The organism is Methylobacterium sp., from assembly GCF_019745455.1.
Taxonomy (GTDB): domain Bacteria; phylum Pseudomonadota; class Alphaproteobacteria; order Rhizobiales; family Beijerinckiaceae; genus Methylobacterium.
In genome coordinates this window covers 1-55229 of record NZ_JAIETD010000027.1, presented here as the reverse complement: position 1 = coordinate 55229, position 55229 = coordinate 1, and the positions used below count along the sequence as shown (strand labels likewise).

Below are 55229 nucleotides of genomic sequence, written 5' to 3'. Positions count from 1 at the left end.
CGTCGGCGGGTAACCTATCACGATACCCCGCCCTTCGCTCGGCGTATCGCGGCCAATGCCTCCCTCGGGTCGATGCGGCCGTCATAGAGCGCGCGGCCCGTGATGGCGCCGGCAAGCACCGCGCAGTCCGGCTCCAGGATCCGGTGAACGTCGGCGATCGAAGCGAGGCCGCCGGACGCGATGACGGGGATCGTCACCGCGCGGGCGAGCGCAAGGGTCATCTCGATATTGAGCCCCTTCAGGATGCCGTCGCGGGAAATGTCGGTGTAGATGAGGGCGGCGACGCCAGCGTCCTCGAAACGGCGGCCGAGCTCTTCCGCCGTCATGCTGGAAGTCTTGGCCCAACCCTCCACCGCGACCCGGCCGTCCTTTGCGTCGATCCCGACTGCGATCTTGCCGGGATAAAGCCTCGCTGCCTCCTGGACGAAGGCCGGATCGCGCACCGCGGCGGTGCCGATGATGATCCGGCTGACGCCCTTGGCGAGCCAGGATTCGAGGGTGCGCATCTCGCGGATGCCGCCGCCGAGCTGCACCGGCAGCTTCACTCGCGCGAGAATCGCGTCCACCGCCGAAGCGTTCATCGGCGCGCCCGCAAAGGCGCCGTCGAGGTCTACGACGTGGAGCCAGGAGAAGCCCTGCTCTTCGAAGACTGAAGCCTGTGCGGCCGGGTCGTCGCTGAAGACGATGGCCTGGGCCATATCGCCCTGCACGAGGCGTACGCAGCGCCCTTCCTTCAGATCGATGGCCGGAAACAGGATCACGCGTGAACTCGCATCAGGGTCTTGGGGAACAGGCCGCCCATCAGGGCTTCCAGCGCAGGAAATTGGCAATGAGGGCGAGGCCGAGACGCTGGCTTTTCTCGGGATGGAACTGCGTGCCGGCGACATTGTCCCGGGCCACCAGCGCTGTCACCGGACCGCCATAGGAGGAACGCGCGACGACATCGACGGGATCTTCGGCGTTAAGGGCATAGCTGTGCACGAAATAGGCGTGAAGGCCGTTCTCGCCGGTGGGAATGCCGTCGAGCAGAGCTTGGTCGCGATCGGCCTGAAGGGTGTTCCAACCCATATGCGGTACCTTCAGGTCGGGGTCCGAGGGCCGGATCGGTGCCACGTCGCCGGGAATCCAGCCAAGGCCGGGTGTGACCTCGTATTCGAGGCCGCGCGTAGCGAGGAGCTGCATGCCGACACAGATGCCGAGGAAAGGCCGGCCGCGCTCCTTGGCGGCATGCGTCATCGCTTCGACCATGCCTGGAACTGCGTCGAGCCCGCGCCGGCAATCGGCATAGGCGCCGACGCCCGGAAGAACGACACGGTCGGCCGAGGCGACTATGTCTGGATCGGACGTCAGAGCGATCCGCGTCCCGTCGAGGCCGGCCTCGTGCGCGGCACGCTCGAAGGCCTTGGCCGCCGAGTGGAGGTTGCCGGAGCCGTAATCGATGATCGCGACGGTCTGCGTGCTCACCGCCGGTCCTCGCTGAACGGGAACATTCCGATCACGCCTTCGGAACTGCGCGAGGCGCCGGCGGGAAAGGGGGAGGCCGGAGGGCGCGGCGCGCGTGCAGGATCGAGCCAGCGACTCACTGCCTTGATTTCGGCTTCGGCGGCGCTGCCTGCAACGAAGGCGTCGCGGACTGGCCGTCCGCCCCGGGCATAGGTCCAGCGCCGCAGGCTCGAGGCTTCTAGGCCGATCAGGGCCTGGACCAGAAGCGCCACCCCGAACCCAGCCGGCGGTGTCAGATTGATCAGCTTGCCGACGACGATCGTGGCGGCAACGAGCAGGCCGACGAGGATCGCGGCAATCCAGAGCCGGTGGTAGAGGAACCAGAACGGTCCATAGGCGAAGGCGGTCCAGGAGAAGCCGTCCGGCACGACATGCGCGCGCTCGATCGCCTGCGTCTCGCCGGCAAGGCTCGCATCGGGCAGGTGGAGCGTATAGGTGCGCATCCCGTTCATCTCCCTGGCCGAATACCGGAGGGGCTCAGAGCGAGCCCTTGGTCGAGGGCACGCGGCCCTCCTCGCGCGGGTCAACGCTCACGGCCTCGCGCAAGGCGCGGGCCAGACCCTTGAAGCAGCTCTCCGCGACATGGTGGGCGTTGTCGCCATAGAGCGTCTCCACGTGCAGCGTGATCCCGGCATTCATCGCGAAGGCCTGGAACCACTCACGGACGAGTTCGGTATCGAACTGCCCAATCTTCTCGACACGGAAGGAGGTGCGGAAAACCAGGAACGGACGCCCGGAAATATCGACGGCGACGCGAGTCAGCGCCTCGTCCATGGGCAGGTGCAGGTCGGCGTAGCGTGAAATGCCGCGCTTGTCGCCGATGGCCACTGCAAAGGCCTGTCCCAAAGCGATGCCCGTATCTTCGGCGCTGTGGTGCTGGTCGACATGGAGATCGCCAGTCACCTTGACGTCGAGGTCGAACAATCCGTGCCGGGCGAAGAGCTCCAGCATATGGTCAAGGAATCCGATGCCGGTCGCGATGGCGCAGCGGCCTGTGCCGTCGAGCGTGAGCGACACGCTGACATCGGTTTCGGCCGTGCGGCGGCTGATGCTCGCGGCGCGCATGAATACTCGGGCTCGCTCTAGGGACGGATTACGAAACGAACGCGCCTTCTAGTGCGAATTCTCGTGACTTGGAAAGGCGTGAAGCGGCTGAAACCCTGCATCCGCCTCAACGTTCGACGTCGCCGTCAGCTTCCGAGCACCCGGCCGGCGACGGCATCGAGCTTCCTCACGAGGTTCGGATCGCGATGGGACGGCGCTGTCATGATGGCTCCGTCGAGGGCGCGATGAGAGCCAGCCGGGCAATCCTCGCGTTCGGCGGGGAAGTCGCGGGCAAGGCGAGCGACGAGGCGCGCCGCCTTCGAAGCGTTGGCGCGCGCGACCGCGACGACCGAGGCCACGTCGACGTCGTCATGATTCGGATGCCAGCAATCGAAGTCTGTGACCATGGCGATCGTCGCGAAGGTGATCTCGGCTTCCCGGGCGAGCTTGGCCTCGGGCATGTTGGTCATGCCGATGACGTCGTAGCCGAGGCCCTTGTAGGTCAGCGATTCCGCATAGGTGGAGAATTGTGGCCCTTCCATGCAGACATAGGTGCCGCCCTTGTGCACCGGCAGGTCCTCCGCCGCCGCGGCAGCCGCGATGCGGGCCTGAAGGGCGGGGCCGACCGGATGGGCCAGCGGCACGTGGGCGACGCAGCCATTGCCGAAGAACGAGGATTCACGTCCGACGGTCCGGTCGACGAACTGATCGACGAGGACGAAGAGGCCGGGATGCAGCTCTGAACGGAACGAGCCACAGGCCGAGATCGAGACCAGATCCGTCACGCCGACGCGCTTCAGTGCGTCGATATTGGCGCGGTAGTTTATCCCCGAGGGAGACAGCCGATGGCCACGCCCGTGACGGGCCAGGAACACGACCTCGGTCTGGCCAATCCGCCCGATGCGCAGGGCGTCCGAGGGCTCGCCCCAGGGGCTCTCGACCACCTTCTCGCGGATCTCCTCCAGCCCTGGCAGGTCGTAGACTCCGGATCCGCCGATCACGCCGAGCACGGCCTTCGTCATGTCGATCGTTCCTTCCTTGGCCCGGTGTGAAGCGGGACCTGCCGCCGATAAATATCCCCGGCAACAAAACGGGCCCGCCGAAGCGAGCCCGTGCAACCGTGTTCGCTTCGCTTCGCGAACGGTCTAGCCGGCCTTGTGCAGTTCCGGCTGAAGTCCATGAACCTCGCCGCCGACATCGGCCCAGACCTTCTTCTTCACATAGTAGAGCAGGCCCGACAGGACGATGAGGAACAGGATCACCCGGAAGCCGAGGGCCTTGCGGGCTTCGAGATGCGGCTCGGCGGCCCAGGCCATGAAGGCCGAGACGTCGCGCGAGTACTGGTCGACCGTCTCCGGAACCACCGGCTCGCCGTTCTCACCCTTGGCATAGGTGACCTGGCCGTCGCTCAGGGGCTTTGCCATCGCGATCAGGTGGCCGTCGTAGTACTTGTTGTAGTTCGCGCCCGCCGGCACCTCGGTCCCCGCGGGCGGGTCCTCGTAGCCGTTCAGGAGCGCGTGGATGTAGTCCACGCCCTGCTCGGAATACCCCACGAAGGGCATCGCATCGACGACGAAGAGCGGGAAGCCGCGCTCGTAGGTCCGTGCCTTGGCGAGCACCGAGAAGTCCGGCGGCGCCTTGCCACCATTGGCCGCCGCGGCGGCCTTCTCGTTCGGGAACGGCGACGGCCAGGCATCGGCCGGCCTTGCGGGCCGCTCGACCTGCTCGCCGTTATCGTTCAGCTCGCTGACCTTGTACTCCGCCGCAAGGGCTTTGACCTGGGCCGCGGTGAAGCCGGGCCCGCCGGGTTCCGCGAGATTGCGGAACCGGACGAGCGTCATGCTGTGGCAGTTCGCGCAGACCTCGCGGTAGACCTGAAAGCCACGTTGGAGCTGAGCCTTGTCGAATTTGCCGAAGACCCCGGCAAAGCTCCAGTTCTCACGCGGCGGATTTGGGCTGTGGCCGTCGGCGGCCTTTGCCGCCGTAAGCGACAGCCCGAGTGCCATGAGCGAGGCGGCGAGGACACGTGTCGTTTTCATGATCGATGCGAATCCCTGCCCTCAGCCCTTCGACGGCGGTGCGGCGGCTGCGCCGACCGGCATTCCCGAGCCGCTATCCACCTGCTTGCCTGGTCCGGTCACGCTCTCGAGGATCGAGCCGGGCAGGCGGTTAGGTGTCTCGAAGAGGCCGACGAGCGGCATGACGAGGAGGAAGTGGGCGAAATAATAAGCCGTGCAGATCTGCGAGGCGATGACGTAGCCACCTTCCGGCGGCTTGGCGCCGAGCCAGCCGAGAATGATACAGACGATCACGAACAGCCAGAAGAACTGCCGGTAGATCGGCCGATAGTTCGACGAGCGCACCCGCGACGTGTCGAGCCAGGGTGCGAAGGCGAGGATCAGCACCGCACCGAACATCAAGATCACGCCGCCGAGCTTGTCCGGCACCGCGCGCAGAATCGCGTAGAACGGAAGGAAATACCACTCGGGCACGATGTGCTTGGGCGTGACGCCGGGGTTGGCGGGCACGTAGTTGTCGGCGTGGCCGAGATAGTTCGGCTGGTAGAAGATCCAATAGGCGAAGAAGATCATGAACACGGCTGCCGCGAACACGTCCTTGATCGTTGCGTAGGGCGTGAACGCCACCACGTCCTTACCGGACTTGATCGGGATGCCGGTCGGGTTGTTCTGACCCGTGACGTGAAGCGCCCAGACGTGGAGCACGACGACGCCGACGATCATGAACGGCAGGAGGTAGTGGAGCGAGAAGAACCGGTTCAGTGTCGGGCTGCCGACCGAGTAGCCGCCCCAGAGCAGGCTCTGGATGGTGTCGCCGACGATCGGGATCGCCGCGAGAATGTTGGTGATGACGGTGGCGCCCCAGTAGCTCATCTGGCCCCACGGCAGGGTGTAGCCGAGGAAGGCTGTGGCCATCATCAGGAGGTAGATGATGACACCGAGGATGTAGAGCACCTCGCGTGGCGCCTTGTAGGAGCCGTAATACAGCCCGCGGAAGATGTGGATGTAGACGGCCACGAAAAACATCGAGGCGCCGTTGGCGTGCATGTAGCGCAGCAGCCAGCCGTAATTCACGTCGCGCATGATGTGCTCGACGGAGTTGAAGGCCGCGTTGGCCGAGGGATCGTAGTGCATGGCGAGCCAGATGCCGGTGGCGATCTGGACGCCGAGCATCATGATGAGGATCGCGCCGAAGGTCCAAAAGTAGTTCAGGTTCCGCGGTACCGGGAACGACACGAACGATGAATGGACCAGCCCGACAAGCGGAAGCCGGGATTCGAACCACTTGGCGAGGCCGCTTTTAGGGACGTAGGCAGTGCCGTGTGCGCTCATGAGGCTATCCGATTCAAATCCTGTGAACTGTCGTCAGGCGACGGCCTTGCCGCCCTCTTCGCCGATCCGGATCTTGGTGTCGCCTTCGAACACGTAGGGCGGAATCGGAAGGTTGCTCGGCGCCGGCCCGCGGCGAACGCGCCCAGCGGCATCGAACAGCGAACCGTGGCAGGGGCAGGACCAGCCCTGATAGGGCCCCTGATGGCCGATCGGCACGCAACCGAGATGGGTGCAATTGCCGTAGACCACGAGCCACTTGGCATGGCCTTCCTTCACGCGGGCGGAGTCCGGCTGCGGATCGATCAGCTCAGTCAGCTTGACGTCCTGCGACTCTTTGATCTCCTTCTCCGAGCGATTGCGCACGAAGATGAGCTTGCCTCGCCAGAACACGTTGATGATCTGGCCTTCCTGGATCGGGGCGAGATCCACGTCGAGCGGTGCGCCGGCTGCCACCGTTGCCGCGTCGGGCGCCATCGAGGCGACGAAGGGCCAGGCCGCTGCGCCCGTTCCAACAGCGAGAGCGGCGCCAGTCGCCAAAAACAGGAAGTCGCGACGCGAGCCGTCCGGTTTTGCGGCGCCGGATTCGGTAATGGCCAAGGTAAACTCCAAATCTGCGGAGGGTGCCAGCTCGACCGAACGGCTGAAGCCGTGAACGGCTCTTCGGCGAGCCGCGAGAGATGCGACTTTGAATAAGGAAAGCATCATCCCGCCGCGTTGTGCAATGCGACCGCGCGTCACCAGAAGTCAAGGGCGCGTGAACGATGCGGGGCGCTTTGAATTTGTCTGCGGCGCAGGCCGGGGGGACGGCTGCGCAAGTGCTGGGCAACACCGCCCGAGGACATCAGCCGGGCGTTCGACGGAAAAGCACCAGCGCGCTGGCGCTTCGGCCACCGTGACCGGCAGAGCTATCGGGCTCTTTCACGCCAAGCGATCGCCGACGCCAAGCCGTGTCTCGACGAGCCGGCTATCGGCGATCAAGCGAATTGGACGCCGATCTCGTCGCCGTCGCGGCGACGTACCGTGCAACTCATGCGCCGCCCGTCATCCTCAACGACGAGGTCGAAACGCTCCGGAACGTCGCCGCAGCGGCGCGTGTGCAGCTTGGCGCCCTTGCTCGACAGATTGCGGATCGTGCAGGGTATCTGGCCACTTGCGGTATGGATGAGGGCCGGAAGGAGAACGCGGCTGCGGCGATCGGCGCGGCGCTCCTCGACGCCGACGGTCCAGTCGTCGAGACTCATGCTGATGCTTGAGACGCCGCCCGAAGCCTGACGCATGCTGATCAGGATCTCGCCGGTCGCCTTGCTCTGGGAATCGGTGGAATCGGCAACGCCGGCAACATACTGGCGGATCGCTCCGATCGCTTCCGTGATCGAGGCTAGCTGCGATACCACGGCGTCCGAGACGCCCTGCATGTCGGCGATCTCGGAGGCGATCTTGGCCGTGGCCGCGGTGGTCTGGCTCGCCAGTTCCTTCACCTCGGTGGCGACCACGGCGAAGCCGCGACCCGCCGCTCCCGCCCGCGCCGCTTCGATCGTGGCGTTGAGAGCGAGGAGATTGATCTGCTGCGCGATATCGGTAATCAACTGCACCACGCTGCCCATGGACTGGGCCGCATCGCGCAGTCTGGCGGTGGAGGCATCGGCCTCGTGCGTCATGCCGTGGATGTCATCGACCGCTGCCCTCGAACGCGCCATGGTCTCGGATATCGAGACCGCCGCGGTGTTCATGGTCTCGGCCGCATCCGTGACGGCCTGGACGTTGTCGAGGGTCCTCTCCGCTGCATCGACCGCGATCTTGCGCGCTTCCATGCTGCTGGAGACGTCGGTGGCATACTTGACGATCTTGAGGGGCCTCCCGTCGGGATCGAAGATCGGGTTGTAGCTTGCCTGAATCCAGACCGATTTGCCGCCCTTGCCAAAGCGCTGGAACATGCCCGAGACGAAGTCGCCGTTGCGCAGTTTCTGCCAGAACGCCTTGTACTGCTCGCTCCTGGCGTAGTCCGGTGCCACGAACATGCTGTGGAGCTTGCCGATAACCTCGTCGCGCCGATAGCCGACCGCGGCGAGGAAATTGTCGTTGACCTCGAGGATTCTGCCATCGACGTCGAACTGGATCACGGCCAGTGCCCGAGTGATCGCAGCGAGCTGACCCATGGCATCGGCATTGCCGATCTTCTCCCGGGTGATGTCGGTTGCGTATTTCACCACCTTGAACGGCTTGCCGTCGATGTCGCGGATCGGGTTGTAGGTCGCCTGGAGCCAGATCTCGCGGCCGCCCTTGCCGAACCGCTTATACTCTGCGGCCTGGAACTCGCCGGCCGCGAGCCGTGTCCAGAACCGCTGGTATTCCGCACTGGCCGCCTCTTCCGGATTGACGAACATCCTGTGGTGCTTGCCGCGGATTTCCTCGATCGTGTAGCCCACCGCTTGGAGGAAGTTGTCGTTCGCGTCGATGATGGTGCCGTCGAGATTGAAGTGGATGACGGCCTGCGACGTCCCGATTGCCTGTGTCTCGCCGCGAAACTCGGCGCTCAGCCGCTTCTGAGCGGTGATGTCGGTGGCGAACTTGACGATTCGTACGGTCCGTCCGCGCCCGTCGAGGATCGGGTTGTAGGTTGCCTGAAGCCAGATCCGGTTGCCGCTCTTGCCGATGCGCTCATACTCGGCCGATTGGTACTTGCCCACGCGGAGTGAGTCCCAGAAACCTTGGTATTCGCGGCTCGCGGCGTGCTCAGGCAATACGAACATGCGGTGATGTTTGCCGCGCACCTCGTCGATCCCGTAGCCGACGACGCTGAGGAAGTTGTCGTTCGCGTCAATGATCGTCCCGTCTAGGGCGAACTCGATCGTGCCGAGAGATCTGTCGATCGCACTAAGCCAGGCGCGCTGCTCGCGGAAGCGGGTCAAAGGCGAACGGAGCATGAGTGTCGGCTTTCATTCTTATGGCTTAAGCCCTATTTTCCCGGAAATTGGTAACTTTTCCGTTTCTATGCACTGTGCTCTGTAAAAACTGCACAGTGCTCATTGCCAACGATAAAGACAAGACAGTTTAATGTATACAAATATACGTCTCAACAAATGTTAAATTCTGCTGGCGGCGTATAGCCGTTCGCGCGTCGACTTAGACCGTTAATATTTCGGTCATCCTGATCTGGCGGGTGTTGTAAAAAGTTCGCCTACTCAGCTGCTGCGCTGAGCGACGTCTCGACATCGCCGAGAAATCCACCTGATTGGCGCTGCCACAACCGCGCATAGAGACCGCCTGCGGCGACGAGCTCCACATGCCGGCCCTCCTCGACGATCCGGCCCCGGTCGATCACGATGAGGCGGTCGAGGGCTGCGATCGTCGAGAGCCGGTGGGCGATGGCCAGCACGGTCTTGCCCGCCATCAGCGTGTCGAGGCTCTCCTGGATCGCGGCCTCGACCTGGCTGTCGAGCGCCGAGGTCGCCTCGTCGAGGATCAGGATCGGCGCATCCTTGAGGATGACGCGGGCGATGGCGATGCGCTGGCGCTGGCCGCCGGAAAGCTTGACGCCGCGCTCGCCGACCTGTGCGTCGTAGCCTTTGCGCCCCTTGTGGTCGACGAGCTCTGCGATGAACCCGTCGGCCTGGGCAAGGCGTGCGGCGCGCTCGATCTCGGCTTGGGTCGCGTCGGGCCGGCCATAGGCGATGTTGTCCCGGATCGAGCGGTGCAGGAGCGACGTGTCCTGCGTGACCATCGCGATGGCGCCGCGCAGGGAATCCTGGGTCACATTGGCGATATCCTGGCCGTCGACCAGGATGCGGCCCGACTCCACCTCGTGCAGGCGCAGGAGCAATGCGGTGATCGTGGTCTTGCCCGCGCCGCTGACACCGACGAGCCCGACCTTCTCGCCGGGCGCGATACGGAACGAGAGGTCGTCGATGATGCGCGCGTCGCCGCGGCCGTAATGGAAACCGACATGATCGAACCGGATCTCGCCGCCGGGTACCGCGAGCGTCGCGGCGGCGGGCCGATCCGTGATGGCGTGCGGCCGCGAGATGGTCTGCATGCTCTCCTGGATCACGCCGACATTCTCGAAGATGCCGCGCACAGTCTGCATTACCCAGCCGGACATCGCGATGAGGCGCAGGACCAGGGCGAGGCCGGCGGCGCCCTCCCCCGTCGTCAACCCTCCACGCTGCCACAGCACGAGGCACATCGTGGCGGTGGCGACGATGAGCGTGCTGTTGAGGATGCCGAGCAGCGTCGTCGTCGAGGTCACGAGGCGGAACTGGTGCAGGTACGCCTTGGTGTGGACGTCCACCGCTTCGCGCACGGCTGCGCGCTCCTCCCTGGTGCGGGCGAAGAGCTTCACGGTGAGGATGTTGGTGTAGCTGTCGACGACGCGCCCGATCAGCGCCGAGCGGGTGTCGGCGGTGGCGAGGGAGCGCGAGCGGGCGCGCGGGACGAACCAACGGGTAAGCGCCGCATAGGCCATCACCCAGACGACCACCGGCAATGCGAGCCAGAGCGAGATCGAGCCGAACAGGCCCACCGCCGTTACGGCGTAGATCGCGACGTAGAGCAGCGTGTCGATGAACACGACGGCGAGCTCGCGCACCGCCGGCCCGACCTGCACGACCCGGTTGGCGAGGCGGCCCGCGAAATCGGCCTGGAAATAGGAGAGCGAGTGGCCGAGCGTATAGATATGGGTGCGCCAGCGGATCTGGTTCGTCGCCTGCGGCACGAGCAGCTGGTTCGAGAGAAGCTCGTGCAGCCAAATCGAGATCGGGCGCACCACCAGGACCATCGCGGCGGCCAGGGCGAGCTGCCAGCCATGGTCGGCGAGCAGCGTCGCCTTGTTGGCGGTATTGAGAAGGTCCACGAACCATCCCATCAGGAGGTAGAGCGAGGCCTCCACCGTGCCGGCGATGAGGGCGATGACGAACAGCAGCGCGAGCGCGCCGCGCATCGGCTTCAGGTAGAAGCCGGCAAAGCCCGTAACGCTCTTGGGCGGCATGCGCTCGTCGTCGAAGGGCGCGAAGGGATCGATGCGGCGCTCGAGCCAATCGAGGAACATGCAGAACTTTCGGATGGCGGCGATCGCACCGCGGGATTGACTGACCCGGATGTAGGCCGACTTGACGCAGGGCCAACCGGGGGGCGATGCCGCAGACGACAACCCGAGCCAGCTGCAACCATGTTCCGCCTCGCCCTCTACCAGCCCGACATCCCGCAGAATACCGGCACCATGCTGCGGCTCGCCGCCTGCCTCGGGCTTGCCGTCGAGATCATCGAGCCGGCCGGCTTCGATGTCTCGGACCGTCATCTGCGCCGCTCGGGCCTCGATTATCTCGACCACGTCGCGATCACGCGGCACCGGTCGTGGGACGCCTTCTCGGAATGGCGCGAGGAAGTGGGCATCCGCCTCGTCCTCGCCACCACGAAGGGGGCGACCACCTATGCCGACTTCGCCTTCGCGCCCGGCGATTGCCTTCTGATGGGCCGTGAATCGGCCGGCGTTCCGGATGGCGTCCACGCGGCAGCCGATGCGCGAGTGTTGGTGCCGATCCGTCCGGGCCTGCGTTCGCTCAACGTCGCGGTCGCGGCCGGGATGATCCTCGGCGAGGCGATGCGCCAGGGCGGGGCGTGGCAATCGTCCTCCACTGGCATGCCGACTGCCTGAGGACGGGACATGCGTATCCTTCTGGTCAATCCGAATACCCTGTCGTCCGTCACGGAGCTCGTGACGGACCATGTCCGGCGGGTTGCCGGCAACGCCGCGGAGTTCGTGCCCGTCACCGGCCGCTTCGGTGCGCGCTACATCGCGAGCCGGGCCGCCTCGGCGATCGCCGCACATGCCGCCCTCGATGCCCTCGCCGAGCATGGCGAGGGCTGCGATGCCGTCTATCTCGCCTGTTTCGGCGATCCCGGACTGGCGGCGCTGAAAGAGATCTCGCCGGTGCCCGTCATCGGCATGGCCGAGGCCTCATGCCGGGTGGCGGCGGAAGGGCGCCGGCGCTTCGCCATCGTCACCGGTGGTATCCTTTGGGGACCGATGCTGACGGAGTTCGTCGCGTCCCTCGGACTCGCCGACCGGCTCGCCGCCGTCAGGACCATCGCGCCGACCGGCGACCGCATCGCCAGCGACCCCGACGCGGCTCTTGCAGAGCTCGCCGCCGCGTGCCGGCAATGCGCATTGGAGGATGGCGCCGAGGTAGTGATCCTCGGCGGTGCCGCCCTCGCCGGCCTTGCCGAGCGCATTCAGCCGGACGTGCCTGTGCCGGTCCTCTGTTCCGTCGCCACCGGTACGCGGGCCGTCCTGGCGGCGGCACGGGCCCGCTCCGCCGGGAGGGTGGCCTTCCCGGCGGTCGACAGCATCGGTCTCGGTCCTGCCCTCGCTCGCCGCCTCAGCGCGGGAGAGTCGTCGCCAGGCTGACGGGCTGGCCTGCCCGGCAGCGCTACTCCGCCGCCACGAGCATCGGCGCCGCGGCCTTCTCGACCTCGACGAGATTGTCCGAGAAGGTGCCGGCTCGTCCCAGACCGCAATGCTTGTCCGAGCTGATCGCGTTGACCGAGGCGCCCGAGGAGGCCGCGCTCGTCCAATGCCCGACATTGGCCATGACGAGTCCCGGTACCACGTCCTCGCTGAGTTCGGCCGGTCCCTCGAACGAGCCGCGATCGTTGAAGACCCGCACCTGCTCGCCCGGCAGGATCCCGCGCGCCGCGGCGTCGGCGGGGTTGATCATCACCCGCAACGCGCCCTGCCGCGCCTTCTTGTGCTCCTCGTTGGCGTATTGCGAATTGAGGAAGGCGTGGGGCTTGGGCGAGACGATGCTGAGCGGATAGCGCAGCGCCTGATCCGGGTTCGATGCGGCCGATTCGTAGGGCGGCACGTAATCCGGCAGCGGATCGACATATTCGCCCGGCTGCATCGCCTCGTACATCGAGCGCCAGACCGGGATGACGAAGTTGCCGCCCTCAGCCATGCTCGACTTGAACTCGCATTTGCCGGATGCGGTCTTGAAGTTGCCCTCCGCATGGGGGGCGCGCTCGCCCGGCAGCCCGACATTGAGCCGCGCCCAGCCCTTCTCCTTTAGGAGGTCATAGGTGATGCCCTGGAGCTGGGGTGCGTCCCAATCGTAGAAGTCGAGGAGCATCTCCTCCTCGGTCCGGTCCCAGTAATCGTCGGTGAAGCCCATGGTCCTGGCGAGCCGCCGGAACATCTCGACATTGGGGACGCATTCGCCCGGCGCCGCGATCGCGGGCTGGTTGAGCATCAGGTAGAGGTGTCCCCAGGTCACCATGATGTCGAGCTGCTCGCCCTGCATCGTCGCCGGCAACAGAATGTCGGCGTATTTCGCCGTATCGGTGACGAACAATTCGCTCACTACCGTGAACAGGTCCTCCCGCTTGAGGCCCTCGACGATCTTGGCCTGGGCCGGCGCCTGCGAAACTGGATTGGAATTGTAGACGAAGAGCGACTGGACCGGAGGATCGAGGGCGAGCTCCCCGGTGAGCGCCGCGCCGAGGTCGAGCTCGTTGATGACGCGGGTGCCCGGCTTGATCCAGTCGGGGCGACAGATGCGATCGAACCGGGTCGGGAATTCCCAGATCGGCATCTCCATCGTGCCGCCGCCGACATGGCGCCAGGCGCCGACGAGTGCCGGCAGGCAGGTGATCGCCCGGATCGCCTGGCCGCCGCCATGGCTGCGCTCGAGCGCCACCCCCTGGCGGATCGCCGAGGGCCGGGCCGTGGCGTATTCGCGGGCGAGCGTGCGGATGTCCTCGGCCGGAATGCCGGTGATCTCAGAGACGCGCTCGGGCGGGTACTCCGCGGCGCGGCCCTTCAGTTCCTCGTAGCCGATCGTGTAGCGGTCGACGTAATCTTGGTCGACGAGCCCCTCGGCGATGATGACGTTCATCATGCCGAGCGCCAGGGCGCCGTCGGTGCCGGGCTTGATCGCGATGTGCCAATCCGCCGCCTTCGCCGTGCGCGACTTCACCGGATCGATCACGACGATCTTGGCGCCCTTCTTCTGGGCTTCGAGGAGGAACGGCCAACCATGCAGGTTGGTGCTGATCATGTTCATGCCCCAGACGATGATGTACTTCGCATAGGCGAAGCTCTCGATGTCGAGGCCGCCGGTGCCGCCCACCGTCATGTGCCAGGCCGTGGACGAGCCGGATTCGCAATAGGTCTTCTCGGCGACCGAGGCGCCGAGCCGGTTGAAGAAGGCGTCGCCCGCCGTCAGTCCGTTGAGGGTGCCCTGATGCCCGAGATAGGCGTGCGGCATGATCGCCTCGGCGCCGTAGGTGCCGATGATGTCGGTCCAGCGCGTCTTGATCTCGGTGAGCGCCTCGTCCCAGGAGATGCGGGCGAAGGCACCGCTCCCCTTCGGACCGACCCGCTTCATCGGATAGAGGATGCGGTCAGGGTTGTAGTGGTGGTCGGCGAAGTCGTTGAGCTTCACGCACAGACCGCCGCGGGTCATCGGGTGATCGCGGTCTCCGGTAACGTCGACGAGCTTGCCGTCCTCGACGTGATACAGGAACGCGCAGGTATCGGGACAGTCGTGGGGGCATACGCCGCGGACGATCGTCTGCTCGCTCGGACCTGACATCGAAAGCCTCCAGAAACCAGGATCGCGACGACCAGTCGTCACGCGATCGAATCCACCGACGAATCGTCAGGCTAGAGGCATTTCAAACTGTTGCAAACAGTCTCGCTGCCGTCCGATGCGCTGCTCGGCGCCGGAGTTTTGGACATCGCGCATCGTCCTTGGGCATCGCCGCTGGTTCTCGGTGCAAAGTCCTCGATCGCCCGACCCCTGATGACGGTGGCTTTCCGAATTGACGCCGGTTGCGCCCGATGGCTAAGCCAAGGCCCATGACCATGCCGAACACCACGCATCCGCTTCCCTCGGAGGCCGACCTCGCCGCGCTGAAGGGCCAGGCGGAGACGTGGTTCGCCACCCTTCGCGACCGCATCGTCGGCGCCCTTGAGACGCTCGAATCCGAGGCGGCGGGGCCGTTCTTCCCGGAAGCTCCCGTCGAGCCGGGACGGTTCGAGAAGACGCCGTGGACGCGGACCGACCATACCGGCAGTCATGGCGGCGGCGGCACCATGGCGATGATCAAGGGCCGGGTGTTCGAGAAGGCGGGCGTCCACGTCTCGACGGTCTATGGCGAGTTCGCCCCCGAGTTCCGCGCCCAGATGCCGGGCGCCGCCGAGGATCCGCACTTCTTCGCCACCGGCATCTCGCTGATCGCGCATCCGTGGAACCCGAACGTTCCGACCGTGCACATGAATACCCGCTTCGTCGTGACGACGAAGGCCTGGTTCGGCGGGGGCGCCGACCTCACCCCCGTGCTCGACCGGCGGCGAACCCAGGAAGACCCCGACACCCTGGCCTTCCACGCCGCCATGAAGGCCGCCTGCGACGCCCATCCGGCCGCGGATTACGCGCGCTACAAGGCGTGGTGCGAGGAATATTTCCACGTGAAACACCGCAGCGAGCCCCGCGGCATCGGCGGAATCTTCTACGACTATCATTGGACCGGCGAGCCTGAGGCCGACCTCGCCTTTACCCGCGACGTCGGCGGCGCCCTGCTCGAAGCCTATCCGGCCATCGTCCGAGCCAATGTCTCCACTCCCTGGACCGAGGCCGACCGCTACGAGCAGCAGGTTCGGCGCGGCCGCTACGTCGAGTTCAACCTGCTCCACGACCGAGGCACGATCTTCGGCCTCAAGACCGGCGGCAACGTCGCCTCGATCCTGTCCTCGCTGCCGCCCACCGTGCGCTGGCCGTGAGCCGCGACGCAGAGCCGGCCGAGAACCTTCCCACCCGCTTCGCTCCCCAGCAGGAGGCGGCGCTGAAGACCATCTCCGCCTGGCGCAAGGGCGGCGGAGCGCAGGTGTTCCGCCTGTTCGGCTATGCCGGCACCGGCAAGACCACCCTGGCCCGCAGGATCGCCGACGATGTCGATGGCGCCGTGGTGTTCGGCGCCTTCACCGGAAAGGCGGCCTCGGTGATGCGCCAGAAGGGCTGCCATGACGCCGCGACGATCCACAGCCTGATCTACCGCACCAAGGAGACCGAGGACGGTGGCCCGGCCTTCACCCTCAACCGCTCCGGCCCTGCCGCCAAGGCCGAACTGATCGTCATCGACGAGTGCTCGATGGTGGATTCGGATCTCGGCAACGATCTCCTTTCCTTCGACAAGCCGGTGCTGGTGCTCGGCGACCCGGCCCAGTTGCCGCCGGTGCGCGGCGGCGGCTTCTTCACGGAGGCCGAGCCCGACGTGATGCTCACCGATGTCCATCGCCAGGCCGCCGACGACCCGATCGTCCGCATGGCGATGACGGTGCGCGAGGGCGGGCGCCTCTCTGTCGGCACCTACGGCGAGAGCCGCGTGGTCTCGCGGCGCGACGTCGACCCGAGCTTGGTTCTGGAGGCCGATCAGGTTCTCGTCGGCCTCAACAAGACGCGCCGGCTCTACAACAACCGCCTGCGCGAACTCGCCGGACATACCGATACGATGCCGGCTGTGGGCGAGAAGCTGGTCTGTCTCAGGAACGACCGTACCAAGGGCCTGCTCAACGGCTCGACCTGGACGGTGCAGGCCCTGCGCGCCTCGCCGCGCCCCGACACGATCCGCCTCGACGTGGTGCCCGAGGACGACCCGGCCCTGCGGCGGCGCGCCGTCGACATCAAGGTCCTGCGCGCGGTGATCGAGGGCTCGGAGGCCGAGATCCCGGCCTATCAGCGCCGCGAGACCGACGAGTTCACCTACGGCTACGCTCTCACCGTTCACAAGGCGCAGGGCTCGCAATGGGACGACGTCGTGCTCTTCGACGAATCCTACGCGTTCCGCGAGCACAGGGCGCGCTGGCTCTATACCGGCCTGACGCGGGCGGCGCGGTCTCTGACCGTGGTCGTGTGAGACGCGCGGTGGCAATTGCCTGACCGACGCCATACCTGATTTCGAGACCGACGCGGTTCGGCCCGGAGTTCCCTTTGCCACACAACGAATCCACCTTGCCCCAGATGCATGCCACAACGATCCTCATGGTCCGCAAGGGCGGCCGGGTGGTGATCGGCGGCGACGGGCAGGTCAGCCTTGGGCAGACCATCGTGAAGGGCAATGCCCGCAAGGTCCGGCGCCTCGCCAAGGGCGCGGTCATCGGCGGCTTCGCCGGGGCCACGGCCGACGCCTTCACGCTGTTCGAGCGGCTGGAGGCCAAGCTCGACCAATATCCCGGCCAGCTCACCCGCGCCTGTGTCGAGCTGACCAAGGACTGGCGCACCGACCGCTACCTGCGCCGCCTGGAGGCGATGATGCTGGTCGCCGACAAGGACGTCAGCCTTCTGCTCTCGGGAGCCGGTGATGTGCTGGAGCCGGAGACGGGCGTCATGGCGATTGGCTCGGGCGGAAACTTTGCCCTGGCCGCAGCCCGGGCACTCGAGGACGGCCCTGACGACGCAGAAGTCGTCGTTCGGAAGGCGATGCGTATTGCTGCGGAGATCTGCGTCTACACGAATGGCAATCTCGTCGTCGAAACACTGGAAGCGGCTGGCTAGGCCAAATGGGGTTAACTGATAGGCAAGCTGAATGGTTTAAGCCCATCGTCTGAGAGACGATTAGCGGCGAGTTGTCATGAGCATACGATCGAAGATTCTGGCCTTCGTCACCCTCTGCAGCCTAGTCACGCTGTTAGTTGCGGGCATCAGCGCGATGACGCTCAGGACGTTCAACGAGGCGATCACCGAGACGAAGGAAGCCTCCCAGCGATCCCTCAACGCGGCCAACCTCAATCGCCTGGTCACCAGTGTCGTCGTCGAAGCCCGAGGCATCTACGCCGCCAAGGATGTCGCGGACGCAAAGAAATACGCCGAGCGCCTCATCAAGAACCTCGATGCGATGAACGCACTCCTGGCGCAATGGGGCGGCGTCGTCCCGGAGATCGAGCGCCCGCTGTTCGACAAGGTGATCAAGGGCGCTGCCGATTTCACGATCCTGCGCAAGGAAACGGCGCGGCTCGGAACCGAGGTGTCGCCGAAGGCTGCGGCCGATCAGGGGTTCAACGAGCTCAATCGCGCCAACCGCCAAGCCTTCCAGGATAGCATCGACGCTCTTTCCGCCAGCGGCCTGGCACAGGTCGAAGCGATCGATAAGCACACAGATACACTCTACGACTCGCGTCTTATGCTCCTCATCGGCCTCGCGATTGGTGGCGCAATCTGCTGCGTTGTGGTCGGCGGCCTCGTCGGAGACCGGATGATCGCCCGTCCTCTCGCAATTGTGTCGGACAGCATCCGTCGTCTCGCTTCGGGTGACCACGATCTGCCTCACGTCCAGCCGCGGCGCGATGAGATCGGCGCGATCTGGGCGAGCATGACTGTCTTCGCAAACGCCATGAAGGAGAGTGCCGCCTCTCGCGCCAGCCTCGCCAACGAGACGGTCGCCGCTCAGGAGCGCCGCCGCGCCGAAATGCGGGGCCTCGCGGACGGCTTCCAGGGCAGCGTCGGCGCCCTCGTCGAGACCCTGTCGGGCTCAGCCTCCGAGATGGAGCGTACAGCCCAAGCCATGGCTGCCGATGCCGATCAAACAAACCGGCATTCCAGCGCCGTCATGAACGCCGCCAACGAGACGGCGATGAACGTCCAGTCCGTCGCCGCCGCCACCGAAGAACTCGCCGCCACCGCCAACGAGATCGGCATGCAGGTCGCCCAGACGTCGGCCGCCGCCGCGAGCGCGGTGGAGAGCACCAGGCGCACCAATGACCGCGTCCAGGCCCTGGCAGAAAGTGCCTCGCGGATCGGCGACGTCGTCGCCCTGATCTCCAGCATTGCCGGGCAGACCAACCTCCTCGCTCTCAATGCGACGATCGAGGCCGCGCGGGCTGGAGAGGCGGGCCGGGGCTTCGCCGTCGTCGCCTCCGAGGTCAAGGAACTCGCGTCCCAGACCGCCAGGGCCACCGACGAGATCACCACTCAGATCGCGGCGATCCAGAACGCGACGCGCGAGACGGTCGGCGCCATCGCGGAGATCGGTACGACCATCGGATCGGTCCACAATATCGCGGTCGGCGTCGCTGCAGCGGTGGAGGAGCAGCAGGTCGCCACCCAGGAGATCGCCCGCAGCGTCAGCGACGCCGCTCGCGGCACCCAGGCGGTGACCGAGACGATGGGCCAGGTCCAGGAGGCCGCGATCCAGGCCGGCGCCCGCGCAGCCCAGGTCCTCGGTGCGGCCGGCGGCCTCGTCCGGCAGTCGAAGGCCATGGCCGTCGAGGTGGACAGCTTCGTCGGCGGCGTACGCGCTGCCTGACGTCCGGATACGGCGGGCTGGCCTCCGGGCTCATCCCGCCTACGGCGTTGTGTGCGGGCCGAGACATCGTTTTTGCGGCGTGCCCTGTGGTACTCCGCGGAATGATGCTTAGATCGTGATCGTGCCCAGCGACCCTATTACCATTCAGCCTCCTGCCGGATCGTTCCCCGGCCCTACCGCCGGCGCGGAACGGCTATGATAGACCGTCTGCTCCTCGACCGAGCGGTCGCACGAGGGATCGTCACCGAGAGCCAGGCCCTGGCGTTGCTCGATCTTGGCCAGGAACCGGCGCTTAAGTTGGCGGATCCACCGAACGACGACGAGCGGCTTCGCTTCGTTTCCGGCTTCGCCGACATCTTCGTGACGATCGGGCTGCTCCTGTTCCTGGGCACCTCCGCCTACATCGCGTCCGAGACGATCGGCGACGCCTTCGGCAGCGCGCTGGTGGCAGCCATGTCCTGGGGGCTCGCGGAATTCTTCACTCGCCGCCGACGCATGGCGTTGCCGAGCATTGTCCTGCTCGTGGCCTTCGCGACGGCGAGTTTCTCGGCCGTGGTCTTCCTCTTCGCCGGGGCTAAGGCCGTCGGCATCCCGCCGTTCGGGATCGTTGCACCGAACCTCGACGCGCCGCTGCCGGTGGCTGCCGCAGCTCTCGGCACGCTTGGCCTCGTCGCCCTCCACTATCGCCGCTTCCAGGTGCCTATCACCATTGCGGCCGGCACCGCGGCACTTGCCGGGACCCTTGTCGCACTCGTCTTCGCGCTCGCGCCGGATTTCGCCGAGCGAAGCCAAAACGGCCTCTTGATCGTTGCCGGCCTCGCGATCTTCGCCTTCGCCATGCGCTACGACATCTCGGACCCGGAGCGGACATCGCGGGCGACCGACACGGCGTTCTGGCTCCACCTGCTGGCCGCGCCGCTCATCGTTCATCCTGTCCTATCCGCCATGACGGCGGGCTCCGGTGGTTTCACCGGATCGGCTGCGGCGGGCCTCGTCCTCGCCGTCGTCCTGGTTCTGGCGCTGGTCGCGCTGGTCACCGACCGCCGCGCTATCCTGGTGGCTGGGATGACCTACACGGTGATCGCCTTCGGCACTCTGATCCGCGATTTAGGGTACGCCAACCGTTCGCTCCCCTTGAGTCTGCTGGCCCTTGGCGCCTTCGTGCTGCTCCTCAGCGCGGGCTGGCATCCCTTGCGCGGCCTGATCCTGCGCGCCCTCCCCCGCGGCCTTGCGGCACGGCTGCCTCATCCCGTCGGAACCCGATGACCACCTTCTCTCCCCGTGAGATCGTCTCCGAGCTCGATCGCTTCATCGTCGGCCAGAACGATGCCAAGCGCGCCGTCGCTATCGCCCTGCGCAACCGCTGGCGCCGCCAGCAGCTCACCGGCCCGTTGCGCGAAGAGGTCGCCCCGAAAAACATCCTGATGATCGGGCCGACCGGATGCGGGAAAACCGAGATCGCTCGTCGCCTCGCGAGGCTCGCCGGCGCTCCTTTCCTTAAGATCGAGGCGACGAAGTTCACCGAGGTCGGCTATGTCGGCCGCGACGTCGAGCAGATCGTGCGCGACCTCGTCGAGGTCGGCATCGGCCTCAAGCGCGAGGAACGGCGGCGCGGCGTCCAGGCCAAGGCGGAGGCGGCGGCGGAGTCCCGCATCCTCGATGCCCTCGTCGGCCCGACGGCGAGCCAGGCGACCCGCGACGCCTTTCGCCGGAAGCTGCGGGCAAGCGAACTCGACGACAAGGAGGTCGAGATCGAGCTGTCGGGAGGGTCGCCTTCCGGGCTGCCGATGTTCGAAATTCCGGGAATGCCCGGCGCCTCCATGGGCGCCGTCAACCTCGGCGACATGCTCGGCAAGGCCCTCGGCGGGGGCAAAGGCAAGCCGCGCCGGATGACGGTTCGCGACGCCTATGCACCGTTGCTGGCTGAAGAATCCGACAAGCTCGTGGATGCCGAATCCTTGACCCAGGACGCCGTCCGCGATGTCGAGGAGAACGGCATCGTCTTCCTCGACGAGATCGATAAGATCTGTGCCGGTGAAGGCCGCTCGTCGGCCGATGTCTCCCGCGAAGGCGTACAGCGGGATCTCCTGCCGCTGATCGAGGGAACGACGGTGGCGACGAAGCACGGGCCGGTGAAGACCGACCACATCCTGTTCATCGCGTCCGGCGCCTTCCACGTTTCGAAGCCCTCCGATCTCCTGCCCGAACTGCAGGGTCGGCTGCCGATCAGGGTCGAGCTTCAGCCCCTCACCGTCGAGGATTTCAAGCAGATCCTCACGACCACCGAAGCGAGCCTGATCAAGCAGACGGTTGCGCTGATGGCGACGGAGGGCGTGACGCTCGACTTCTCCGAGGACGCCATCGACGCGCTGGCAAGGGTCGCGGTCGACGTGAACAACGCCGTCGAGAATATCGGTGCGCGCCGGCTGCAGACCGTGCTCGAACGGGTTATCGACGAAATCTCGTTCTCGGCCACCGACCGCTCGGGGGAGACAGTGCCGATCGACGCGGCCTATGTGCGCGACCGCGTCGCCAGTCTCGCTGCCAATACCGATCTCAGCCGCTTCATCCTCTGACCGCCCTTCAGCCCTCTTGCCCTTCGGCGATCGCTGTGGCCAGCGTATGGGCGAAGGCCTCCGCTCCCGTCTTCCAGAGTGGGTAATCCGTCGCGTAGCAGGTCATGACCCGATGAAACTGGCGATGCGCCTTGCCGAAGGCCGTATCGTGCAGCCCGCAACGACTGAAGTAGCGGCCGATCTCGCAGGCATCCGCATTCGCTGCTTCTTCCTTCCAGGCCACGGGAAGCGGCTGGTGCATCAGGATGCGGCAGGTCTCGACCACGGTGAGATGACTGGCATAGGTGCCGAGAAGCGACTGAGGCGAACGGGTCGCCACCGGAACCTCGTAGGTGTCGAGCCATGACCTTACGTCGCTCGCAGGCATCGGCCTGGCGATGCCGTAACCCTGCGCGAACTCGACGCCGAGGATCATCAGGGCGTCGAGGATCTCGGCGGTCTCGACCCCTTCGACCACGAGGGTTTTGCCGAGGCCCCGCGCCAGTGAGATCAGGCTCAATGCGAACTGAAGGTCGTGCGGCGACTTGGCGAGCCCGCGCGCGAAACCCTGGTCGAGCTTGAGAATGTCGACTGGCAGGGTCTTGATATTGATGAGCGAGGCATGGGCAGTGCCGATGTCGTCGAGGGCGACGCGGATGCCGAGGCCCCTTATCCGAGCCAGGCTTTCGATCATGCCGGCCTCGTTCTCGATGAGGCCATTCTCGAGGACCTCAAGGACGAGACGGGAGGCCGGGTAGCCGTGCTTGCCCAGCCCACGCGTCACGATGGCCAAGAAGGCGTCGTCGAGGAACAGGAAACGCTCGGCATTGATCGAGACGTAGAACGTCTCTTCCGGTCCGCCCAGGTCCGCCATCACGGCGAGGGATTGATCGAGCATCGTCTCGAACAACCGAAGGCGTGCGCTGTCGGGAAGGCCGGCGAGGAAATCGGCCGTCGCGCCGTAGCCGGTCTCGTCGACGAGTCTCGCCAAAGCCTCGAAGCCGGCGACCCGTCCGCTACGGGCATCGATGATCGGCTGGAACGCCGGCCGGATCGAGCGGCCGGGTCCGCAGATCTCCGCAACTATGTCCGCTGAGGGTCTCCGCCGGGGCATCGACGCTCCTGATGTCTTCGAACAACCCATGCGGGCGACGTCGAGCGAGCGATGCTGCCGTTAGCGGCAAGGTGGGATCTCGCTTGCAGGTTAACTCGGAGGATAGGTGGCCTGCCTTAAAGCAAAGTTACGGCTTAAGCCGGATGGATGATCGCGTTGCGTCTCTTCGCCGTGAGTTCCTGTTACGCCGCCACGGCACGAAGGAAGCGTTCGATTTCGGCTTCGAGTCCTGCCGCCACAGTCTCGACGGAGGTCGCGGTCTCCTGAACGCTGGCCGCCATGGCGGCCGTACGCTGCGAGACGTCCGTGACCGTGTCGAGGTCTCGGGCGATGGCGACCGAAGTTCCCGCTGTTTCGCCGGCATTGCGCGAGATCTCTCCGGTGGCCGCGCCCTGGGCGGTGACCGCATCGGCCAGATCCGCTGTGGTCGTGCTGATCGTCGCCATCCGGCCGGTCACACGGCCGATTGCCTCGACGGCGGTGCCGGTGGACATCTGGACGGAAGCGATCTGGTTGGCGATCTCGTCGGTGGCCTTGGCTGTCTGGCTCGCGAGCTGCTTGACCTCCGAGGCGACCACGGCGAAGCCGCGGCCCGCCTCACCGGCGCGAGCGGCCTCGATCGTCGCGTTGAGGGCCAGGAGGTTGGTCTGCTCGGCAATCGCGCGGATCAGGCCGACCACGTCGCCGATGCGCTGGGTAGTGGTGGCAAGCTCGCCGATCTGCCTGTTGGTTGCCGCCGCTTCTCCGAAAGCGCCCTCGACCTCGCGCTTGGCTTCGGCGATCCGTGCGCCGATCTCGCCGATGGAGGCCGAGAGCTGCTCGGCTGCGCTTGCCACCGTCTGGACATGGGCCGATGTCTCGCGGGAGCCGGCAGAGGCGCCCTGGGCCGCACGCGTGGCGTTGGCGGAAAGGGCCGCCATCTCCGTGGCCCGGCTCCGCATGATGGTCATTCGGTCGCCGAAGGAGCGCACCGCGTCGGACGCAGCAGAGCGGAAGCGCGCGATCTCGGCGTCGAGGCGGGTACGGCGCTCGGTCTCATCCGCCGATGCGCTGCGCTGGTCATTCTCCAGGAGTTGGGCCTGCCGGCTGGTGACGAGAAGCCCGTCGAGGGCGCGTGCGATCGAGCCGACCTCGTCGCGCCTCTCCACAAAAGCAATGGGACTGTCGATGTCGCCTTCGGCAAGTTCGGTCGTGCGCCGGGCGATGGCCCCAAGCGGGCTCAGCAGCTTCAGGGCGACGAAGCCGAAGAGCAGGCAGGCCGCCAGGGCAACGACGAGGGCGGCGACGCCCATCGTCGTCATCGTCGAACGATAGAGAGCATCGTAGGCTTCGAGCGGCAGGCCGATGAAGAGCACGCCATTGACCTTGCCGCCACTATCGAGGGTCGGCTGGTAGACGGTGAAGAAGTCTCGCCCGAAGAGAGTGGCGCGGCCGCGATAGGTCGCACCGGAACGCAGTACCGATTGCGCAGGGTGGTCGGCCGACAGAGCGGTGCCGACCGCGCGTTCGCCGTTCTCCTTCTTGACGGTCGTGATCCGGCGGATGAAGGCGTCCCGGCCGGCATCGTAGGTGAAGACGGTCGCCGTGCCGCCCGCATAGGCGACGGCCATGTCGACGATGGCGAGGTCGTCGAGAGTGCCGAGGGCCGGGGCTTCGACTTTCGTCACGCTGCCGCCTTCGAGCTTCAGCCGGCTGCCGGAGACCTTGGAATCGAATACCAGGGCGAGCGTTCTCAGGTGTCGTTCACCCTCCTGGCGTTGCCGAACCTCAAGTTGCCCGAGCACTTCGTAGCTCGTTGCCAGCAGAATGATCGCTGCCATCACCGTCATTGCCGAAGCGGCCAGCAGGATGAGCTTTGCCGTGAGAGTGCGAAACATAGCCATCTGCTTTTTCGTCTGGCGGTTCAGGCGGTTGGCTCAAGCATGCGGCGAAGCGGCTAATTTTCCATTTACGATAAACGCTTTCGTATGATTCAAGCGGACCAAACCTCGCCCGGGTGGAGGGCACGGAACGATAAATCCCCTCCCCGCTCTGCGCAGGCCGCGGCCAGGGCCTCCACCGGCCGTTCGACACCCTCGTCGGTCAAGCGGAAGGTACCCCAGTGGTGGCCGAGCGCCTGCTTCGCCTCGAGCAGCAGCGCCGCCTCCACGGCGTCGGCCGGGTTCATGTGCTGCCCCTTCATGAACCAGCGCGGCTCGTAGGCCCCGATCGGAAGCGTGGCGAGCCGGGCCGGGCCGAACCGCGAACGGGCATCGCGAAAGATTGCACCGTCGCCGAGACCGGTATCGCCGGAATGGTAGTGAGTTCCGGTTGGCCCTGTCAGCACGTAGGAGCACCACAGCGCCATTCGCCGGTCGTTCAAGCCTCGTGCCGACCAATGGTTGGCCGGAGTGAGGTGTGCGGTGACGCCGCCACCGAGGTCGACGGACTCGCCCCAATCCTTGGCGAGCACGTGCATGGTGTCGTCGTAGCTGCGCAGGATGGTGTCGTTCCCGAGCGGGGCGACGATGAGCGGCTGATGGGCTTGCCAGAGCCGGGCCATGGTGGGTCCGTCGAGGTGGTCGTAATGATTGTGAGTGATGAGAACCACGTCGATGGGCGGTAGCTTGTCGAAAGCGATGCCCGGCGGATTGACCCGCTTGGGTCCTGCGAACCGAAGGGGACTCGCGCGCTTGGCATAGACCGGATCGACCAGAATGTTGCGGCCGGCGACCTGGAACAGGTAGCTCGCATGCCCGATCAGGGCGACGCGCAGGCCTCCCGCCCGCTCCGGCGGCGTGTCCACATGAGGGCTCGGGAAGTGCGAGGGCCACGCCTCACCGGCTCGGGCGAGTTGCCAGCGAATGACTTCGGCCAGATCCTTGTCCGTGGCCTGATCCGGCGAATGGAAGCGTATTCCATCGAAATGGTCGCTCCTCGGACCATCGTAATAGGGGTTACGGGCGCGACGGTGCGCGGCATAGCCGACGCCTCCGAGGGTCATGACGGTGGCGGCGCTGACCGCCGCGAGCAGGCTTCGCCGTTTCATCATTACGAGATGGCAGCGCCGCTCGTCCCGTCAAGCCTGCGGAGGCGCGATGTCGATGCCGGGGGTCGAAACGCGGTCAGGAGCGCCAGCGCAATTGCTGCTGAACAAGCGGATTGCGGAAAGTTCGTCCCTCGGCTTGGGCCGCCAGGGCTTCGCGCTTGAGGCGGAAGTACCATTGCGAGGGCAGGTCTCCTTGCCCGAACAGCACCATCGTCGGCTTGCGGTCGAGCCCTGCTTGCGCGTGCTGGAGCACCTGCTGGTCCTGCGTCAGGAACTGGCGCATCAGCGGGCGCGCGAGCGGCTTGAGCAGGTTGAGGGCCGGCATGTTCCAGTAGAGGGCATTCGTCAGCATCGTCCGGTTGCGGCCGAGCGGCGTGGCGAAAGTGTAGTTCGCGACTCGTCTCGTGCCCGCCTCGATCCGCTCGAGTCGCACACCCGGCAGCCGGAACTCGATCTCGACCTGTGGTGCGCCGCCGAGCAACTTGTAGACAGGCGAACTCGTGGCCGTGCCGTGGCTCGTCATGGTGAAGCCGTGCGGCGTGGGCGTAAAGGTCTTCACTTTCTCGCGCAAGGTCTTGGATGGCCGGAACCACCAGGAATCATGGACGAAAGCGACGTGGCCGGGATCGACGAGGCTCAGGGTGGTGAGATCGAACGAGGCCTCGACGACGAGTTCCAGTACCAGCCGACCAGCGGCCTTGAACCCGAGATCGGGCACGGCCGGAAGGTCGCCCCCGGTTGGCGGCCCGAGATGGGGATTGACCCAGGCGAAGCCTGCGCTCTCGCGAATGGGGAAGCGCTGCACTGCAATCCTCGAGAAATCCGCCTGGTCCGAGGAAGACAGGGTCGGCACGTCGCGGCAGCGTCCGTCGGTGCCGAAACGCCAGCCATGAAAGGGGCAGGTCAGGCCATTCTCGTCGAAGCGGCCCTTCGAAAGGGCCATGCCGCGATGCGGGCATCGATCGCGCAACGCGAACACATCGCCGGACGCCTCCCGCCCGATCACTATCTGCTCGCCGTCCAAGTCGACCGCGCGGAGCTTGGTCGAACTGAAGCTCTCCGAGGGGCCGACGCAGTACCATGCGTTGGCCAGGGGCTGTCGCATCGCATCGGGATCGAGAGCGGCCTCAGGCTCGGGCGCTGGCGAACGCTCGCCGTCTCGGGCCTGCCGTGGTGAGTTCGATTGCATGGCGCTCGGGAAATCCGGTCGATCCGCGATAGGACGGTTCCTCTTACGCGCGCTCGATCATCGGAGCTACCGGCGGGCCATCGACCAGCGGCGAGAGGGCGCAGGCGACGGCCTTTTCAAACCCGAACTGGCCACCTACCTTCCGATCATCGCAACGAACGAAAGGAGGTGATCCAGTGTCTCATTGTCATCAGCCGCTCTCTACGGCTCACCGGACCTGGACCGTCGCCTCCGCTCCGATCGTCTGATCGGCAGGGCGCCAAAATCAAGTTCGGCCGGCCTTCGAGAGTAGGTTCGGCAATGGAAGGGCCGCCCGAGCGATCGGGCGGCCCTTCGTCGTTCCAGGTTCGATTGACGGCCTCAGCGCTTCTGGAACAGCGGCTGGGCCAGGGCCTCGGCGCGGGCCATCCAGAGATCGCGCTCGGCGCGAACTTCGTCTAGCTCCCGCATTTCCTCGTCGATATGTGCACGCAGGTCGCGCAGCTCAGCAGCGAGGATGGCCTGGAGTTCGTTGTAGCGGTCCGTCTCCATGCGGAGCTTCGCTTTCAGGATCATGTTCTCGGCCATCAGGTCGGCGACGTCACCCTCGGCTTCGGGAGCGTCCTCCTGCGAGGCGGTCGGCGGCGCCACGACTCGCGGTGACCAGGCTTGGCCGGCCTGTTGGCCGGACGTCTTGGCGGCGCGCTCGATTTCGGGCTCGCTCGGAGTTTCGCCAGGCTGGGACGTGGCAGCCTTCATGGCGGCAAGCCAGTCGCGCAGCGGGCCGGATGCAGGCCGTGTGCTGACATCCTGGGTTGGGTGGTGACGGGCGGCTTCCGGCATCGGTCTGTCCTCGCTCTCCGTCCACATACAATCCAAACATGCTTAACGAAGCGTAAAGACCCGGTGCATCCGTTCATCGAGGTGAAGGATTTCTCCCGTTAAGGGACGCGATGTCCGGATGAATAGAAACGCGCGATCTTGCGGCGGAAGATGCTCACCGACGCGAGGCAAAAACACCACGTGTCTGCCATCGAAGTCGTCTGCGAACTCGGAATGCTTTCGACAGCCCGGCCTGCTTCAGGACCCGTTTGCGGCATGTCGAGATCTGATTGCGTGATCGACGACGACCATTCGACCAGTCTCGTCATTCCCCCAGAACGAGAATCCGTTCTGGCGAAGGAATTTTTTCAACGGCGGCGTAAAATCCGTCACGCAGTTACCTCGTACTCATCGTCTTTTGTGCGAGCATAACGGCGCAATGTTAATGTAGATGTATACTTAAGCGTTTTGTGCTCCATCCCACTGCCTTGCCAGCGCGATGCAGCTTCGACGCGGACGCGTGAGTGGGCGTGAGCAATGAGATCGATCTCGATCTCCGCCGGGGCGTCGAGATCGAGCAGGTCCTGTATCAGTGCAAGGAGCTTGAGACGGAGAGCGTCGAGGGTCGGTGCCTCCGTCACGAGACCCGGAATGTCCGTTTCCTCGACGAACCAGACTCTGGCTTCGTCGTCGCAGGAGCAGCCGATGGCGGCATCGCGGATCATTGCGGCACCTTCTCGAAAGAAGCTGCGATCAGCCGAGGATGGGTTTCCTGGCGATACCCTAGAAACTCACCGCCCGCACGCGCTTCACCTGCGGAATTGCCGCGATTTCGGCGACGATATCTGGTGAGATGGGCGCGTCCACGGCACAGAAGCAGATTGCGTTGCCGCCCTCGGTCTCGCGGCCGAGATTGAAGGTCGCGACGTTGACGCCGGCTTCGCCGAGCACCGTGCCGAGGCGGCCGATGAAACCCGGTTTGTCGTGATTTCGCACGTAGAGCATGTGGGGCGCGATGGCGGCGTCGATGGCGATGCCGCGGATCTCCACCATCCTGGGCTTGCCGTCGTGGAAGACGGTGCCGGCGGCGTCGCGCGGCATGTCCTCGGCATCGACCGTGATCCGCACGACGGACTCGAAGTCGCCGTGCGGACCCTCCCGCTTGATCTCGTCGACGACGATGCCGCGCTCGCGCGCCACGGCCGGCGCCGAGACCATGTTGATGTCGGCGAGGAAGGGCCGCAGCACTCCCGTTACCGCCGCTGCGGTCAGCGCGCGGGTGTTCAAGGCCGCGACCGCACCCTCGTAGGTGATGCGGATGCCCTTGATCGGCGCATCGGTGAGTTGGCCGAGGAACGAGCCGAGCTTGTCGGCGAGCGCCACGAACGGCTTGAGCCGAGGCGCTTCGTCCGCCGAGATCGACGGAAAGTTGATCGCGTTGCTAATTGCGCCCTGAAGAAGGTAGTCGGACATCTGCTCGGCGACCTGAAGGGCGACGTTCTCCTGAGCCTCACTGGTGGCCGCGCCGAGATGGGGCGTGCAGATCACGTTGGGATGGCCGAAGAGCGGGTTGTCGGTGGCCGGCTCCTCAATGAAGACGTCGAAGGCAGCGCCGGCGACGTGCCCGCTCTCGAGGGCGGCGCGCAGGGCGACCTCGTCGACGAGGCCGCCGCGGGCGCAGTTGACGATGCGAACGCCGGGCTTCGTCCTTGCGAGGTTCTCGGCCGAGAGGATGTTGCGGGTCTTCTCGGTCATCGGTACGTGCAGCGTGATAATGTCGGCGCGGGCGAGCAGCGCGTCGAGTTCGACCTTCTCGACGCCGATCTCGATGGCGCGCTCAGGCGAGAGATAGGGGTCGTAGGCGACGACCTTGAGCTTCAGGCCGATGGCGCGGTCGGCTACGATGGCGCCGATGTTGCCGCAGCCGATGATGCCGAGCGTCTTGCCCGTAAGCTCGACACCCATGAAGCGGTTCTTCTCCCACTTGCCGGCTTGCGTCGAGGCATCGGCCTGGGGAATCTGGCGGGCGAGCGCAAACATCATGGCGATGGCGTGCTCGGCCGTGGTGATCGAGTTGCCGAAGGGCGTGTTCATCACGATCACGCCCCGAGCCGTGGCGGCAGGCACGTCGACGTTGTCGACGCCGATCCCGGCGCGGCCGATCACCCTGAGGCGCGTGGTCTGCGCCAGCGCCTTCTGGGTGACCTTGGTGGCAGAGCGGATGGCGAGGCCGTCATAGCCGCCGATGATCGCGGCGAAGCGGTCCTTGTCCTTGCCGAGATCGGGGAAGAAATCGACGTCGATGCCGCGATCCCGGAAGATCTGCACGGCGGCCAGGGAGAGGGAATCCGAGATGAGAACCTTGGGAGCGGGCATGGTGGCCTCCGGCTCTTGAGAAGGGAATTTGGTTTGGGGACGCAGTTTCTGTTGCGGCAAGCGCCGGCTTTCCCCTCTCCCCGCCGCGCGGGGAGAGGGCTGCTGACCCCTTGTCGGGTCAGCGGCAAGCGGGAGGCGCAGCCGAAGCGAGGGTGAGGGGGCGCATCCGGAAGTGCCTCCTCCGACATTGCCCCCTCACCGTCAGCTGCCGCCTCGTTCCCACCCCGGCTAGGGGTTCGGAACCCTCTCCCCGCGAGCGGGGAAAGGGGCGCTTACGCCGTAAGCATGGAGACTCGACGACCTTAAGCCGCTTGAGCGAGCAGCTTCGCCTTTTCTGCCGCGAAGGCCCAGTCGAGCCACGGCGTCAGCGCCGTGAGGTCTGAGGCCTCGACGGTAGCGCCGCACCAGATCCGAAGCCCGGCAGGCGCATCGCGATAGGCGCCGATGTCGAAGGCGACGCCCTCAGCCTCGAGCGTCTCGGCGATGCCCTTGGCGACGGCGGCGACGGCAGCGTTGCCCTTAGCCAGGACATCCGAATCCGTGATGACGAGGCAAACACCCGTATTGGTGTAGGTCGCCGGATCGGCGGCGAGATGCCCGATCCATGGGGTCTGGGCGACCCAGTCGTGAATGACCTTGGCGTTAACATCGGCGCGGGCATGAAGCGCGTCGAGGCCGCCGATCGACTCGGCCCAGCGCAGGGTGTCGAGGTAATCCTCAACCGCGAGCATCGAGGGCGTGTTGATGGTGTCGCCCTTGAAGATGCCCTCGATCAGCTTGCCGTCCTTGGCAAGGCGGAAGACCTTCGGGATCGGCCAAGCCGGGCTGTTCGATTCGATCCGTGCTACGGCGTGGGGCGAGAGGATGATCATGCCGTGCGCGGCCTCGCCGCCCATCACCTTCTGCCAGGAGAAGGTGACGACATCGAGCTTGTCCCAGTCGAGGGGCATCGCGAAGGCGGCCGAGGTCGCGTCGCAGATGGTGACGCCATCGCGGTCGGCGGCGATCCAGTCGCCGTTCGGCACCTTCGCCCCGGCGGCAGTGCCGTTCCAGGTGAAGATGACGTCGTTGTTCTTCGTGTCGATTTTCGACAGGTCGGGCACCACGCCGTAGGGCGTCTGGTGGACGATAGGCGAGATCTTGAGTTCCTGCAGCGCGTCGGTCACCCACTCGGCACCGAAGGCCTCCCAGGCCGCGACCTCGACGGTCCGTGAGCCGAGCATGGACCACATCGCCATCTCGACGGCGCCGGTATCCGAGGCGGGCACGATGCCGATGCGGTAATCGGCAGGAACGCGCAGGACCTTGCGGGTCAGGTCGATCGCTTCCTTCAGCTTGGCCTTGCCGAGGGCGGAGCGGTGCGAGCGTCCGAGGGCAGCCCCTTCGAGGGCCTGGAGGGTCCAGCCAGGACGCTTCGTGCAGGGGCCGGACGAGAAATTAGGCACGCGGGGACGCGATGTGGGACGGTTCATAGCGGTCATCCTTCCAGATGAAAGCTCCTCGTTGGGGAGGAGTGGCCCGCCTCTGCCAATGAACCTGTGCCGTCGAATAAGCAAGCTGCCTCATCATGAAGCAGCTTGGCGCGTCGAGCCCTCAACACCGGCTTCGCCTCAGGCGTCCTCACCTTCCAGCAGGTCCGGCCGGCGCTCGCGGGTGATCCGAAGCGCCTCCGCCTCGCGCCAGCGGGCAATGGCGGCGTGATTGCCGCCGGTGAGGACGTCCGGGATCGCCCTACCCTCCCAGTCGCGCGGCCTCGTGTAGTGAGGGTATTCGAGCCGTCTCGCTTCGAAGCTTTCCTCGACGCCGGATTCTGCCTTGCCCATGACGCCGGGCAGAAGCCTCACGCAGGCATCGAGCAGGACCATCGCGGCGATCTCGCCGCCGGAGAGGACGTAGTCGCCGATCGATACCTCTTCGAGGCGGCGCCCTTCGATGACCCGTTCGTCCACCCCCTCGAATCGGCCGCACACGATGATGACACCTGGGCCTCCGCTCAGGGTCCGCACGCGGCCCTGCGTGAGCGGACGGCCGCGCGGGCTCATGAGGAGGCGCGGGCGCTCGTCAGCCCCGATAGCGTCGATGGCAGCCGACAGCACGTCGCAGCGCAGCACCATTCCGGCCCCGCCCCCGGCGGGGGTATCGTCGACCGCGCGATGCCGACCGAGCCCGTGCTCCCGAATCTGGCGCGCCTCGAGGCTCCACGTCCCGCGATTCAGGGCGTCGCCAGATAACGAGACGCCGAGCGGCCCCGGAAACATCTCGGGGTAAAGGGACAGGAGGGTGGCGTGCCAGGGCGACGAGGTCATCGTGGCGACGGCTTGGACCGAAGGCGAGGCGGCGGCAAGGCGAAAAACCGAGCCACTCCATGCCATGTGTCGGGCGCTCCGTCCGTTATTCGATCGTGTAATCCGCGTCGACTTCGCCCTTGTCGTCGGTTGTCATCACGAACGTGATCTTCTGTCGGGTCTCGACCAGCCCGGAGGCCTTCGTTTCGGCGATGATGGCCGTGTAGCGGCAAGTCAGGGATTTCGGTCTTGCATCCCTGACGAGCTCGGGATCGGCCAAGGCCTTCAGGGTCTTCTTCGCGTCGCGGAAGGCCGGTCTCTGGTTGACGGCCTCGATCATGCCCTCGCGGGCCACCGGATTGGCGCAGCCGACATCAGCCTGCGCCTCTGCAGGGCGAGTTGCGGGAGCCGGAGCGGTCACGATGGTGAAGGGCTGGTCGATCGAGGTGACGCGGTCGCTGAGCTTGTCGCGCAGGATGTAGGTCAGCACGTAGGCGCCCGGCGCCGCGCCAGTCAGGTCGACTTTGGCATCGATGTAGAACTTGGGGTCGCTGGCATCGCCGGGCATGGTCAGGTCGCGGTCGAGCATGGCCTTCTGACCGCCCAGGACCTTGCCGTCCCGCGTCCGGATCTCGAAGTCTACGATGACGCCGAACCGCTTCTTGCCACCGTCGGCGGGCAGCGTCGCCTGCCCGACGGGTTCGATATAGGTCAGCAGCGCCTCGCCCGGCGTGAACGCGTCGTTGGGACGGACGTCGACGTCTCCGAAGCTGTCCGGGCGTCGCTTGACGAACACGGCGCGGCGCACGGCGAAGGGAGGTGCCGTTGCCGGCGCCGGCGTGACGGCCGCGACCTTAGGTGGTTGCGGCGGGACCGGCTGCACGGCGGCGCTGCCGCCTTCGCCCGGGAACCTGAGGCTGCTCAAGATGCCGGACAAAGCCGCCTCGTTGTCCTTGCGCTCCTCGTTCGATCCCATGACGGTGATGAGGACCACGCGGTCGCGGCTCGCCTCGACGGTGATGAGGTCGACGATGGTCTTCCCGTTCTGGCCTTTCGTTGCGTAGCGCTGGACCCAGGCCGGGATGCCGGCAAAATCCATCGTCAGCTCGACGGGTTTGACGCTCAAGGAGACCTTGCTCTCCTTCAGGTAGTCCTTGCTCCCCTTGATCAGCTCGTTGAGCTCGGACCGCTTCCCGAAGCCGATGGTGACGACGAGATACCCGTCAGGGGCGATCGTCGCGATCTCGTTCTCGAGCTCGGTGATGTCCCAATTATTTGGGACGCTCAGCGTGACCGCGGGGCCCTCCGCCGGCAGGGCGAAATCCTTCGCCAAGGATGGCCACGCCAGCGATGCGAGCATCGCGCAGGCCAGAACCCAAACCCTCATGTCGTCGCCCCTGCTTGCCAAAGCCCGCCGACGACACTCGGAGAGCCCAGATGGCAGGCCTCCGCCCGGTCCGCTCGGCGCCCCTCGACACCACCGCGATGCATCAAAGATCCTGTTCGTGCATGAGGCTTCCCATCATGGCGATCAATTGAAATGACCGGGGAATTCGGGGGACAAATGCCGGCGCGCGATGGCCGTCTCGCCGACGCGAAATTCGGTGGAGACTGGTCCGGTACGGGACGTGAACTACCTCTTGGAGATCATGACACGCCTCCTCGCCATCGCTTTCCTCCTCACCCTCCCGGCACAGGCCGCCGAGCCGCTCGGGCCGCCGGGACTGCCGGCCAGCGCCTTTCCGAAACCAGACCGGCCGGTGGCGGAGATCATCACGCCGCTCTGGGCCGCCGAAGCCGACCGGGACAAGGTCGACGAGGTCGGTCAGGTGGCGCGGCTGATGACAATCGCACCCGGCGAGACGGTAGCCGATATCGGCGCCGGCAGCGGCTACTACGTGACACGGCTGAGCCGCATCGTCGGCCCGGCCGGACGGATCTTCGGCGAGGACGTGATCCCGCGGTATCTCGACGACCTGTCGCGGCGGGTGCGGAGCGAGAAGCTTTCGAACGTCACCGTGGTCCGCGGCGAGCCCCACGATCCGCGCCTGCCGCCGAACTCGGTGGACGCGGCCGTGCTCGTCCACATGTACCACGAGATCAGCCAGCCCTTCGGCCTGCTCCACAACCTCGCCGGAGCGATGAAGCCCGGCGGCCGGGTCGGTATCGTGGACGACGACGATATCCCCTCCAATCACGGCACCCCGCCCGCGCTTCTGCGCTGCGAGCTGTCAGCCGCCGGCTACCGCGAGACCGGGTTCCATAAGCTCGAAGGCGGGAGCCACTACCTCGCCGTGTTCGAGGCCCCGGCCGCGGCGGCCCGGCCGGACCCCGCCAAGATCAAGCCCTGCAAGGACGAGACGACGCGAGCCAAAGCTCGGTAGCGGATGGGGAGGAGGGCCGATCAATGCCGTCCTGGCGCAGAACCGCGGAGCAAGGAAGCCAAGGCATGATCAAGCGCTACGCGATCTTCGCCGACTACCATCAGTTCTATCTATGGGACCACGGGACGAGCCCTGACGCGGCGACGAATTATACGGACGAGGATGTGGCGCGCCGGATCAAGGCGGAACCTTTCCTCGTCGTGGTTCAGCCCGAGCGCAACATGGAGATGCCGGTCGAGCTCGAACTCGCCGAGCAGGCGCCGGAGCTGGACCTGCAGGCATGGGACCACGTGGCGGAGGCCAGCCTCGACCTGCCCTCGGGCCGGCTGGAAATCCACGAATCTACCGGTGGCTCGATCGACATCCTGTCCGTGCCTGCAGGCCAGTACCGGGTCAGGGCCTATTTCGGCGGGCTCGGGACGCTCAGCGAGGATGGGCTGGACGGAGACGATCATTACAGGATCGTCCTTTGGCCGGCGCCCTACACCGACATCGCGGTGCTGAAGCAATATGTCGATCCGCGCGGCACGGCCTGAACTTCACGCTCTTTCAGGAGACCTTCCCATGCGCATCCTCGTCATCGGCGTTCTCTGTCTCGCGGGAGGCGCCGCCCAGGCCGAGGGGTTCGCCGTTCGGGATCTCAGGACCATCAAATCCGAGATCAGCGCGGCGCTCGACCGGCGTTTCACGTTGCGCGCCGAGGCGAAGCGGCTGACCCTGACCTGCCCGGATTGCGAGGGCGCCCCGATCATCGACATCCTGCTCGGCCGCCAGGACGACGGCACCGAGGCCCGTGTGCGTTCGGGAGAGACGACGATGGCGCGGCTCGAAGCCTTGTGCCAGGCAAGGAGCCCGGATTGCCGCCTCTCTCCCCTTTCGGTGGCGCCGGCAGTGGGCTGGATCACCACCTACGCGATCGCATCGACCGCGGGCTCGACCGCCATCATCCTGCACGGCGGCGACCTCCTGACGATCCGCTCGCTCGCCAGCGACCGGGCGGTCGCCTCGGGGAATGCCGAGCGGCTGGCAAGCTCGGTAGCGCCGCGTATAGTCGGCCGCTGACGCCTAAGCGGGCTCGTCCGGAGGCTTCGGCCCGGCCGGGGTGAACAGGTCGTCCGGCGGGTCGATGACGACGCGCCTGTTCGGGACGTCGAGCACCGGCACGAAGGCCTTGGTGAAGGGCAGGAGGGCGGTGACGCCGCCGGCGGCCGGTTTGATCTCCAGGAGATCGCCGCCGCCGTAATTCGGCACATCGGTGATCGTGCCGACGACCGTGCCTTCGCCGTCGACGACATCGAGTCCGACGAGGTCGGCGGTGAAGACCTCGTCCTCGTCTTGCACTTCGCCCAGGCGCTCGCGAGGAAGATAGAGTGCGAGGCGGTTGAGGGCTTCGGCTCCATTCCGGTCGGTGATGCCCTTGACGCGGGCGACTAGGAGATCCGGCGAAGTCCCGGCGGCCGGACGCACGCTGGTCAACTCGATGCGGCGGCCGTCGGCGCCGATCAACGGACCATAGGAGGCAATGGCGGCCGGATCGCCGGTATAGGATTTCAGGCGGACTTCGCCGTTCAGCCCCTGGGCGCGGCCGAACTCGCCCATCCGGACGAGGCTCGGATCGGCTGGCGGCAGCGACGCGTCGGCCTCGGGCTCAGGGCGCCGCGGCGCCGTGACCGCGCCAGGATCGAGCCGGCTGGGCCGATCCGCTCGGTGGCCGCCGCGGGAGGATGAGCCGGGACGGCGTGACATGCGGTTGCTCTCGCAAGGTCGTTCAGTTTCGACGCGCTTCCCTCCCCTAGTTGGGAGGGATCGAGGGTCAGAGCGGCTGGGTGACCCGAGCCCGAGGCCAGCGGAACTCCCCCACCCCCCTTACCCCTCCCCACGAGGGGGAGGGGAAAACCCTTACGCCGCAGCGTCTTCGGCCGGGGCGGCGGCCTTCTCGGCGCGCTTGGCTGCGCGCTCCTTGGCCTTCTCGCCGGGCTCGGCCTTCTGCGGGTTGTTGCGGGCTGGGCGCTTGGCGAGGCCGGCCGCGTCGAGGAAGCGCAGGACACGGTCGGTGGGTTGGGCACCCTTGGCGAGCCAGGCCTGGATCTTCTCGTTCTCGAGCACGATGCGGGCCGGATCGTCCTTGGCCTTCATCGGATCGTAGACGCCGACCTTGTCGATGAAGCGCCCATCGCGCGGGGCGCGGGCGTCGGCGACGACGATGCGATAGTATGGGCGCTTCTTGGCGCCGCCACGGGTGAGGCGAATCTTGAGGGACATCGGTTTCTCCTGAATGGTGATGTTTGGTTGTTCTAGGCCAATAGTGGGTAGTGAGTAGCGAATAGAGCCAATCTGAAATCCATTCGCTAGTCGCTACTCCCTATTCGCCCCTACTTCTTCTTCCCGAATGGGAATCCGCCGAGACCTGGCAGGCCGCCTTTTCCACCGCCGAGCCCCGAAAGGCCCGGCATCTTTGCGCCACTCCCGAGGCCTGGGGGCATCGGAGGCAGCTTTCCGCCCATCTGCTTCTGCATGTCGGCGATCATCTCCGGCGTCGGCTCGGGCATGCCCGGAGGCAGACCAGGCATTCCGCCCATGCCACCGCCACCGAGCCCGAACATCGAGCCGAGCGCCTGGCCGATGCCGCGCTTGCCCGAGCCCATCGCCTTCATCATGTCGGCCATGGTCCGGTGCATCTTGAGGAGCTTGTTGAGCTCCTCGACCTTCGTCCCCGAGCCCGCGGCGATGCGCTTCTTGCGCGAGTTCTTGAGGATGTCGGGATTCTTGCGCTCCTGGGCGGTCATCGAGGAGATGATGGCGCGCTGGCGCTTGAACATGTTCTCGTCGAGGTTTGCGCCCTCGACCTGCTTCTTGATCTGACCCATGCCGGGCAGCATGCCCATCAGGCCGCCGATACCGCCCATCTTCTCCATCTGGGCAAGCTGCATCGACAGGTCGTCGAGGTCGAACTTGCCCTTGCGCATCTTCTCAGCGGTGCGCAGGGCCTGCTCGTGGTCGATGGTCTCGGCAGCCTTCTCGACGAGCGAGACGATGTCCCCCATGCCGAGGATGCGGTTGGCGACGCGAGAGGGATGGAACTCCTCCAGCGCATCGACCTTCTCGCCGGTGCCGACGAGCTTGATCGGCTTGCCGGTGACCGCGCGCATGGAGAGCGCCGCACCGCCGCGGGAATCGCCGTCCATCCGGGTGAGGACGATGCCGGTGACGCCGAGCCGCTGGTCGAAGGCGCGGGCGGTGACGACCGCGTCCTGCCCGGTAAGCGCGTCGGCGACGAGCAGAACCTCGTGCGGGTTGGTGGCGGCCTTCACCTCGGCCGCCTCGGCCATCAGCGTCTCGTCGAGGGTGGTGCGGCCGGCGGTGTCGAGCATCACCACGTCGAAGCCGCCGAGCCGGGCCGCCTCCATGGCACGCCTGGCGATCTGCACGGCGGACTGGCCGGCGATGATCGGAAGGCTCTCGACCTCGACCTGCTTGGCGAGGATCGCGAGCTGCTCCATCGCCGCCGGGCGGCGGGTGTCGAGGGAGGCGAGCAGCACCCGGCGCTTGTCGCGAGTGTTGAGGCGGCGGGCGATCTTGGCGGTGGTCGTGGTCTTTCCCGAGCCCTGAAGGCCGACCATCAGGATGGCGACGGGCGCGGGCGCGTTGAGGTCGATGAGGCCGACATCGGAGCCCAGCATCGCCACGAGCTCGTCGTTGACGATCTTCACGACCATCTGGCCCGGCGTCACCGATTTGACGACGACGGCACCCACCGCCTTCTCACGGACCTTCTCGGTGAAGTCGCGCACCACTTCGAGGGCGACGTCGGCCTCGAGCAGGGCGCGGCGGACCTCGCGCAGGGCTGCGGTGACGTCGGCCTCGGTGAGGGCGCCGCGGCGGGTCAACCCGGACAGGATGCCGGAGAGCCGGTCGGATAGGCCTTCGAACATGCGTTGGCTCCCCTCAGACGGACGTCACTGGTCGAGGCCTGCGTTGGTGACCCGGCGTGCCTGGAGACCGGCCTCGAAGGCCAGGATCGCCTTGGCGAATTTGTCCCGGCATTCGGGATTGCAGAAGCCGACCACGGCTCCGTTGTAAAGGGTCAGCGAATCAGCGGCGATCGGCTTGCCCGACCACGGGCAGGTCTCGTTGACCGCATCGGTGATGCTGAGTTCGGAAGCGGCGGCGTGCATCGGCTCGTTCAAGGTCGTCAGGGTCGGAGACGCTCCATATGCCAACGCAAAACCCGCCCGAGGGCGCATCGCGCTGTCGGGCGTTGACCTCCGGTCTCACAGGGCCGGTCGGCGTGGTGCGGTGACGAATGCTCGTCTGATGTGAGCGGCGGGGCTAGTCGCGATCGCCCCCGAAGTCAAGGAGGACGGTGCGTGGGCACTGCCCCAGCACCGACTGTCGCAACGCAGACGCACCGCAACCGACGTGCTAGACGCCCCCCGGTTTTGCGGCATTGGGTACCCTCAACTCCCGCCCGGAAGCCGCGTCCTTACCATCTGGCGAGGCCCATCGATGAATGCCATCGCGTTCGAGGATTTCACGCCCGGCGAGGTGATCGAGGGCGGACCTCTCACCGTCACCCGCGACGCGATCGTCGCCTTCGCGGCCGAGTTCGATCCGCAGCCTTTCCACCTCGACGAGGCGGCGGCCGAGGCGACGTTCGTCGGCACCCTGATCGGCTCCGGCTGGCAGACGGCCGGGTTCGGCATGCTTCTCCTCCAGCGCCACGTCTTCCGCGGCGGCTCGTCGATGGGCTCGCCGGGGGTGACGCAATTGCGGTGGTTGCGGCCGGTCGTGCCCGGCGATGCGCTCAGGATCGTCGCCAAAGTCGAGGATTGCCGGGCCTCGAATACCAAGCCCGACCGCGGCTTCGTCCGCTTCGCGATGAGCGTGCTCAACGGCCGCGACGAAACCGTGATGACACAGGCTTTCATGGTGATGTTTCCGTGTCGGGGGACGCCGCCACTGCCGCCCCGCTCGGTCACCCTCGACGATCCCGAACCGCCGGCCGAAGGAGAGGATGCCGCGCCGCTCCTCTTCCTCAAGGAGTCGATCATTGGCCAGCCGCGCGACCTCGGCCGACATCTCTTCACGGCTGAGGACATCGTCGCCTTCGGCCGCGCCTACGACCCGCAGGTCTTCCACACCGATCCGGAACGCGCGAGGGAGACCCATTTCGGCGCGCTCTGCGCCTCGGGCTGGCACACCACCGCCGCCTGGATGAAGCGCCTCCACATCACCCGCGGCCGCGACATCGCCCTCACCCAGCGCAACGGCCCGGTGCCGCAACTCGGCCCCTCGCCGGGTTTCCGAGACCTGCGCTGGCTCGCACCCGTCTATGCCGGCGACGTCATCCGGTTCACCTGCACGCTGACCGAGGCCCGCGCCACCGCCTCGCGCCCCGGCTGGGGTCTGGCCACCCACCACAATACCGGCGTGAACCAGCGCGGGGAGAAGGTGTTCGAGTTCAAGGGATCGGTGTTCTGGCAGTGGGAGGCGTGAGGCCTTGAGAACGCGCCATCCGCGATTGCTTTCGCACGAGTTCTGCAAGGCCCGGCAGAAAGACTGTCTCGCGGCTTTCTTCTATCTCGTCCGCGGACCACCAGCGGGTCACCTGCATGGCGGTGCGTTTTTCCGGGCTCATCCCATGCAACACGATATCTTCGACGTTGCAGTACCCGGCGAAGAAGATGTCGGTGTTCGTGACGATGCTGCCGTGATGCTCAAATCGGTCGGTGGCTGTGTGAATCGGCCCCCGAAGCGGTAGATCGAGACGAAGCTCTTCCGCCAGCTCGCGCGCCGCCGCTTCCGCATCCGTCTCGCCGGCCTCGACCGTCCCACCCCGCGTCGCCCAGAATTGAAAAGCCCGTCCGCTCGCTTTATCGAAAACCGGATCAGCAGCACGTGGCCGGTCGGCGACAGCAAAACGACGCGTGCAGAACGCCGAAGCGTTTCGACAGTGCCCTCACCAGTCTGCACCATCGGACACACCCATTTGGCGGCGAAATTCAGGCTGCCTTCCGCCGCTCCGGATAGAGAGAGAGCAGCCCCTCCGCATCCGCCGCCGCCACACCGCGCTCTGTGATGATGCCCGTTACAAGCCGCGCCGGCGTCACGTCGAAGGCCGGGTTGGCGACGGGGCTTCCGGGCGAGACCACCTGGATCGTGGCGAAACTGCCATCATCGCGGCGCCCGGTCAGGTGCGAGACCTCGCGGCCGTCGCGCTCCTCGATCGGGATCTCCTTGACGCCGTCGGACAGGGTCCAGTCGATGGTCGAGAACGGCAGCGCGGCGTAAAACGGGATGTCGTTGTCGTGGGCCGCGAGCGCCTTCAGGTATGTTCCGATCTTGTTGCAGACGTCGCCGGTCGCCGTGGTCCGATCCGAGCCGACGATGCAGATGTCGACCTCGCCGTGCTGCATCAGGTGACCGCCGGCATTGTCGGCGATGACGGTGTGAGGGACGCCGTGACCGTTAAGCTCGAAGGCGGTGAGCGCGGCGCCCTGGTTGCGCGGCCGCGTCTCGTCGACGAAGACATGGACGGGCACACCGGCCTCATGGGCGTTGTAGATCGGGGCCAGAGCCGTGCCCCAATCGACGGTGGCGAGCCAGCCGGCGTTGCAATGGGTCAGCACGTTGATCGGCCGGCCCTTCCGGCGGTGGAGTTCGGCGAGGATGCGCCCGCCATGCTCGCCGATGGCGCGGCAACTCTCTACGTCCTCCTCGGCGATCCGGGCCGCCTCGGCAAGAGCGAAGGCGGCGCGTTCTCCCGTCGGCACGGCACGAAGCTTGGCGGCGACGCGGCCGAGCGCCCAGCGTAGGTTGATCGCCGTCGGGCGCGTCGCCCCCAGAACGGCGCTGGCGGACTCGATGCCGGCATCCGAGGCATCCTCCCGCATCGCCAGAGCCAGCCCGTAGGCCGCCGTGACGCCGATCAGGGGCGCGCCGCGCACCACCATGGTGCGGATGGCATCCGCAGCCTCCTGCATGCTCGCCAGGCGCCTGAGCTCGAAGGCGAACGGCAGACGGGTCTGATCGATGACCTCGACCGAGAGGCCGTCGTCGGCGAGGAAGATGGTGCGGTAGGGCTTGCCGTCGATGTTCATGGCCCCGTTCTGAGGGGGCGATATGACCGTTTCAAGTCATATTCGAGCACGAAACGAAGGGAAAATTGGTGGGCCCGGCAGGACTCGAACCTGCAACCAGACCGTTATGAGCGGTCGGCTCTAACCATTGAGCTACAGGCCCATCGCCCATTTCCGTAGAGGGAAAGGGGGTCCCGCGTCCAGCTTCTTCGGGGCCGGATACCCCCGAATTCGGTCCGTTCCTGCCCTCTCTGGTCCGGCGGCGGTCCCGCGTTCCCATGACGCTCGGCGCGCGTAGACCTCGGCGGTCCGCAGGCTGTAGTCGGTGTGCTCGCTGTCGGGTGGGTAGCGATAGGACAAGGAAGGCCGGCTCTCGCTGCGTTAAGAATCGTGCAAGGTGGGCCGGCCTCCCTACGACGCATCCTCCACAACCATCAGGAGTGCTGCAGCGAGGACGCGCTGGCCGACCGCGTCGCGTACATCCATCCGAAGCTGAAGCGCATCCTTGTCGCCAAGGCTGCCTCCTGCGATCTCGATCAGGGACCGCCGCGCCTCGGTCCGGACGCTGTTGAGATCCTCGTGCTCGCTCCCGACGCTGTCGGGGAACGAGACGCTATTGTGAACGTCGAAGAAGTAGCGAGGCATGTAGCAAACTGTGGTTGGATCAGGCGCAACATAAGGATCTGCGGCCGCCAACGCCCGTTTAAATCGGTCAGCGATGAAGCCATACGTGCATTGGGCTGACAAAGTTCCCGTCGATACCACATATTGATAGCCTGGATTTCTGATTCGGATAAAACCAATCTGGTTTATGTTTTGAAAGCGGATTGCATACAGTTAATGTACGGTATGGTACATCAAACGCACAAATCGTACGCAAAAGAAATGCTCGATGAAACTCGGTGATAGTACGATATACATGAGGCCTCATTGGGCGATGCGAGCCTTCTGCTTCGCTCTGCCGCGCCGAGGGGCATATGCAAGCGCCGACTTACAACCACGTTCGCAACCGACTTCTCGCCTCGCTCTCGGAGGCTGACTACGAAGCGTTGCACCCCAGCCTGGAACTCGTCACCCTCAACGTCAGAGACGTGCTGATCGAGGCAGATGCCTTGACCACGCATGCCTATTTCATCGAGAGCGGCATCGTCTCGTCAGTCGCCACGACAATGGATGGCGTAGAGGTCGAGGTCGGTGTCACCGGTTTGGAGGGGCTGATCGGCACCTCCCTCCTCCTGTCGGTCGATCGCACACCCCACAAGAACTTCGTTCAGGTCGCCGGTGAGGCGCTTCGGGTGAAAGCCGCCGATGTCAGAGCCATCGTCGATCGGCATCTAGCGATCTGGCCCATTCTGACCCGCTATGCGCATTGCTTCCACTTGCAGGTCGCTCACACCGCCTTGGCGAATGGCAAGTTCGGCGTGGAACAGCGCCTCGCCCGCTGGCTGCTCATGTGCCACGACCGGGTTGAGGGAGACGAGTTCCCGATCACCCACGAGTTCCTCTCGGTCATGCTGGGTGCCCGCCGGCCGGGTGTGACGGTGGCTGTCCAGGTTCTCGAAGGCGAGCACATGATCCGTGCCCAGCGTGGCCGGATCACGATCCTAGACCGCCAAAAGCTGATCACCGCTGCAAGCGGCAGCTACGGCCTGCCAGAGCGTGAGTATCGCCGCTTGATCGAACCAACGCTGACGCCTGAGCTAACCTGAGAGTGAGCGCATATGGTCCGCGATGCTCTAGAGGCTCGTGCCCCGCGCTGCCCTTGAGACCGTTGAGACTCTCACGGCCTAAACGTTACGATCTGTCGGCCGGCGGAGAACCAAGGAACGATCCCGGATTATTGAGCGATGCCGCGCTACTACCTGCATATTCGAGATGGCGAACGGACGATCCCGGATGAGGAGGGCTATGACCTACCCGACCTCGATGCTGCGAAAGCCGAAGCCGTTGAGGGCGCACGCACCGTCCTCTCCGAGAAGCTGAAGATCGGCGAGCTCCTCGATGGGCAGCGGATCGACATCATGGATGAGGCTGGCTCGCTTCTGGCGACGGTATGGTTCAGGGACGTGTTCCGCGTCGGTTGATCGTCATCAAGGCGGACGGACTGATATCGTCCCGTCATCATAATGGACGTCGGTTTTTGCCTCGCCCGAAAGCGATCGTTCATCTTGGCTGAAGGCTCGGCGCAGGGGAGTGGTGCCGGTCCGGGCGGGAGCCGCCTCAGGGCGCGTAATCGCGCTCAATGCCAACGTTTCGTGGATCTGCAACTGGTCCCTTAGTCAGGCGTATCCCTTTGCCCCATCGCGCGGCCGACCGTGGATCGCGCAGCGTCGATGGCGACCTGGGCGGCGCCGAGCATCCGGAGTTCCGTCGGGCGATTGAGGGCCTGGCGCGCGATGCTCGCAGCGAGCTCGTCCACTTCGCCGGCTATCGCAGCCAGGCGCTCGCGGTCGCTCTCGCGGCGAGCGGCCGAACGAAGCTCGAGCAGGCGCGATGTCGCCACTTCGATCCGCTCCCGACGGATGCGGCCGAGGCGCTGACGCAACCAGGCGAACACGGAACCCAGGCCGCCGCCGAAGATAGCGACGAGGTAGATCCAGCTCTCGTAGCGCTCGATGAAGGTCTCCTGCTCGCGCTCGTAATAGTCGATGGCGCCCGGATGGATGGGAAGGCGCGCGCTGGTGGCATCGGCGGTGTGCTCATAGGCCGGATGGGCGACGACGTTCGCCGCCGGGACCGTCTCGGCGATCGCGGCCCGCATCTCGAACAGGTGCTGCGTCACCTCCGCGGCGCGGCTGCGCGAAAGGCTGGCGCGCGCCATCAGGCGATAGGATGAGCCGACGGTCGCGACGTCCTCCTCCGGCAGCCGGGGATCGCCGCCGAACAGCGCCGCCGGAACCGTGACCGGTTGGAGATGGGGATGGCGCGTCAGGACCGCCGCGGCGTCCGGTACCCCGAACAGCGTGACACCGCTGTTCTCGCCTGCTTGTCCGATGTTGCCGACGACCCGTCGCGCGGCCGCGAAGGTGGGTGTCGTCACCAGTACCATCGCATTGATGCGAGCGTCCGCGAGGGCCGTGAGAAGATCCGCCTCTTCGACGGGCACAAGCGCGACGGCTCTTGGCGGTACGCCGCCGCCGGGCGTATCGGATGACAACTCCAACCCGTAATGGGCGAGGAGGTCGCGAACCAAGGTGCGGTCGGCAGTCCTCTCCGCCAAGATTCCCAGGCGTTTGCCGGCAAGGTCGGGAATTGCCTTGATGCCAGACGCGGTGGGCGCAACGACCAGGACAGCGAGCTCTCGCAGCACGGCCAGGGTCAGACCGTTGCCCGGCATCGATACGTCGGGCCTGACGACGGCGAGGTCGGCTTTACCGGCCTTCAGCGCCTCTGCGCTTTCGCGAACACCATCAAGGGACAAGACCTTCAGCTGGATACCGGCTTTCGTTCGCGCAAGTTCGTTCGCGAAGGCCCGCAGCAGCGTGGGCTCCGTGCCCCCGCTCGGAGCGACCGCGATGGTCAGGGTCGCGGGACCCGTCAGGTAGAATGCAGCGATGACGCCGAGGCCGAGCAAGATGGCGAGCCCAAGGGGAAGCCATCCCTCCCGGCCTCTTGGAAGCGATACCTTGGCCAATCCTGCTCCCCATCCAAACGGCCTCATCGGACCGTGGCTTGCATGGAGGAGGCATACCAGCTGTTTGCGAAGGAGCGCCACAACAGGCCTGCTTCGGCAGAACCAGTTTTGCGTTCTCGCCCGTGGGATTGCCTAAACGGTGGATACTCGCCTACCCCGCTTGCGACCTAACTTCGCCGCAGGAGCCTATCGGCGGTGGTAGCTGGAAAGTGGATCGAGACATCAGTGCCGCCTATCGCGCCGTTCGCGGGCTGAAAAGGCAAGTTCTTCTCGACCGGGAAGCACGAACTTCCTCTCTATTTGCCGACAGAATTGCCCTGATCGAAAATCTCAGGGCGCGCATCTTACGTCGATTTTCGAGATTTTTGCATCGTTTCACCAAGAACTCTGATAGGGATATCGAACCGCCGTTAAAGATGGGGTAGTTCTAGATCCCTGTCGCGAATTCGCCTTTCGAGAAAGACACTTCATGATCAACGAGAAGCCGGACGAGGCATTCTCGGACCTTCCCTTTCGGGCGATTCAAGACGGCATCACGGCGGCCATGGCAGTTCTTCGCTTCCGGGCTGGCAGCACCTCTTGACCCTCAAATTCGTCGACCAGACAGGTTGGTGAAAGCTTTGGAGCCTTTCCTTCGCCGTCGGCGGCGAAGCGCTTCATGCATTCACCGTTGCGGCCGAGGTAGGCGGCGGCAGAAGCGCGTTCCAGGAACCGCTGCCGACCCTGCACTTACACGACCCCTGTCGCCCTCCGTACGTCGACGATGGGTCACGCGGCCCGAGCGTTCTTACCTTGGAGAGAGCCCATGCGCATCCTTGTCGGCTGCGAGATGACCTACACCTTTCACGAGCCCACGCCGGTCATAGCGACGCTCAACGTCCATGCGTCGCGGGTCTCGGATCTGGAGCGTCCGGACTACCTCGTCACGAGTCCGTCAGTGCCCCTGGAGGGTTATCGCGACAGCTTTGGGAACTGGTGCCAACGGATGACCGCTCCGGCGGGCGTGTTCACGCTGAGAACCGAGACCATCGTGCGCGACGAAGGTAAAGGCGACCACTCCGTGCTCGACGCGAAAGAGACGCCAGTAGCGAAGCTCCCGACAGACACCCTGCTGTTCCTGCTAGGCAGCCGCTACTGCGAGACCGACCGGCTTTCGCAGATCGCCTGGGACCTGTTTGGGCATCTTCCATCCGGCTGGAGCAGGGTCCAGGCGATCTGTGACTACGCCCATGACCGGATTGCGTTTGGCTATGAGCATGCCCGCCCCACACGCACCGCGTTCGACGTGTTCGAGGAACAGCAGGGTGTTTGCCGCGACTATGCGCACCTCGCCATCGCGTTCTGCCGATGCATCAACATTCCAGCCCGTTACTGCAATGGCTATGTGAGCGACATCGGACTTCCGCTTCCGCACGCGCCGGGTGATTTCGCGGCCTGGATGGAAGTCTTTCTCGATGGCCGGTGGCACACTTTCGATCCGCGCAATAACTCGTCTCGCATCGGCCGCATCCTCATTGCTTACGGGCGGGACGCCGCTGATGTGCCGCTAACGCTGACATTCGGGGTAAATACCCTCACGAAATTCCTGGTCACGACCGAGGAAGCACCTGCCGTGCTGTGAAGAAAAAGAACTGTATTCGACCTCCAGCCGAATAATCATTGATTTCAAGAAGGCATCTTATCATGAATAAAACGGACATGCTCGCCGAAAACGTCTCGATCATTGATCTTGCGGGGCGAAAAGCAGACCGCCTCGCCTACGTGAAAGGCGTCTACCTCAACATGGTGCCAGATCAAGCGAAGAATCCGACACTGTGCGTTCGCCTCAGCCGACTTGGCCCGGGTATCCAGCCGGCTTACAGGATCGAGCGAAATGATACCGATGGCCAGACCGTCATCATGGGGTTCTATCAAGGCGACAAGCACACCCCGCTGGCCAAGCGGCTCCACGATAGTGATGGACCGACATGGAGCAGCGAGACCGTGAGCTACGTTGACCTTCGTTCATTGCACAACAGTCATATCGGGATATGAGCCGCTCATGATCGAGTTTTTCGACAGGGCAGGCAATGAGGCGGCGTTTTGCCAGGATGGGCACAGTCTCTATCTTTGGGAAGGTAAAGCTGCAGCCTTCATTCAAGATGACAGGATCTACGCCCTCGATGGCCGCTTTATCGGCTGGGCTGACAGGGGCTGGATCTTGGATGAGGACGGAGCGTGCTTGCTCTTCGAACACGATGCGGTTGGCGGTCCCGAAAAACCGAAGCGCCAGGCGAAAACTACGCCTGGCCCGAGAGGCGCGAAGCCGTCACGAGTTGAACCGCAATATACTCCAACACGTCCGACGGTATCACCGGTCTGGTCTGATCGCGTCTTCTCGGATTTGATCTGAATAGAAGCTAGACAATAAAATCTCATCCTCATTGCACGTACAGTGCAGGGATATGACATTTATTTTATGAACTTAGATGGGAATGTGAATGACGTTGACCAAAAAGCTTGCTCGCGTGCTGACGGACAAAACAGAGGGCAGCTACCGATTGACCTTTGAGTCGGTGGATGGAGAGATCTACCGCATCCTCGCTACCGAAAATCAGGTGAACGACCTCATTGACGAACTTGATGAGCTTGTCGGCGATGATGCCGATAAAGGGCCTGAACTGACCGAAGAGGAAGAACATGTCGGAGAGGAGCAGCCTTCCTAGCCTCAGGTGCTCTCGGCCACAGATCTATAGGACGATCTGTCTTCAATTTCGGGCACAATCGAACCTTGCTTGGCCCTCTCCATAGTCCCAGGCCGGTGCAGGTTCTCGGGCTATGGAACAATTGGCTTGCAACGCGTCGTTTTCCTTCCGGGTTAGCGGTCCGGGCGCAGAGACATCGAGCATGTTCATTTTCCACGCCAACGAGCCCGATCTGGCCAATCGGATCGTTCAGGTTCACGCGATCACCCGCCAGGACTCCGTGGTGGTGAGACGCCAGTTGCGCCGTTCATAGGTGTTTACGTTCCTCTCCGACCTCCCATTCTGCTTCGTCGGGAGTGGGGCGTCCGGTGGGCCAGTTCTGAGGGCGTGAGATTGCAAGGATCGGACAGCAGGCTCACAGGGTGCTGCCGAGCTATGTCACGGCACTGTCGAAACCTGTGATCCGTTCGCTCACGATCTCGACGCGTAGCTGAGGCGTCATCGAACGTCTCTCCGCTTCAGACGACAAGTCCCTGAGGGTTGGGCGTCGCCTCGTGACTTCGCAGCCCATCCTGCACGAACGCTTTTCGCGAGCCTCAGAAGCGGCGCGGACTTGACGGCCTCACCCCGGGAACGATGTCGGTGTCATCATCGACTTCCGGGGCTCCGAATTCATCCACATCCGGCGACGGCTGCTCGATCCGTCCCGGCGGCTGGCCCTCCAAGTCGAGCTCCTGCTCTTGTCTCGTACGCGGCAGGTTGTTGGCAGGTCGGTCATCCAGACCAGGCGGAACGCTCTGCGCACCGGCGGGGATCGTAGTGATGAGGCCGAGTGCCATTATGGACAAAATCATGAGCTTCATCGGGACATCCTGGTCTCGGCGGGAACGTCCGCACGTCGTCTTACACCGACCAGTTGGTACTGTCTGAACATGTCCCTCCATGCACGCCATTCGACTCCGTTCGGTTCACGATGAGGGGGGGCTTTTTCATACGCTCAACGCCCTGTCGACCTAGGCTCATCGTCCTCCACGATGGCCGCGATCGCCCGCGCCACGCTCTGGTCGGCTATGTTTAATGTCATATCGGGTTCGTTGCGCTATCCTGCCGCTCATGCGTTGGGCGGATTGACCTGCCTGGCATGAAAAGGCGAGCCCGACCATGTTCGACGAACACGGTTTTCGACGCGACGTTGAGTTGGACGAAGTCGCGCTGCCGGCACTTTATCATTTCGTCTATTGTAGCCGTGCCGCCGACGGCGTCGACGAGGCTGAAATCGGTCGCATCGTCGAATCGGCCCAGCGCAACAATCTCGCGCGCGGCATCACCGGGGTGCTGGTTTTCGGCAGCGGCGTTTTCTTCCAGTGGATCGAGGGGCCGGCCACCGAAATACAGAAGCTGATCGCAAGCCTGCATGGCGATCCGCGGCATTACGATATCGTCTCGCTGAGTCAGAGCGAGGAGGAGCGAGAGCGTCTCTATCCGGACTGGGACATGGAAAGGGTCGACGCAGAGGACATCCGCCTGGTGCTGCAAGACGCCCTTGAAGATGCCGAAGACAAGAACAACGTTGCGGCATTGACGCGGATACTCGAGCAACTCGATTCGGGGCAATTAAGCTCGCTCGGGCGAAGGTGATCGAAGCAGAACCTGGCAACCTCCATCCAATGGAGATCATGTCGTTCGTGCCTTCACCCGCACGAAGCTCCGTATGCTGACGTACAGAACAAATCGGTCACACCGGCGATTTTGTCCTCAGGGTGGGGCATTGATCAGTGAGGCGACAGTGCCCCGCTACTTTTTCGATATCTACGATGGACGGTCGTTCATCCGAGACAGCGAGGGCACCGATTGTGCCAACGTGGACGCCATCAAGGATGAGGCCATGAATGCGCTGCCTGTGATCGCAAGGGATGTGATCCCGACAGATGGCGACAAGCAGGCGTTCACGGTCCCGGTGCGCGACGAGACCAACTTGACCGTCTACTCGGCAACGCTGACATTCGCCGGGCTGTGGATGGGCGATGTGCCCATCCCCGAGCCCGAGCCAATGGTTTAGGGCTTCTCTGAGCCGATCGGCTTTGCGGTCCGGGCGTCTGTCTCTGCGATCCGCGCCGCGCCCGTCACGCTGCCTCCGGCACGTCTCGGCGCGCCGCGATGGCCTCGGCCTCGAAGAGGGCTGATATGGCCCTTTCGAGCCGGTTGAGGACGACATCATCAATGATGACCGGGAACGTCCTCTCCAGCGCACGGGTCGCTCCGACGATGGTTGCGATAGCTGCCGCTGATCGTGGCAGACTCTTGATTTCGATGATGGGCATGAGGCGTCCTATGTCGTGTTCACTATGCGCCACGATTGGATAATCGCCTAAGGTTTTCGCCAATTGCCCCGGTTACCTTACTTCGAACTCAAGGGTGAAGTTGCAGTCCACCCTCGTCGTTGATCCGTCCAGTGATTGACCGCCGTTCCCCCAACGCATGGATCTGGGCAATCCCAGCCGGAGGACCGACGGACGCGGAACAATATGAGTCCGTCAACCTGTACGGGTGGGAGGTAACCGATAATGTTTTTTCGACGTGGCAGGCGAGACGAGCGTGCGAATCTAGTGTAGCTTGAGTCTCGCGCGGAGAGGGTTTGGAAATTTACTCTCGGCAGGCGGCGCATACTGGTGTCTTGATAGCGTCGCCACTTCTGTCGGAGGTTCGCATGACCGACACCATCAATCCGGCTGCACCGCATCATTTGCCGATATTCATTCCACCGGCCGACGGGACAGACGTGTTTATGTCTGTCATGGCGGTGGTTCTCGTCGTCGTGGTGATGGCGGCGGGGCTTCTGTTCCTGCGCCTGCACACCTTGCCCGAACGGATGGCCCACAAGAGCCACAAGCTGCAATTCGAGATCGTCGCCGTACTGGGGCTGCTCGCCCTCTTCACGCACATCCATCTGTTCTGGGTGATGGGCCTCCTCCTTGCACTGATCGATATTCCGAACTTCGGAGGGACGCTCAGTCGGATCGCAGGATCCCTCGAACGGATGGCGGGCATTGCCCCCGGCAAGGGAGCCGCCGACGCTCACGACGAGACCGGTGTCGTCGATGGCCACCATGACGAGATTCCGCCCCCACCGCGGCCCATCCCGAGGATCGTTCCGGCCAGTACGACGAGGACCTGATCCATGCTCGAAATCTTACTGTGCTCGGTGCTGACGATCCTGCCGGACTATCTTTTCCGACGCTTCGGTCAAGGCAAGCGGTTCGGCAAGGAAATCACGCTCTACTCGGTGTGGTTCGAGCTACGATGGGGCATCGTCTCGTGCCTTATGCTCTCCGTAGGGCTGATCACGGTGATTTTCTATTATCACCCATCCACAAAGACCGCGACCTTGTACTACAGAACCGTTCCCATCGTCTCGGAGGTAAGCGGACGTGTAGCCGAGATCTACGTCAATAGTATCAGCGGCGAGGTCAAGCAGGGCGAACCAATCTTCCGCCTGGACAGCGCGACCCAGGAGGCCGCCGCGGAATCCGCCCGCCGCAAGATTGCCGAGGTCGAAGCAGCGATGGTGGCGGCACGGTCCGATATCGTGGCCTCCGAAGGCAAGGCCCAAGAGGCTCGTAGCGGCCTCCAACAGGCCATCGACGAACTTGAGACGAAGCAGGAACTGAACCGGCGCGGCGCCGGCATCGTTGCCGTTCGCGAGATCGAGAAGCTCCAGAACGTCGTGAGCGGCCGGCAGGGGGCTGTCGCTGCGGCGACGGCCGCCAAGCAGACCGCCGAAGCGCAGTTGAGCAGCCTACTTCCAGCCCAGAAGGCCAGCGCCCAGGCGGCATTGGCGCAGGCCGAGGTTGAGATCGCCAAGACCACGATCCGTGCCGGCGTGAAGGGCCGGGTGGAGCAATTCACCCTGCGGGTCGGCGACATCGTCAACCCCTTCCTGCGACCCGCCGGCGTGCTGATCCCCGACGGCGCCGGGCGAAAGGCCATCACGGCGGGCTTCGGGCAAATCGAGGCTCAGGTAATGAAGGTCGGCATGCTGGCCGAGGTCACCTGCGTCTCGAAACCCTGGACCGTGATCCCGATGGTGGTGACGAGCGTGCAGGACTTCATCGCCGCCGGGCAGTTCCGAGGCGGTGAGCAGCTCATCGATGCGCAGCAGGTGGTGCGACCGGGGACCATTACCGTCTTCCTTGAGCCGCTCTACGCCGGTGGACTCGAAGGCGTGACGCCGGGCAGTAGCTGCATCGCCAACGCCTATACCAGCAATCACGATCTGATCGCCTCAGGCACGCTCAGTACCACGAGGAGTTTGGTCCTCCATGCTGTCGATGCCACTGGGATCGTCCACGCCATGATCCTGCGGATCCAGGCACTGATGCTACCGATCCAGACTCTCGTGCTTAGCGGACATTGAAATAGCTGTCTTCGAAAGTCTTCCTACGTTAGCGGTAATATTCACTGCCTTTGCAACCTTCTATTTTCTGCTGGTGCTCAGGATGACACCGTCGCCGAGCGGTACCGGTAAGGCCTTCGTCAAGCAGCTCACCGACTTGCCGTGGGCCTTCGCGTCTGCCGATCGGGCTGTCTCAGTTCTGGATTTCTGCCGCGTCCGTTCAACCTGCGACGCGCCCGTCGGGACCGGCCCGATATGATGCCATTCCTCAAGATCGTCGCGGTTGTCGGGGTCCTCTTCGTCGGGACCGCGGGTGGCGTCTACACCCTGACACGCCATCCCTCGCTGATATCGGCCAGATACACTCTGACCCTTGCAACAGGCCCAGTCGGCAGCGACGGGCAAAGAGTACTCGCCGCCTTCATCCGCGATCTGTCTGCCGAACACCCCCTTGTGCGGCTCGTCCCGGTGCCGAAGGAAAACCTGTCCGAGAGCGCAGAGGCGCTCAAGGAAGGTCGCGTCGATCTCGCCGTCGTGCGGAGCGACCAAGAGGCGGCGGCGATTGGCCGGACGATCTTCGTCCTTCGGCAAGATGGTGTCTCGGTTCTGCTGCCGCCGGAGTCCAAGATCGAGAATGTCAGCCAACTCGCGGACCAGAAGCTCGCCGTAGCGAAAGGGTCTGATCCCGGCCTGCTGAAGGCTTTCTTGCAGTTCTATGGCCTGCGCGAGGCCAATCTCATCGAGATGCCCGCGACGGAATTCGGACCCGTCCTGAAAGCACGTCGCGTCGCAGCGGCAGTCCTTACCGGGCCGCTTGGTCCGGGGCCGATACCGGACGCCTTCGCGGGTATCCGGAAGAGCTTCAAGGCAAAGCCGTCCTACCTCGACATCGCGGAAGCGGATGCCATCGTCGCCCGGAACCCTGCCTACAAGTCAATCGAGATCAAGCAGGGAACTTACGGGGGGACGCCGAGCGAACCCGACGAGGCGATCCACACCTTCGCCGTCCGCACCCTGCTCGTCTCGCGCGCCTCACTGCCGGACCGTGTTGCTGGCGAGATCACACGGCTCATGTTGACGACGAAGGCGAAGCTCGTCGCCACACTGCCAGCAGCAGCACAGATGGAAGCGCCCGAGACGGAGCGGTCCTTGCTGCTTCCCGTACATCCCGGAACACTCGCCTATCTGAACGGCGAACAGGAGAGTCTGCTGGACCAGACAATCAACTTCTACTGGTTGGCCGTCATGGTCTTCGCCGTACTGGCGCCCCTCGCCGCCTGGATCGCCTCCAGGCGTCGGCTGCGCCGCAGCCGCGAGGAAAAGACGAAGTTGCTTCGCGTTCTTCAGCTGTTCAGGCTGGCCAAGGTGGGTTCAGCAGCGCAGCTCGCCACCGCCGACACGGAGCTGGAAGGAATTTCGGACTGGCTTTTCGAGCGGCTTGCAGCCGGTGAGATCGAGCGTGACCAATTTCAGTTTTTCGAGCGGATGATCGGAGATTTGCGCGAGGCCATCGAGAAGCGTCTCAACGACCTCGCTGCCATGGAGGTATCTTCAAGACCGATCCTCAAGCAGGGCCTTGCATGAGCCGAGCCTGTATCGTGGCCCAATCTCGTAGTTGAGGGTGGAAAAGACCTATTGGAAGTTACCAGCGTCGAACACGGACCACGCGCGGCCCGTAGTATCCACGCCGAACCACCCCGACTGCACGTGGCCCGTAGTAACCGCGCCGAACCACCCCGACTGCACGTGGCCCGTAATATCCGCGCCGAACGGCAACCGCACCACTAGGACCTACGCAGCCTGCTCGATAGACACCGCGTGCACAGACCACGGCACTCGCTTCCGTTGGGACATATGCAAGCAGGCCAGTGAAAAGACCAAAAGCGACCATGACGTATTTCATGACGAGCCCTCCGCGCGCTGCAGGGTAATTACATCCAGGCACCAAATCGAATGACAGCAATCGTCATTCTAGCATGCAACCGCGAAACTGTCCGATTATTCTGACTCGATAGATAGGCTGTCGGATCGGATTGCATTGGTGATTATCGATTTGAATCGAGCTAGCTATCGGAGGGCGGATCAATGGCGGCTGGCACCACCAAATCGCCACCTGACCGATTTGCCAACTCACCTGTTAGAAGTAGAGGTTCCGCTTTCCAGCCATCTCAGTGAGGCGCATCCGGGCATGGGGCTGCCGGAAGCGGAGGTTCCGCTTCCGACCGAGGCCGTGTGAGAACGCAGGTCTTGCAGACCCTCAGGCGTACGGGCAGAGCAGCTTTGTAGGTCGAAGTGCCGAGCCTCAGGCATGGCCGCCACCAGCGGACCGAGATCGGAGATCTGAATCATCCGCTTCTTGGTGTAGGCCGGAACCTGTCGACTCATCTCGGTCATGACTATCGCAAAGGTCCGGGTCAGGAAGTGGGTGGCACCCATCCAGGCCTTCAGGATCCCAACCGGGTGCTCCACGGTCTGGCGACGGATCTTCATCGCGTTCGGCATCCGATCGAGACG

At 64.8% G+C, this 55229-nt stretch carries 54 protein-coding genes, 1 tRNA gene and 2 pseudogenes; 23 read left to right on the top strand and 34 right to left on the bottom strand.

Translation table 11 applies throughout. From position 1 onward, the window contains the following. Positions 1–17: 17 nt before the first annotated feature. The 10 genes from hisA to K2Y56_RS05360 all read right to left on the bottom strand — a co-directional run bounded on the left by hisA (position 18) and on the right by K2Y56_RS05360 (position 10941). Positions 18–761 (bottom strand): 1-(5-phosphoribosyl)-5-[(5-phosphoribosylamino)methylideneamino]imidazole-4-carboxamide isomerase, encoded by a 744-nt coding sequence (hisA, locus tag K2Y56_RS05405; protein ID WP_292505874.1) that lies wholly within the window; start codon positions 759–761, stop codon positions 18–20. A 40-nt stretch (positions 762–801) separates the two neighbouring features. Then, a complete protein-coding gene (hisH, locus tag K2Y56_RS05400; RefSeq protein ID WP_292505873.1) occupies positions 802–1464 on the bottom strand; it encodes an imidazole glycerol phosphate synthase subunit HisH in 663 nt (220 codons plus the stop codon). Next, positions 1461–1946 carry a DUF2628 domain-containing protein gene (locus tag K2Y56_RS05395; protein WP_292505872.1) on the bottom strand — a complete coding sequence of 162 codons (486 nt, stop codon included), beginning with the start codon at positions 1944–1946 and terminating at the stop codon, positions 1461–1463. Before K2Y56_RS05395 ends, hisH begins: the two co-directional genes overlap by 4 nt. A 34-nt stretch (positions 1947–1980) precedes the next feature. Beyond that, positions 1981–2568 (bottom strand): imidazoleglycerol-phosphate dehydratase HisB, encoded by a 588-nt coding sequence (hisB, locus tag K2Y56_RS05390; RefSeq protein WP_292505870.1) that lies wholly within the window; start codon positions 2566–2568, stop codon positions 1981–1983. A gap of 125 nt (positions 2569–2693) precedes the next feature. Next, on the bottom strand, positions 2694–3569 hold the full coding sequence (locus K2Y56_RS05385; RefSeq protein ID WP_292505869.1) for an S-methyl-5'-thioadenosine phosphorylase: 876 nt from the start codon (positions 3567–3569) through the stop codon (positions 2694–2696). A gap of 123 nt (positions 3570–3692) precedes the next feature. Then, entirely contained in the window at positions 3693–4586 is an 894-nt protein-coding gene (locus K2Y56_RS05380) for a cytochrome c1 (protein ID WP_292505867.1), read from the bottom strand. Between the two features lie 21 nt (positions 4587–4607). Continuing rightward, on the bottom strand, positions 4608–5897 hold the full coding sequence (locus K2Y56_RS05375; protein WP_292505866.1) for a cytochrome b N-terminal domain-containing protein: 1290 nt from the start codon (positions 5895–5897) through the stop codon (positions 4608–4610). 33 nt (positions 5898–5930) lie between these two features. Continuing rightward, positions 5931–6494 (bottom strand): ubiquinol-cytochrome c reductase iron-sulfur subunit, encoded by a 564-nt coding sequence (gene petA, locus K2Y56_RS05370; RefSeq protein ID WP_292505865.1) that lies wholly within the window; start codon positions 6492–6494, stop codon positions 5931–5933. Positions 6495–6871: 377 nt separating this feature from the next. Beyond that, positions 6872–8821 carry a PAS domain S-box protein gene (locus K2Y56_RS05365; RefSeq protein WP_292505863.1) on the bottom strand — a complete coding sequence of 650 codons (1950 nt, stop codon included), beginning with the start codon at positions 8819–8821 and terminating at the stop codon, positions 6872–6874. Positions 8822–9075: 254 nt separating this feature from the next. Continuing rightward, positions 9076–10941, bottom strand: a complete 1866-nt coding sequence (locus tag K2Y56_RS05360; protein ID WP_292505861.1) for an ABC transporter ATP-binding protein — start codon at positions 10939–10941, stop codon at positions 9076–9078. Between the two features lie 120 nt (positions 10942–11061). Between K2Y56_RS05360 and K2Y56_RS05355 the strand changes: the two genes are divergently transcribed. Together K2Y56_RS05355 and K2Y56_RS05350 are read left to right on the top strand one after the other, a co-directional pair. Further along, on the top strand, positions 11062–11547 hold the full coding sequence (locus tag K2Y56_RS05355) for a tRNA (cytidine(34)-2'-O)-methyltransferase (RefSeq protein ID WP_292505859.1): 486 nt from the start codon (positions 11062–11064) through the stop codon (positions 11545–11547). A gap of 9 nt (positions 11548–11556) precedes the next feature. Beyond that, on the top strand, positions 11557–12300 hold the full coding sequence (locus K2Y56_RS05350; protein ID WP_292505858.1) for an aspartate/glutamate racemase family protein: 744 nt from the start codon (positions 11557–11559) through the stop codon (positions 12298–12300). A 22-nt stretch (positions 12301–12322) separates the two neighbouring features. Here the strand turns inward: K2Y56_RS05350 and K2Y56_RS05345 are convergent, their stop codons facing one another. Next, a complete protein-coding gene (locus K2Y56_RS05345; RefSeq protein WP_292505856.1) occupies positions 12323–14485 on the bottom strand; it encodes a molybdopterin-dependent oxidoreductase in 2163 nt (720 codons plus the stop codon). Between the two features lie 266 nt (positions 14486–14751). On the opposite strand from K2Y56_RS05345, the gene hemF reads away from it, so the two are divergent. The 6 genes from hemF (at position 14752) to hslU (ending at position 21769) form a co-directional block, all read left to right on the top strand. Further along, entirely contained in the window at positions 14752–15675 is a 924-nt protein-coding gene (gene hemF, locus K2Y56_RS05340; protein ID WP_292505854.1) for an oxygen-dependent coproporphyrinogen oxidase, read from the top strand. Further along, positions 15672–16808 carry an AAA family ATPase gene (locus K2Y56_RS05335; protein WP_292505852.1) on the top strand — a complete coding sequence of 379 codons (1137 nt, stop codon included), beginning with the start codon at positions 15672–15674 and terminating at the stop codon, positions 16806–16808. The genes hemF and K2Y56_RS05335 overlap by 4 nt, the downstream gene beginning before the upstream one ends. A gap of 104 nt (positions 16809–16912) precedes the next feature. Further along, the gene (gene hslV / locus K2Y56_RS05330) at positions 16913–17446 is read left to right on the top strand and encodes an ATP-dependent protease subunit HslV (RefSeq protein WP_292505931.1); all 534 of its coding nucleotides are present in this window, start codon (positions 16913–16915) and stop codon (positions 17444–17446) included. 76 nt (positions 17447–17522) lie between these two features. Then, positions 17523–19193 (top strand): methyl-accepting chemotaxis protein, encoded by a 1671-nt coding sequence (locus tag K2Y56_RS05325; RefSeq protein ID WP_292505850.1) that lies wholly within the window; start codon positions 17523–17525, stop codon positions 19191–19193. A gap of 195 nt (positions 19194–19388) precedes the next feature. Beyond that, entirely contained in the window at positions 19389–20459 is a 1071-nt protein-coding gene (locus K2Y56_RS05320; protein WP_292505848.1) for a hypothetical protein, read from the top strand. Further along, complete coding sequence (gene hslU / locus K2Y56_RS05315) at positions 20456–21769, top strand: ATP-dependent protease ATPase subunit HslU (RefSeq protein ID WP_292505845.1); 1314 nt, start codon at positions 20456–20458, stop codon at positions 21767–21769. The genes K2Y56_RS05320 and hslU overlap by 4 nt, the downstream gene beginning before the upstream one ends. Before the next feature lie 7 nt (positions 21770–21776). Here hslU and K2Y56_RS05310 read toward each other — a convergent pair whose 3' ends face one another. The 10 genes from K2Y56_RS05310 to K2Y56_RS05265 form a co-directional block, all read right to left on the bottom strand. Beyond that, positions 21777–22862, bottom strand: coding sequence for an EAL domain-containing protein (locus K2Y56_RS05310; protein WP_292505843.1), 1086 nt, complete (start codon positions 22860–22862; stop codon positions 21777–21779). 182 nt (positions 22863–23044) lie between these two features. Further along, positions 23045–24745: a methyl-accepting chemotaxis protein gene (locus tag K2Y56_RS05305; protein ID WP_292505841.1), complete on the bottom strand. Its 1701-nt coding sequence runs from the start codon at positions 24743–24745 to the stop codon at positions 23045–23047. A gap of 89 nt (positions 24746–24834) precedes the next feature. Further along, positions 24835–25890, bottom strand: a complete 1056-nt coding sequence (locus tag K2Y56_RS05300; protein ID WP_292505929.1) for an MBL fold metallo-hydrolase — start codon at positions 25888–25890, stop codon at positions 24835–24837. Positions 25891–25966: 76 nt separating this feature from the next. Beyond that, a complete protein-coding gene (locus tag K2Y56_RS05295) occupies positions 25967–27079 on the bottom strand; it encodes an aromatic ring-hydroxylating dioxygenase subunit alpha (RefSeq protein WP_292505839.1) in 1113 nt (370 codons plus the stop codon). 360 nt (positions 27080–27439) lie between these two features. Next, a complete protein-coding gene (locus K2Y56_RS05290; protein WP_292505837.1) occupies positions 27440–27901 on the bottom strand; it encodes a hypothetical protein in 462 nt (153 codons plus the stop codon). 368 nt (positions 27902–28269) lie between these two features. Next, a complete protein-coding gene (locus K2Y56_RS05285; protein WP_292505835.1) occupies positions 28270–28605 on the bottom strand; it encodes a DUF1902 domain-containing protein in 336 nt (111 codons plus the stop codon). Positions 28606–28663: 58 nt separating this feature from the next. After that, complete coding sequence (gene serA / locus K2Y56_RS05280) at positions 28664–30256, bottom strand: phosphoglycerate dehydrogenase (RefSeq protein ID WP_292505833.1); 1593 nt, start codon at positions 30254–30256, stop codon at positions 28664–28666. Between the two features lie 302 nt (positions 30257–30558). Next, entirely contained in the window at positions 30559–31737 is a 1179-nt protein-coding gene (locus K2Y56_RS05275; RefSeq protein WP_292505831.1) for a phosphoserine transaminase, read from the bottom strand. A gap of 129 nt (positions 31738–31866) precedes the next feature. Further along, positions 31867–32562, bottom strand: coding sequence for a tRNA (guanosine(37)-N1)-methyltransferase TrmD (trmD, locus tag K2Y56_RS05270; RefSeq protein WP_292505926.1), 696 nt, complete (start codon positions 32560–32562; stop codon positions 31867–31869). An 85-nt stretch (positions 32563–32647) separates the two neighbouring features. Beyond that, positions 32648–33928, bottom strand: a complete 1281-nt coding sequence (locus tag K2Y56_RS05265; protein ID WP_292505828.1) for a hypothetical protein — start codon at positions 33926–33928, stop codon at positions 32648–32650. 262 nt (positions 33929–34190) lie between these two features. Between K2Y56_RS05265 and K2Y56_RS05260 the strand changes: the two genes are divergently transcribed. The 3 genes from K2Y56_RS05260 to K2Y56_RS05250 all read left to right on the top strand — a co-directional run bounded on the left by K2Y56_RS05260 (position 34191) and on the right by K2Y56_RS05250 (position 35987). Continuing rightward, positions 34191–34925 (top strand): methyltransferase domain-containing protein, encoded by a 735-nt coding sequence (locus tag K2Y56_RS05260; protein WP_292505924.1) that lies wholly within the window; start codon positions 34191–34193, stop codon positions 34923–34925. 65 nt (positions 34926–34990) lie between these two features. Beyond that, positions 34991–35461: a hypothetical protein gene (locus K2Y56_RS05255; protein WP_292505826.1), complete on the top strand. Its 471-nt coding sequence runs from the start codon at positions 34991–34993 to the stop codon at positions 35459–35461. A 28-nt stretch (positions 35462–35489) separates the two neighbouring features. Beyond that, positions 35490–35987 (top strand): hypothetical protein, encoded by a 498-nt coding sequence (locus K2Y56_RS05250; protein ID WP_292505824.1) that lies wholly within the window; start codon positions 35490–35492, stop codon positions 35985–35987. Between the two features lie 3 nt (positions 35988–35990). Here the strand turns inward: K2Y56_RS05250 and rimM are convergent, their stop codons facing one another. From rimM to K2Y56_RS05230, 4 genes are all read right to left on the bottom strand, one after another. Beyond that, positions 35991–36671: a ribosome maturation factor RimM gene (gene rimM, locus K2Y56_RS05245; RefSeq protein ID WP_292505822.1), complete on the bottom strand. Its 681-nt coding sequence runs from the start codon at positions 36669–36671 to the stop codon at positions 35991–35993. A gap of 153 nt (positions 36672–36824) precedes the next feature. Next, positions 36825–37187: a 30S ribosomal protein S16 gene (gene rpsP / locus K2Y56_RS05240; protein ID WP_292505820.1), complete on the bottom strand. Its 363-nt coding sequence runs from the start codon at positions 37185–37187 to the stop codon at positions 36825–36827. A gap of 110 nt (positions 37188–37297) precedes the next feature. Then, a complete protein-coding gene (gene ffh / locus K2Y56_RS05235) occupies positions 37298–38857 on the bottom strand; it encodes a signal recognition particle protein (RefSeq protein ID WP_292505818.1) in 1560 nt (519 codons plus the stop codon). Positions 38858–38881: 24 nt separating this feature from the next. Continuing rightward, positions 38882–39100 (bottom strand): glutathione S-transferase, encoded by a 219-nt coding sequence (locus tag K2Y56_RS05230; RefSeq protein ID WP_292505922.1) that lies wholly within the window; start codon positions 39098–39100, stop codon positions 38882–38884. A 331-nt stretch (positions 39101–39431) separates the two neighbouring features. Between K2Y56_RS05230 and K2Y56_RS05225 the strand changes: the two genes are divergently transcribed. After that, entirely contained in the window at positions 39432–40421 is a 990-nt protein-coding gene (locus K2Y56_RS05225) for a MaoC family dehydratase (RefSeq protein ID WP_292505815.1), read from the top strand. On the opposite strand, the pseudogene K2Y56_RS26445 reads toward K2Y56_RS05225, so the two are convergent. The 4 genes and pseudogenes from K2Y56_RS26445 to K2Y56_RS05210 form a co-directional block, all read right to left on the bottom strand. Continuing rightward, positions 40387–40776 (bottom strand): annotated as a pseudogene (locus K2Y56_RS26445) (NUDIX domain-containing protein); the annotation flags it as partial. The gene K2Y56_RS05225 and the pseudogene K2Y56_RS26445 overlap by 35 nt on opposite strands. A 151-nt stretch (positions 40777–40927) precedes the next feature. Then, on the bottom strand, positions 40928–42025 hold the full coding sequence (mtnA, locus tag K2Y56_RS05220) for an S-methyl-5-thioribose-1-phosphate isomerase (RefSeq protein ID WP_292505813.1): 1098 nt from the start codon (positions 42023–42025) through the stop codon (positions 40928–40930). A 66-nt stretch (positions 42026–42091) separates the two neighbouring features. After that, positions 42092–42167: transfer RNA gene (locus K2Y56_RS05215), tRNA-Ile, on the bottom strand. A 248-nt stretch (positions 42168–42415) separates the two neighbouring features. Further along, positions 42416–42649: a hypothetical protein gene (locus K2Y56_RS05210; protein ID WP_292505811.1), complete on the bottom strand. Its 234-nt coding sequence runs from the start codon at positions 42647–42649 to the stop codon at positions 42416–42418. A gap of 332 nt (positions 42650–42981) precedes the next feature. Between K2Y56_RS05210 and K2Y56_RS05205 the strand changes: the two genes are divergently transcribed. Beyond that, complete coding sequence (locus K2Y56_RS05205) at positions 42982–43713, top strand: Crp/Fnr family transcriptional regulator (RefSeq protein ID WP_292505809.1); 732 nt, start codon at positions 42982–42984, stop codon at positions 43711–43713. A gap of 138 nt (positions 43714–43851) precedes the next feature. Next, complete coding sequence (locus K2Y56_RS05200) at positions 43852–44088, top strand: hypothetical protein (RefSeq protein WP_292505807.1); 237 nt, start codon at positions 43852–43854, stop codon at positions 44086–44088. A 191-nt stretch (positions 44089–44279) separates the two neighbouring features. Here the strand turns inward: K2Y56_RS05200 and K2Y56_RS05195 are convergent, their stop codons facing one another. Next, a complete protein-coding gene (locus tag K2Y56_RS05195; RefSeq protein ID WP_292505805.1) occupies positions 44280–45638 on the bottom strand; it encodes a TAXI family TRAP transporter solute-binding subunit in 1359 nt (452 codons plus the stop codon). Between the two features lie 805 nt (positions 45639–46443). Here K2Y56_RS05195 and K2Y56_RS05190 point away from each other — a divergent pair. From K2Y56_RS05190 to K2Y56_RS05175, 4 genes are all read left to right on the top strand, one after another. Next, the gene (locus K2Y56_RS05190; protein WP_292505803.1) at positions 46444–47259 is read left to right on the top strand and encodes a transglutaminase family protein; all 816 of its coding nucleotides are present in this window, start codon (positions 46444–46446) and stop codon (positions 47257–47259) included. Between the two features lie 62 nt (positions 47260–47321). Next, positions 47322–47672, top strand: coding sequence for a hypothetical protein (locus K2Y56_RS05185; RefSeq protein ID WP_292505800.1), 351 nt, complete (start codon positions 47322–47324; stop codon positions 47670–47672). A gap of 7 nt (positions 47673–47679) precedes the next feature. Then, entirely contained in the window at positions 47680–48030 is a 351-nt protein-coding gene (locus K2Y56_RS05180) for a 4-fold beta flower protein (RefSeq protein ID WP_292505798.1), read from the top strand. An 88-nt stretch (positions 48031–48118) separates the two neighbouring features. Then, positions 48119–48343: a hypothetical protein gene (locus K2Y56_RS05175; RefSeq protein WP_292505796.1), complete on the top strand. Its 225-nt coding sequence runs from the start codon at positions 48119–48121 to the stop codon at positions 48341–48343. Positions 48344–48918: 575 nt separating this feature from the next. On the opposite strand, the gene K2Y56_RS05170 is transcribed toward K2Y56_RS05175, so the two are convergent. Next, positions 48919–49185, bottom strand: coding sequence for a hypothetical protein (locus K2Y56_RS05170; RefSeq protein WP_292505794.1), 267 nt, complete (start codon positions 49183–49185; stop codon positions 48919–48921). A gap of 298 nt (positions 49186–49483) precedes the next feature. Between K2Y56_RS05170 and K2Y56_RS05165 the strand changes: the two genes are divergently transcribed. After that, complete coding sequence (locus K2Y56_RS05165) at positions 49484–49960, top strand: BLUF domain-containing protein (RefSeq protein WP_292505792.1); 477 nt, start codon at positions 49484–49486, stop codon at positions 49958–49960. A gap of 148 nt (positions 49961–50108) precedes the next feature. Next, complete coding sequence (locus K2Y56_RS05160; protein WP_292505791.1) at positions 50109–50381, top strand: hypothetical protein; 273 nt, start codon at positions 50109–50111, stop codon at positions 50379–50381. Positions 50382–50445: 64 nt separating this feature from the next. On the opposite strand, the gene K2Y56_RS05155 is transcribed toward K2Y56_RS05160, so the two are convergent. Beyond that, positions 50446–50643, bottom strand: coding sequence for a hypothetical protein (locus K2Y56_RS05155; RefSeq protein WP_292505789.1), 198 nt, complete (start codon positions 50641–50643; stop codon positions 50446–50448). A 386-nt stretch (positions 50644–51029) separates the two neighbouring features. On the opposite strand from K2Y56_RS05155, the gene K2Y56_RS05150 reads away from it, so the two are divergent. From K2Y56_RS05150 to K2Y56_RS05140, 3 genes are all read left to right on the top strand, one after another. Continuing rightward, positions 51030–51497, top strand: coding sequence for a hypothetical protein (locus K2Y56_RS05150; protein ID WP_292505787.1), 468 nt, complete (start codon positions 51030–51032; stop codon positions 51495–51497). 3 nt (positions 51498–51500) lie between these two features. Then, entirely contained in the window at positions 51501–52736 is a 1236-nt protein-coding gene (locus tag K2Y56_RS05145; RefSeq protein WP_292505785.1) for an HlyD family secretion protein, read from the top strand. Between the two features lie 234 nt (positions 52737–52970). Continuing rightward, positions 52971–54299, top strand: coding sequence for a TAXI family TRAP transporter solute-binding subunit (locus tag K2Y56_RS05140; RefSeq protein ID WP_292505783.1), 1329 nt, complete (start codon positions 52971–52973; stop codon positions 54297–54299). Between the two features lie 58 nt (positions 54300–54357). Here the strand turns inward: K2Y56_RS05140 and K2Y56_RS05135 are convergent, their stop codons facing one another. Together K2Y56_RS05135 and K2Y56_RS05130 are read right to left on the bottom strand one after the other, a co-directional pair. Continuing rightward, positions 54358–54618: a hypothetical protein gene (locus tag K2Y56_RS05135; RefSeq protein ID WP_292505782.1), complete on the bottom strand. Its 261-nt coding sequence runs from the start codon at positions 54616–54618 to the stop codon at positions 54358–54360. Positions 54619–55022: 404 nt separating this feature from the next. Continuing rightward, positions 55023–55229, bottom strand: a pseudogene (locus K2Y56_RS05130) (IS5/IS1182 family transposase); the annotation flags it as partial.

What these genes read in the sequence shown, in the direction of transcription:
- K2Y56_RS05395 (WP_292505872.1), bottom strand. Translation starts at nt 1,946, where the DNA reads ATGCGCACCTATACGCTCCACCTGCCCGATGCGAGCCTTGCCGGCGAG.
- hisB (WP_292505870.1), bottom strand. Translation starts at nt 2,568, where the DNA reads ATGCGCGCCGCGAGCATCAGCCGCCGCACGGCCGAAACCGATGTCAGC.
- K2Y56_RS05385 (WP_292505869.1), bottom strand. Translation starts at nt 3,569, where the DNA reads ATGACGAAGGCCGTGCTCGGCGTGATCGGCGGATCCGGAGTCTACGAC.
- K2Y56_RS05380 (WP_292505867.1), bottom strand. Translation starts at nt 4,586, where the DNA reads ATGAAAACGACACGTGTCCTCGCCGCCTCGCTCATGGCACTCGGGCTG.
- K2Y56_RS05375 (WP_292505866.1), bottom strand. Translation starts at nt 5,897, where the DNA reads ATGAGCGCACACGGCACTGCCTACGTCCCTAAAAGCGGCCTCGCCAAG.
- K2Y56_RS05365 (WP_292505863.1), bottom strand. Translation starts at nt 8,821, where the DNA reads ATGCTCCGTTCGCCTTTGACCCGCTTCCGCGAGCAGCGCGCCTGGCTT.
- K2Y56_RS05360 (WP_292505861.1), bottom strand. Translation starts at nt 10,941, where the DNA reads ATGTTCCTCGATTGGCTCGAGCGCCGCATCGATCCCTTCGCGCCCTTC.
- K2Y56_RS05355 (WP_292505859.1), top strand. Translation starts at nt 11,062, where the DNA reads ATGTTCCGCCTCGCCCTCTACCAGCCCGACATCCCGCAGAATACCGGC.
- K2Y56_RS05350 (WP_292505858.1), top strand. Translation starts at nt 11,557, where the DNA reads ATGCGTATCCTTCTGGTCAATCCGAATACCCTGTCGTCCGTCACGGAG.
- K2Y56_RS05345 (WP_292505856.1), bottom strand. Translation starts at nt 14,485, where the DNA reads ATGTCAGGTCCGAGCGAGCAGACGATCGTCCGCGGCGTATGCCCCCAC.
- hemF (WP_292505854.1), top strand. Translation starts at nt 14,752, where the DNA reads ATGACCATGCCGAACACCACGCATCCGCTTCCCTCGGAGGCCGACCTC.
- hslV (WP_292505931.1), top strand. Translation starts at nt 16,913, where the DNA reads ATGCATGCCACAACGATCCTCATGGTCCGCAAGGGCGGCCGGGTGGTG.
- K2Y56_RS05325 (WP_292505850.1), top strand. Translation starts at nt 17,523, where the DNA reads ATGAGCATACGATCGAAGATTCTGGCCTTCGTCACCCTCTGCAGCCTA.
- K2Y56_RS05320 (WP_292505848.1), top strand. Translation starts at nt 19,389, where the DNA reads ATGATAGACCGTCTGCTCCTCGACCGAGCGGTCGCACGAGGGATCGTC.
- hslU (WP_292505845.1), top strand. Translation starts at nt 20,456, where the DNA reads ATGACCACCTTCTCTCCCCGTGAGATCGTCTCCGAGCTCGATCGCTTC.
- K2Y56_RS05310 (WP_292505843.1), bottom strand. Translation starts at nt 22,862, where the DNA reads ATGCCCCGGCGGAGACCCTCAGCGGACATAGTTGCGGAGATCTGCGGA.
- K2Y56_RS05305 (WP_292505841.1), bottom strand. Translation starts at nt 24,745, where the DNA reads ATGGCTATGTTTCGCACTCTCACGGCAAAGCTCATCCTGCTGGCCGCT.
- K2Y56_RS05300 (WP_292505929.1), bottom strand. Translation starts at nt 25,890, where the DNA reads ATGAAACGGCGAAGCCTGCTCGCGGCGGTCAGCGCCGCCACCGTCATG.
- K2Y56_RS05295 (WP_292505839.1), bottom strand. Translation starts at nt 27,079, where the DNA reads ATGCAATCGAACTCACCACGGCAGGCCCGAGACGGCGAGCGTTCGCCA.
- K2Y56_RS05290 (WP_292505837.1), bottom strand. Translation starts at nt 27,901, where the DNA reads ATGCCGGAAGCCGCCCGTCACCACCCAACCCAGGATGTCAGCACACGG.
- K2Y56_RS05285 (WP_292505835.1), bottom strand. Translation starts at nt 28,605, where the DNA reads ATGATCCGCGATGCCGCCATCGGCTGCTCCTGCGACGACGAAGCCAGA.
- serA (WP_292505833.1), bottom strand. Translation starts at nt 30,256, where the DNA reads ATGCCCGCTCCCAAGGTTCTCATCTCGGATTCCCTCTCCCTGGCCGCC.
- K2Y56_RS05275 (WP_292505831.1), bottom strand. Translation starts at nt 31,737, where the DNA reads ATGACCGCTATGAACCGTCCCACATCGCGTCCCCGCGTGCCTAATTTC.
- trmD (WP_292505926.1), bottom strand. Translation starts at nt 32,562, where the DNA reads ATGACCTCGTCGCCCTGGCACGCCACCCTCCTGTCCCTTTACCCCGAG.
- K2Y56_RS05265 (WP_292505828.1), bottom strand. Translation starts at nt 33,928, where the DNA reads ATGAGGGTTTGGGTTCTGGCCTGCGCGATGCTCGCATCGCTGGCGTGG.
- K2Y56_RS05260 (WP_292505924.1), top strand. Translation starts at nt 34,191, where the DNA reads ATGACACGCCTCCTCGCCATCGCTTTCCTCCTCACCCTCCCGGCACAG.
- K2Y56_RS05255 (WP_292505826.1), top strand. Translation starts at nt 34,991, where the DNA reads ATGATCAAGCGCTACGCGATCTTCGCCGACTACCATCAGTTCTATCTA.
- K2Y56_RS05250 (WP_292505824.1), top strand. Translation starts at nt 35,490, where the DNA reads ATGCGCATCCTCGTCATCGGCGTTCTCTGTCTCGCGGGAGGCGCCGCC.
- rimM (WP_292505822.1), bottom strand. Translation starts at nt 36,671, where the DNA reads ATGTCACGCCGTCCCGGCTCATCCTCCCGCGGCGGCCACCGAGCGGAT.
- rpsP (WP_292505820.1), bottom strand. Translation starts at nt 37,187, where the DNA reads ATGTCCCTCAAGATTCGCCTCACCCGTGGCGGCGCCAAGAAGCGCCCA.
- ffh (WP_292505818.1), bottom strand. Translation starts at nt 38,857, where the DNA reads ATGTTCGAAGGCCTATCCGACCGGCTCTCCGGCATCCTGTCCGGGTTG.
- K2Y56_RS05230 (WP_292505922.1), bottom strand. Translation starts at nt 39,100, where the DNA reads ATGCACGCCGCCGCTTCCGAACTCAGCATCACCGATGCGGTCAACGAG.
- K2Y56_RS05225 (WP_292505815.1), top strand. Translation starts at nt 39,432, where the DNA reads ATGAATGCCATCGCGTTCGAGGATTTCACGCCCGGCGAGGTGATCGAG.
- mtnA (WP_292505813.1), bottom strand. Translation starts at nt 42,025, where the DNA reads ATGAACATCGACGGCAAGCCCTACCGCACCATCTTCCTCGCCGACGAC.
- K2Y56_RS05210 (WP_292505811.1), bottom strand. Translation starts at nt 42,649, where the DNA reads ATGCCTCGCTACTTCTTCGACGTTCACAATAGCGTCTCGTTCCCCGAC.
- K2Y56_RS05205 (WP_292505809.1), top strand. Translation starts at nt 42,982, where the DNA reads ATGCAAGCGCCGACTTACAACCACGTTCGCAACCGACTTCTCGCCTCG.
- K2Y56_RS05200 (WP_292505807.1), top strand. Translation starts at nt 43,852, where the DNA reads ATGCCGCGCTACTACCTGCATATTCGAGATGGCGAACGGACGATCCCG.
- K2Y56_RS05190 (WP_292505803.1), top strand. Translation starts at nt 46,444, where the DNA reads ATGCGCATCCTTGTCGGCTGCGAGATGACCTACACCTTTCACGAGCCC.
- K2Y56_RS05185 (WP_292505800.1), top strand. Translation starts at nt 47,322, where the DNA reads ATGAATAAAACGGACATGCTCGCCGAAAACGTCTCGATCATTGATCTT.
- K2Y56_RS05180 (WP_292505798.1), top strand. Translation starts at nt 47,680, where the DNA reads ATGATCGAGTTTTTCGACAGGGCAGGCAATGAGGCGGCGTTTTGCCAG.
- K2Y56_RS05175 (WP_292505796.1), top strand. Translation starts at nt 48,119, where the DNA reads ATGACGTTGACCAAAAAGCTTGCTCGCGTGCTGACGGACAAAACAGAG.
- K2Y56_RS05170 (WP_292505794.1), bottom strand. Translation starts at nt 49,185, where the DNA reads ATGAAGCTCATGATTTTGTCCATAATGGCACTCGGCCTCATCACTACG.
- K2Y56_RS05165 (WP_292505792.1), top strand. Translation starts at nt 49,484, where the DNA reads ATGTTCGACGAACACGGTTTTCGACGCGACGTTGAGTTGGACGAAGTC.
- K2Y56_RS05155 (WP_292505789.1), bottom strand. Translation starts at nt 50,643, where the DNA reads ATGCCCATCATCGAAATCAAGAGTCTGCCACGATCAGCGGCAGCTATC.
- K2Y56_RS05150 (WP_292505787.1), top strand. Translation starts at nt 51,030, where the DNA reads ATGACCGACACCATCAATCCGGCTGCACCGCATCATTTGCCGATATTC.
- K2Y56_RS05145 (WP_292505785.1), top strand. Translation starts at nt 51,501, where the DNA reads ATGCTCGAAATCTTACTGTGCTCGGTGCTGACGATCCTGCCGGACTAT.
- K2Y56_RS05140 (WP_292505783.1), top strand. Translation starts at nt 52,971, where the DNA reads ATGATGCCATTCCTCAAGATCGTCGCGGTTGTCGGGGTCCTCTTCGTC.
- K2Y56_RS05135 (WP_292505782.1), bottom strand. Translation starts at nt 54,618, where the DNA reads ATGAAATACGTCATGGTCGCTTTTGGTCTTTTCACTGGCCTGCTTGCA.